This is a genomic window from Streptomyces olivoverticillatus (assembly GCF_014203555.1).
Taxonomy (GTDB): Bacteria; Actinomycetota; Actinomycetes; order Streptomycetales; family Streptomycetaceae; genus Streptomyces; species Streptomyces olivoverticillatus.
Genome location: NZ_JACHJH010000008.1, coordinates 57672 through 115342, shown reverse-complemented (window position 1 = coordinate 115342; position 57671 = coordinate 57672). Strand labels below are relative to the sequence as shown.

Here is a 57671-nt window from a genome sequence, read left to right as displayed (position 1 = left end):
TGCGGCCGGTCGACGGTGACGGGCCTGCCCTCCCACTCGATGACGCCGTCGTCGGCGGGGCCGACTCCGGCGATCGTCTTGACGAGGGTGGACTTGCCGGCGCCGTTGTCGCCGACCAGGGCGACCACCTCGCCGGGGTGGATCTCCAGTTCCACGTCGGTGAGCGCCTGAACGGCACCGAACCGCTTGGAGACCCCGCGCAACGCCAGCACGGGCGTAGCGGACACGTGAATCATCTCCTTCGCCGCCTGACCGGCGGGGGGTGCCCCGTCCGGCGCCGGGGGGGGAGGGCGCCGGACGGGGGTGTTCGAGAGGGGAGCGAGGGTTACTTCAGCCCGGCCTTGTCGCACTGCGCCTTGTACTTGTCGGTGCAGATCTCGTTCAGGGTGAAGAAGCCCTCCTTGCCGACGTACTGGCCGATGTCGGCCTTGGTCAGCGCGAAGGGGGTGACGATGATCGAGGGGATCTTCTTCTGGGAGCCGCTGTCGACCGTGGTCTTGGCGACGGTGTCGACGCCCCTGCCCTTGGCGAGCGCGACGGCCAGCTCGGCGGCGGCGTCGGCCTCGGGCTTGTACGGCTTGTAGACGCTCATGAACTGCTCGTCCGAGAGGATCCGCTGGACGGCCGAGAGCTCGGCGTCCTGGCCGGTGACCGGGGGAAGCTTGTCGAATCCGGCGCTCTTGAGGGCGGTGATGATGCCGCCCGCCATGCCGTCGTTGGCGGAGTAGACGCCGACGATGTTGTCCTTGCCGAGCGAGGAGATGGCGCCCTTCATGTTCTCGTTGGCGTTCTCCGGCTTCCACTCCTTGGTGTCGTACTCCTTGCCGACCTTGACCTTGCCGTCGAGTACGGAGTGGGCGCCGTCCTTGTACATCTTGGCGTTGGGGTCGGTGATCGCGCCGTTCATCATCACGATCTGGCCCTTGGAGGCGTTGTCGCCGAGCTCCTTCAGGAGCGACTCGCCCTGGATCTTGCCGACGCGCTCGTTGTCCACGGAGGTGTAGGCCTTGACCGGGCCCTCGGCCAGCCGGTCGTAGGCGACGACGGGGATGCCCTTGTCGTTGGCCTTCTTCACCGAGCTCGCTATCGACTTGGCGTCCACCGCGTCGACGATCAGCGCGTCGACCTTCTTGGTGATCATCGTGTCGACCTGCTGCTGCTGGACCGAGGCGTCCTGCTTGGCGTTCTCGTAGAGGACGGTGACGTCCGTGCCCGCCAATTCCTTGATCTTCTTTTCGATCAGCGGCTTGTCGAAGCGCTCGTAACGCGCGGTCTGGTTCTCGGGCAGCAGCAGCCCGATGGTCAGCGAGCTCTTGTCCTTCTTCTTGTCCCCGCTGCCGCCCGCCTCCTTGGCGCTGCCACAGGCTGCGAGCCCGGCGGCCATGGACACGGCGATGGCGGCGACCGCGGCACGACGCAGATGCGAATTCACTTGCAGATACCTCCCTGACGAGGCCGCGTCGTTGCGGCCGAGGTGGCTGGAAGTCAACTCGGCCGCCAAGGAAGCGTCAAGAAGTAAATTCTTAACGAGATGGCAACGATGCCATTCGTTATCTCCGTGAACTCAAGACCGAAAGGCGACGAGCCTTAAACGATCAAGGCCGTCCGAGCCGGGGGCGCCTCGTCCAGCAGGGTGGAATCGCCCATCTCGCTGAGCACGAGCGCGAGCGCGCCGAGCACCTCCGCGCGGCTGCCGAGGGCGCCCGGGACGACCTCCAACTGCCGTGCGGCGCTGGGGATCGCGTACCGCGAGACGGATTCGCGGATCGGCGCGAGCACCAGCTCGCCGGAGTCCGCGAGGTCGCCGCCGAGCACGACACGGCTCGGATTGAGCAGGTTGCACAGGTTCGCCACGCCGCTGCCGATATGCCGGCCGACGTCCACGATGACGCGCCGGCAGCCCGGATCGCCGTCCTTCGCCAATTGCACCATCCGGGCCACGGTCAGGTCGGTGCCGTGGGCCGAATGGAGCAGCGGCAGGACATAACGGGCGGCGGTGAAGGTTTCCAGACAGCCGCGGTTGCCGCACCGGCAGACCGGGCCCGACTCGTCCAGCGTGATGTGCCCGATCTCGCCCGCGGTGCCGCCGGGCCCCCGGTAGATCTGGCCCTTGATCACCAGCCCGGCGCCGACACCGCTGGCGACCTTGATGTAGGCGAGGTCCGTCGCCCCCCGGCCCGCGCCCCAGACCAGCTCGCCGAGGGCGCCGAGGTTGGCATCGTTGTCGACGTAGACCGGGACGCCGAGGCGGGCCGAGAGGTCGTCGCGCGGGTTGGTGCCGGCCCAGCCCGGCAGGATGGCGGTCGAGCCGAGCACCCCCGACTCCACGTCGATCGGGCCGGGCACGCCCAGCCCCACCCCGACGATCTTGTCCCGGCTGATCCCGGCCTTTGCGATCAAGGTGTTGACCAGGTGCTCCGCCCGGTCCAGGCCCTGCGCCGCCGAGGCGTCCACATCCAGCGGCTCGGCCTCTTCGGCCAGCACCCGGTGCGCGAGATTCCCGATGGCGACCCGCAGGTGCGTATGCCCGAAATCCACCCCGACGACGATCCCGGCGTCCCCCGAGAGCGAGACACTGCGGGCCCGCCGGCCTCCGGAGGAGGTGGGCGTGACGTCGACCGTGCCGCCGTCCTTGAGCTCCCGGACGATGTTGGAGACCGTGGCGGCCGACAACCCCGTGGACCGGGCGATCTCCGCCTGGGTGAGCGATCCCGCCATCCGCACCGCGCGCACGACGCGCTCCAGGTTGGCCCGGTGCAGCGACGACTGCGACCCCGGAGTCTCCACGCCCATCCACTCCCACCTCACCGGGGCGGCACGACCACCGTCCCGTGGGCCGGACCACAGCACTGGGGCCCGGGCCATCCGTACAACATGTGAACTCTAAGCTGAGCCGCCAGGGTTGCGTTCCGTCAAGGCCTTGACGGCGAAGCCCGGCCTCCCGAGCGGTCGGCGGGGCGGGCCCGAGCCGACCTCACATCGTACGGAGCGGCCCGCGGCGCGAGATACCCAGGGTGAGCTACCTCTCACCGTGCGGGGCAGCCGAGCCGCATCCCCCGAACGGGCGAATCCGCCTCGCCCGCGCTCCCCGCCCGGCCGGTCCCGGCTCCGGTGCGCTCCCGCGCCCGGCGCCGAGTGAGCCCAGCCGCGGCCGCCGGACGACGGCCGGTGCGCAGCTCCGCACACCGGGGCCGGTATCGGATAGTTGGGGGCTTCCCGGAGGACCGACGCCCGCCGATGTGACGCGGTCGCAGTCAAGGAACGGAGCCCAGCACATGTGCGAGGACCCTCACATGGACACCGCCGACTGGTGGTACACCCTCCGGATCCCGGCACAGCCCTGGATGATCAGCCTGGTCCGGAGCTCGCTCCGCTTAGTGCTCACACAGCACGGCCGCCTCGACCTCGCGGACACCGCGTGCCTGCTGGCGACCGAGCTGGTCACCAATGGCGTCGTGCACGCCAAGTCGCCGGTGACCGTCTACCTCAGCTGCCGCTCCAGAACGCTGCGTGTCGACGTGCACGACACCAGCCCCGAGGGGCCCGCCCGGCGCTCCGCGGGCTGCGAGGACGAGTCCGGCCGGGGGCTCACCCTGATCGACAGCTGCGCCACGGCCTGGGGGGTGACCCGGGTGGGGCGGGGGCGGGGGAAAGCGGTGTGGTTCACCCTCACCTGATGAACGCCGTTCACTTGAGCGCGCCTGCGGTGAGCCCGGCCTGGACCTGGCGCTGGAAGACGACGTACGCGGCGAGCACCGGCAGCATCGCCATGACCAGCCCGGCGAAGAGCCCGGACCAGTCGCCCTTGTAGCCCTGGCTGACCGCGAGGGCCACCAGGCCCTGCGGCAGCAGTTTCTTGTCCTCGTCGCCGACGTTGAGCACGGTGGGCAGCAGGTACTGGTTCCACTGGCCCAGGAAGTTGAAGATGCCGACGCTGATCAGGCCGGGCTTGGCCATCGGCAGCATCACCTGGAAGAACGTACGGGTGTGCGACGCACCGTCGATCAGGGCGGCTTCCGCGACGGAGGTGGGCAGCGTCCGGAAGAAACCGCTGAGGAAGAAGATGGTGAACGGCAGCGAATAGGCGATGTAGACCAGGATCAGCCCGGGATAGGTGTCGAGCAGCTGCATGTTCTTCATCACGAAGAACAGCGGGACGAGCGCGAGGATGACGGGGAAGCTCATCCCGCCCACGAAGAGGAAGTAGATGAAGCGGTTGCCGGGAAAGGTGAAGCGGGCGAGCACATAGGCGGCCATCGCGCCCAGCAGCATGGTGCCGGTGAGCGAACCGGCCACCACCACCACGGAGTTCAGGAAATAGCGGCTCATGTGCGCCTGCGACCAGGCGCGCCCCCAGGCGTCGAAATGCAGGGCGGAGGGCAGCGCCCAGGGCGAGGTGAAGATTTCCCTGTCGCTCTTGAAGGCGCTCAGCACCGCCCACAGCAGCGGCAGGGTGACCATCAGGCCCCACAGCGCGAGCACGCCGTGCGAGAAGACGTTGAGGACCCTTCCCTCGCTGCCGATGCGCCCCTGCGGCGAATCGACGACGGGTGCGGCGGCTTCCGGGCGCGGTGAGCCTTCCGTGCGTTCCGTGCGCAGTGCCATCAGAACTCCAGACGTTCGCGCCGGCCGAGCTTCATCACGATGCCCGCGAAGACGAGGGTGACGATGAGGAGCGCGACGCCGAGGGCGGTGGCGTATCCGGCCTGACCGTCGCGGAACGCCTTGGTGTAGAGGTAGTAGGAGAGCACTTCGGTGGAGTAGTCCGGGCCGCCCGGGCCGACGGTCATGATCTGGACGACGGCGAATCCGTCGAGCGCCATGATGCCCATGTAGACCCAGCCGGTCTGGACGGTGTCCCACAGCAGCGGCAGCGTGATCCGGAAGAAGGTCTGGAAGCGGTTCGCGCCGTCCAGCAGCGCGGCCTCGTAGAAGTCCCGGGGAATGGAGCTCATTCCCGCGGAGAACAGCACGACGTAGAAGCCGACATTGCTCCAGACCATCACCGCCATCACACACCACAGGGCGAGCCCGGGGTCGCCCAGCCAGTCCGGTCGCACCGAGTCCAGGCCGATGCCGCTGAGGAAGGAGTTGATGGCGCCGCTGTTGGGGTTGTAGGCGAACTGGAAGAGGAGGGCGACGATGGCGATGGAGAGGACCTGCGGGAAGAAGTAGACGATTTTGTAGGCGCCCGAGCCCCGGACCCCGGCCACCGCCGCGTTCTTCCTGCGGCGGCCGCCGACGTTGAGCATGAAGGCGAAGAAGAGCCCGAGCCCGAGTGTGATCAGCGGCAGCACCAGCAACAGCAGGACGTTGTGCCCCACCGCCTTCCAGAACACGTCGTCGTTCCAGAGGCGTTGGTAGTTCTTGAAGCCGACCATCGAGAAGTCGGGGCTCAGCCCGGTCCAGTCCGTGAAGGAGTAGTAGATGGCCTGGACGAACGGCGAGACGAGGAAGACCCCGTAGATCGTCAGGGGCAGGACCAGGAATCCCGCGATGAAACGGTACTTGCCGTGTTGCATGTGACTACCGACCCCGATCTTCTTCACGGGTGCCGCCGCCGGTGGCGCGGGCGGGCTCAGTACGACGCGGACTCAGGTACCACGCAGGTCACTTGTGCTTGTACTTCTTGACGGAGTCGTCCTTGGCGGTGTCGTCGGCATACTTCTGGATCTTGCTGATCGCCTCGTCGGGGGTGAGCCGTCCGGCCATCATCTCGCCGAGCGCCCCCACACCGATCTTCTCCTTCTGCAGTGCGACGTACCAGTCCTGGATCCGCGGATTCACCACGTTCTTCCCCGCTTTGGCGAGTGCCTCCTGGGAGGAGGCCAGACCGGAGGGAAGGACGAGGCCCTCGGTGCCGCCGTTGAGGGAAGTGAGCGAGGAGACCGACTTGATGAAGTTCTGCGAGGATTTCTTGCCGAGCATGGTGCGCAGCAGTTCCATGCCGCCTTGCGGGTTCTTGGCGTTCTTCGGCACGATGAACGGCTCACCGCCGGAGGCCCAGAGGGTGCCGAAGGGCATCTTGTCGCTCTTGTCGAGGCCGGACGGTGCGCCGACGGCCATCCGGAAGTCCTTCGGCGTGGTCTGCTTCGACTCATTCTCCACCCAGGAGCCGTTGGGGATGAAGAGCGCCTTCCCCTCGTTCCAGGCGGTCTGCGATTCGATGTGGGTCAGGCCCGGGGTGCCCTGGAGGATGTAGCCCTTCTTGTAGAGCTCGTAATAGGCCTCGAAGGCGGCCTTGACGGCCGGGTCCTTCCAGGCGTTGGGCTCCAGGTTGTCGATCTTCTTCAGCACCTCGACGCCGCCGATCTTGGCGATGAAGGGGTAGAGGCTGAACGGCAGGTAGTACGGGTACTTCCCAGCGTACGTCCAGCCCGCGATGCCCTTCTTCTTCGCCGCCTCGCAGACCTTGAGCATGTCGTCCCAGGTCTCGGGGTACTGCGCGCCGAGCTTCTCGAGATTGGTCCGGGAGTACCAGACGCCGTAGACGGTGTAGGCGTAATAGAGGATCCACGTCTCCTCGCCGTCGAACTGGCCCATCTCCACGACGCCGGGGCGCAGGGTGTCGCGCACCTTCTTGCCCGGGTCGTCGAAGGAGGGGGCGTCGAGCAGGGCATTGAGGTCGGTCAGCTGCTTCTTGCCGACGAGGGTGCCCATGTCCATCTGCTCGGCACCGGAGTTGTCGATGAGGTCGGGTGGGGTGCCGCCGTTGAAACGGGGCTGGAGCGTCGACTGGATCTTCTGGGTGGCCGAGTGCTTCACCGTGGCCTTGGGAAACGCCTTGGTGAATTCCGCCTCGGCGTCCTTGGCGTACTGCTGGCCGAATCCGCCGTCGAAGATGACGACGTCCAGCGGCGCGCTCTCATTGACGGCCAGCGGGTTCTTGGCGCTCTTCTGCCCCTTGTCGACCTGCTTTCCGTCACCGCTGTCGCCACTGGCGCAGGCGCTCAGCACGCTCATCGCCGGCACCGCGACCAGGCCGGCTGCCACCGCGCGCTTGATCAGATCGCGACGGCTGAATTCCGAGGTGGATCCCATGCGCAAGTCCTCGCCTTCTCCAGGACTCAGGCGGTGTGGCGGTCTCCCCTGTTGAGCCGGAGCGACGACGAAGGGCCCGACACCGCGGGTCGGTTGAAGCTTGGTGTGCTGGGCGTGCTGGGTGAGCGCCGGGTTGACGTCCCTTGCGGCGCTGCCGCCCGCCGCTCTCCCCCGGGTCCGGACAGCAGGCCAAAGCCGCCCCGGACGCCGACAGGTATAGTCCACTTCGCATCAACTGGGCAAGATCGGAAGCAGCTTTGGCCCTCAGTCTTTCCCGAGTTGAGACCTCTCGGGACGGCGGCGACACCAACCTCGGGACCCTTGACACCACTGACCTCTCACGCCCTACTTGTCACTGCGCAACCCCGAGTGACAACGTTGTCCGTTTGAGGAGAGGCAAGGGATGCGACCAAGACTCGGAGACCGCCGCTCGCGCAGACCCCGACGGCGGTGCGCCCGCCCCGCCGCCCTCCTCCTGTCCGCCGTCCTGGTGACGACCACTCAGCTCTCCTCGGGCGGTGCGCAGGCGGCCCCTGCCGCCCGGCCGGAGGCGGCCGGGGACCGCTTCGCCTCCTCCTTCGAGCCGGGCGAGCCGCAGCCCGATTGGAGCAACGAGGTCGAGACCGGGCCCGACGGACGGCGGCGGGCCTTTGGGGTGAACGGCGCGGACACCAGCGGCATCCCCGGCAATGTCACCGACAAGGTCACGGCCGTCCGCGCCAGCGGTGAGAACACCGAGGCCGGCGAGGTCAAGGAGAACCTGGTCGACGGCGAGAGTGCGACCAAATGGCTCGACTTCGAGCCGACCGCATGGCTGGAGTTCGGGCTCTCCCAATCGGTCACGATCGTCCGCTACGCGCTGACCTCGGCCAATGACGCCCCCGGCCGGGACCCCAGGGACTGGACCCTCAAGGGCTCCGACGACGGCCACGCCTGGACCGTCCTCGACACCCGCCGCGGCGAGTCCTTCGAAAGGCGCCTGCAGACCCGCGAGTTCTCCTTCGACGGCACGACCCCCTACCGGCAGTACCGCCTGGAGATAACCCGCAACGGCGGCGAGCCCATCACCCAGCTCGCCGAGGTGCAGCTCGCGACCGCGGACACCGGTGCCCCGCCCCCGGCCGACATGCGCAGCCGAGTCGACCGCGGCCCCACCGGCTCCCCCACCGCCAAGGCCCGCGCCGGCTTCACCGGCACGCACGCGCTGCGCTACGGCGGCACCCACCTGGCCACCGGTCACGGCTACTCGTACAACAAGGTCTTCGCCGTGCACACCAGGGTCACGCCCCGGACCCGGCTCGCGTACAAGGTCTTCCCCTCCATGCCGGAGCAGGACGACCGCTACCCCGCCACGCACGTCGCCCTCGACCTCGCCTTCACCGACGGCACCTACCTCAGCGAGCTCGGCGCGGTCGACCAGCACGGCGCCCGGCTGACCCCGCAGGGGCAGGCGGCCTCCAAGACGCTCTATGTCAACCAGTGGAACAACAAGGAGTCGGACATCGGCACGCTCGCCGCGGGCAAGACCGTCGAGCGGGTGCTGATCGCCTACGACTCGCCCCTGGGCCCGGCGAAGTTCCGCGGCTGGGTGGACGACGTCTCCATCGCGCCCGCCGAGCCCGAGCAGGTGCCCGCGCACCCCGCGGACCGGGCCGTGACCACCCGCGGCACCAACTCCAGCTCCAACTTCTCCCGCGGCAACACCTTCCCCGCCACCGCCGTGCCGCACGGCTTCAACTTCTGGACCCCGGTCACCAACGCGGGCTCCACCGACTGGCTCTACCAGTACGCCGCCGCGAACAACGCCGACAACCTCCCCACCGTCCAGGCCTTCTCCGCCAGCCACGAGCCCAGCCCCTGGATGGGCGACCGGCAGACGTTCCAGGTGATGCCCTCGGTGGCCGCGGGCACCCCCGACGCCTCGCGCGGGGCCCGCGCCCTGCCCTTCCACCACGCGCGCGAGAGCGCGAAGCCGCACTACTACGGCGTCACCTTCGACAACGGCCTCAAGGCGGAGATCGCGCCGAGCGACCACGCCGCGATGATGCGCTTCACCTTCCCCGGCGAGAACGCCAGCGTCGTCCTCGACAACGTCCGCAACCAGGGCGGGCTCACCCTCGACCCCGAGCACTCGGCCTTCACCGGCTACTCGGACGTGAGGAGCGGGCTGTCCACCGGCGCCGGCCGGCTGTTCGTCTACGGCGTCTTCGACTCCCCCGTCACTTCGAGCGGCAGGCTCAAGGGCGACGGCGGGGACGACAGCCCCACCGGCTATCTGCGCTTCCGGCCGGGCGCGGGCCACGCCGTGACCCTGCGCATCGCGACCTCCCTGATCGGCACGGACCAGGCCAAGGCCAGCCTCGGCCAGGAGATCCCGGCGGGCACCTCCTTCGAGCAGGTGCGGGACCGGGCCCGGTCCGCATGGGACGCCGTCCTCGGCCGGATCTCGGTCGAGGGCGCGAGCCGGGACCAGATCACCACCCTCTACTCCAGCCTCTACCGCCTGTACCTGTATCCGAACTCCGGCTTCGAGAACACCGGCACCACGGCCCGCCCGCGCCCCCGCTACGCCAGCCCCTTCTCGCCGCCCGCCGGGGAGAACACCCCGAGCCGCACCGGCGCGAAGATCGCCGACGGCGAGGTGTACGTCAACAACGGCTTCTGGGACACCTACCGCACCGCCTGGCCCGCCTACTCCCTGCTGACCCCCCGGCAGGCGGGCCGGCTCGCCGACGGTTTCGTCCAGCAGTACAAGGACGGCGGCTGGATCTCCCGCTGGTCCTCGCCCGGCTACGCCGACCTGATGACCGGCACCAGCTCGGACGTCGCCTTCGCCGACGCCTACGTCAAGGGCGTCCCCTTCGATGCCGAGGCGGCCTACGAGGCCGCGCTGAAGAACGCGACCGTCGCCCCGGTCGAGCCGGGCACCGGCCGCAAGGGCATGGACACCTCGGTCTTCCTCGGCTACACGAGCACCAAGACCCGCGAAGGCGTCTCCTGGGCGCTGGAGGGCTGCCTCAACGACTTCGGCCTCGCGAAGATGGGCCAGGCCCTCTACGCCAGGACGCACAAGGCGCGCTACCGCGACGAGGCCCGCTACTTCCTGGGCCGGGCGCAGAACTACGTCCGGCTCTTCGACGACCGGACCGGCTTCTTCCAGGGCCGCGACGAGCGCGGCCGCTGGCGCCTGACGCCAGACGACTACGACCCGCGGGTGTGGGGCTACGACTACACCGAGACCAACGGCTGGAACTTCGCCTTCACCGCCCCGCAGGACACCCGCGGCCTGGCCGCCCTGTACGGCGGCCGCGAGGGCCTGGCCAAGAAGCTGGACCGGTTCTTCGCCACCCCCGAGACGGGCACGGCCGAGTTCTCCGGTTCGTACGGCGGCATCATCCACGAGATGACCGAGGCCCGGGACGTGCGCATGGGCATGTACGGCCACAGCAACCAGCCCTCGCACCACATCGCCTACGTGTACGACGCGGCCGGGCAGCCCTGGAAGACGCAGGAGAAGGTCCGCGAGGTCATGTCGCGGCTCTACCTGGGCAGCGAGCTCGGCCAGGGCTATCCGGGCGACGAGGACAACGGCGAGATGTCCGCCTGGTACGTCTTCGGCGCGCTGGGCTTCTACCCGCTGGTGATGGGCCAGGGCGAGTACGCCGTGGGCTCGCCGCTGTTCACCAGGGCGACGGTCCGCATGGACAACGGCCACACCCTGGAGATCAGGGCGCCGCGCAACAGCGCCCGCAACGTCTACGTGCAGTCGGTGCGGTTCAACGGCCGCCCCTGGAACTCCACCGCGCTCCCGCACGCGCTGCTGGCCAAGGGCGGGACGCTGGAGTTCACCATGGGCCCGCGGCCGTCCGCCTGGGGCTCGGGCGAGGACGCCGGGCCCACCTCCATCAGCAAGGACGACGAGGTGCCCTCGCCCGAGAGCGACATGACCGTGCCCGACGGCTCGGCCCTCACCGACAACACCTCCCGTACGGACGAGGTCTTCACCTCCGCGGAGCTGGAGGTGGCACCCGGTTCGAGGATCACCTCCTACACCCTCACCTCCGCGGACCGCGCCCGGGCCCCGGCCGGCTGGGTCCTGGAGGGCTCGGCGGACGGCGACGGCTGGCACGAGGTCGACCGCCGCACCGGCGAGAAGTTCGCCTGGGACCGTCAGACCCGTGTCTTCACTCTCCACGACCCCACGGCATACGAGCGCTACCGGCTGCGTCCCCTGGGCGGTGAGGCGTCCCTGGCGGAGGTGGAGCTGCTGGGCCACGGCGGGCGTTCGGCCTGACCGAGCCGAATCCCGGCCGCCCGGGTCCGCCTCCGGACAGCAGGAAGGGCCGCACCCCGCGCGGGGTGCGGCCCTTTTGCCTGTCTGCCGCTTACTTGCGGATCAGGCTGCGCAGCACGTACTGCATGATGCCGCCGTTGCGGTAGTAGTCCGCCTCACCGGGGGTGTCGATGCGGACGACCGCGTCGAACTCGACACCGGTGTCGGTGGTGACCTTGACCGTGCGGGGCGTGCGGCCCTCGTTGAGCTCGGTCACACCGGTGAAGGTGAAGGTCTCCTCGCCGGTCAGGCCGAGTGCCTCGGCCGAGGCGCCCTCGGGGAACTGCAGCGGGAGGACGCCCATGCCGATGAGGTTGGAGCGGTGGATGCGCTCGTAGGACTCGGCGATGACGGCCTTGACGCCGAGCAGCGCGGTGCCCTTGGCGGCCCAGTCGCGGGACGAGCCGGAGCCGTACTCCTTGCCGGCCAGGACGACCAGCGGGATGCCCTGCTCGATGTAGTTGCGCGAGGCGTCGTAGATGAACGACACCGGCGCGTCGGCCTGGGTGAAGTCGCGGGTGAAGCCGCCCTCCGTGCCCGGCGCGATCTGGTTGCGCAGGCGGATGTTGGCGAACGTACCGCGGATCATGACCTCGTGGTTGCCGCGGCGGGAGCCGTAGCTGTTGAAGTCGCGGCGCTCGACGCCGTGCTCCGTGAGGTACTTGCCGGCCGGGGTGTCGGCCTTGATGGCACCGGCCGGGGAGATGTGGTCGGTGGTGACCGAGTCGCCCAGCTTGGCCAGGACGCGGGCGCCCTCGATGTCCGTGACCGGGGTGGTCTCCATCGTCATGCCCTCGAAGTACGGGGGCTTACGGACGTAGGTGGACTCGGCGTCCCACTCGAAGGTGTTGCCGGTCGGGATCGGCAGGGCCTGCCACTGGGCGTCGCCCGCGAAGACGTCGCTGTAGGACTTGTTGAACATGTCCTCGCCGATGGCGTTGGCCACGACGTCGTTGACCTCGGCCTCGGACGGCCAGATGTCCTTGAGGTAGACCGGGTTGCCGTCGGTGTCGATGCCGAGGGCGTCCTTGGTGATGTCCACCTTCATGGAACCCGCGAGGGCGTACGCGACGACCAGCGGCGGGGACGCCAGGTAGTTCATCTTGACGTCGGGGTTGATCCGGCCCTCGAAGTTGCGGTTGCCGGAGAGCACCGAGGTGACGGCCAGGTCGTGGTCGTTGACAGCCTTGGAGACCTCCTCCGGCAGCGGGCCGGAGTTGCCGATGCAGGTGGTGCAGCCGTAGCCGACGAGGTTGAAGCCGACCTTGTCGAGGTAGGGGGTCAGGCCCGCCTTGTCGAAGTAGTCGGTGACGACCTTGGAGCCCGGGGCGAGGGTGGTCTTGACCCACGGCTTGCGGGTCAGGCCCTTCTCGACCGCCTTCTTGGCCACGAGCGCGGCGGCGACCATGACGTAGGGGTTCGAGGTGTTGGTGCAGGAGGTGATCGCGGCGACGGTGACGGCGCCGTGGTCGATCTCGTACGTCGTGCCGTCGGGGGCGGTGACGGTGACCGGGTTGGTCGGCACACCGTCGGCGGCAGCCGGGGAGTCGGAGGCCGGGAAGGACTCCTCGCCCGCCTCGTCGGCGGTGGAGACGTAGTTGAGGACGTCCCGCTCGAACTGCGCGGCGGCCTCGGCGAGGACGATGCGGTCCTGCGGACGCTTCGGGCCGGCGATGGAGGGGACGACCGTGGAGAGGTCGAGCTCGAGCTTCTCGGAGAAGTCGGGCTCGGCGGCCGGGTCGAGCCAGAGGCCCTGCTCCTTGGCGTACGCCTCGACCAGCGCGACCTGCTGCTCGGAGCGGCCGGTGAGCTTGAGGTACTTCAGGGTCTCGCCGTCGATCGGGAAGATCGCGGCGGTGGAGCCGAACTCCGGCGACATGTTGCCGATGGTGGCGCGGTTGGCGAGGCTCGTCGCGGCCACGCCCTCGCCGTAGAACTCGACGAACTTGCCGACGACGCCGTGCTTGCGCAGCATCTCGGTGATCGTGAGGACGAGGTCGGTGGCGGTGGTGCCGGCCGGCAGCTCGCCGGTCAGCTTGAAGCCGACGACGCGCGGGATGAGCATGGAGACCGGCTGGCCGAGCATCGCGGCCTCGGCCTCGATGCCGCCGACGCCCCAGCCGAGCACGCCGAGGCCGTTGACCATGGTGGTGTGCGAGTCGGTGCCGACGAGGGTGTCGGGGTAGGCCTGGCCGCCCCGGACCATGACGGTGCGGGCCAGGTGCTCGATGTTCACCTGGTGGACGATGCCGGTGCCCGGGGGGACGACCTTGAACTCGTCGAAGGCGGTCTGGCCCCAGCGCAGGAACTGGTAGCGCTCCTTGTTGCGGCCGTACTCCAGCTCGACGTTCTGGCCGAAGGCTTCCTTGGTGCCGAACTTGTCGGCGATGACGGAGTGGTCGATGACCAGCTCGGCCGGGGCCAGCGGGTTGATCTTCGCCGGGTCGCCGCCGAGCTCCTTGACGGCCTCGCGCATGGTGGCGAGGTCGACGACGCAGGGCACACCGGTGAAGTCCTGCATGATCACGCGGGCCGGCGTGAACTGGATCTCCTGGCTGGGCTGGGCCTGGGAGTCCCAGCTGCCCAGCGCGCGGATGTGGTCGGCGGTGATGTTCGCGCCGTCCTCCGTGCGGAGCAGGTTCTCCAGCAGCACCTTCAGGCTGTAGGGAAGGCGTGCGGAGCCCTCGACCTTGTCCAGCCGGAAGATCTCGTACGACTCGTCGCCCACCTGCAGCGTGCTGCGGGCGTCGAAGCTGTTCGCCGACACGACAGTCTCCTTCATGCATGAATTCGCGTACTGCGGCCATCCTGCCGCCCCAACGCCACGCCCATCCGCTAAGGTACGCCTAAGTTAGGTTCACCTTAGCGATGCGATGGCGGTACGCCTCTCGGCAGATATCTCGATGTCGAGATAACTCTAATACATCACTGCCGATCGGTCATGCCCGGATAGGCCGAGCGGGCCTGTCCCCTTGTCGCCCGCGCACCGTCCGACCCACGTATACCCACGGTTCCCCCGCGCGGCGGAGGCGGCGCCCCCACGATCTCGCCCCGGGGAGCGACGGCAGGGAACACCCCTGTCAGCCAAGATCGAGAACGTCCCCGATCCGCCTCCAGAACCGGAGCATCACGTGTCCATACGGGTCCCGCGCACGCTCACCTTCCTGGCGCTAGCCGCCGCCCTGACCGCCACGGCCGCCGTGACCGCCGTCCCGGCAACGGCGGCGAGCCCCGCCGGAGGCGAGCCGCCGATCACGAGCACGTCGAGCCTCACGGGATGGGGCCGCATGGATTACCCCATGCCGGGCAACGACATCCGCATCACCGTCGACGCCCGTTCCTTCTACGGCGCGGGCCACCTCCCCGTCCGGTCCGAGGGCACCTTCCGCATCTCGCACCGCACGGACGCCATGAACGGGCAGCCGGCGTCCGAGAACTGGGGCGAGTTCACCGTCGACTGCCTGACCACCGGCGGCCCGGTCGCGACCGTGACCGGCACACTCGTCCGCACCACCCCCGGCGGCCCGTGGGAGAAGGCGGGCTATCTGAAGCGGCACATCCGCATGGGCGTGAGCGTCTACGTCGCCGGCAAGAACGCCGGGCCGAGCCGGATCGGGCTGTCCGGGGGCGCGGAGAAGGGCGAACTCCCACTGAAGAAGTGCATGGCCCCGGCGCCCGGCGCAACGGTCGTGGCGGGCGGCTACAGCCTTACGGACAGGGGACCGCTGAAGTAACTGGGCCCGACTCTTCGCGGGCGCGGGAGGGTTGAGCAGGCGGGCATTGGTTCATCAGTGCGAGTGACTGTTGGGCCGAATGGGCGGGGCAGTGGAGCTGATGGCCGTAGACCTAGGACAGTCGTCATGCTGCAGTCACGATGTCCGCGGGAGGACCGAATGAGCTCACAACCGATTGGCTCACGACCGCACACGTACTCGGCCGACGACCCCGAAACCGCACTCAAGTATGCGATCCAGCGCGTCCGGGGAGACCGGGCGGAGATCGTAGAGGGGGTCATTACCTTGAAGTCGCCGAGCTGGGGCCCTGAATCCGCGGCACACTCGATCCGTCGGCAGATCGATTCCACGGTGGAGAAGTTGGGCTGCATGTCGGGCTCCGGCGACTTGGACCTCCCCGGCTCCCCCAACTGGTATATCCCAGACATTGCTGTCGTGCCCGAGGACTTGGCCGAAGACGCAGGAGCGTTGACCCCTGATCAGACCCTGCTGATCGTCGAAGTCACCTCGGACTCCAACGGCGACACCGACCGGATCGTGAAGCGCCGCCGCTACGCAGAGTTCGGTGCCCCGCTCTACCTGCTCGTGGACCGGCAGGAGCGTTCATGCACCCTGTTCAGCGAGCCGGGAGAACTCGGGTACGCGCGGTCGGACGGCCCCCGCCCCTTCGGCACCCCCATCCACCTCCCCGCCCCCTTCGACCTCGATCTCGACACCTCGGAGTTCTGACCCGTCCTCACACCCCCGACAGCCCCGTTCGTACGAGGTCCAGGACCTCTTCGTCCGAGAGCCCCAGGCCCCGCGCCTCCGTCACCAGGCCGCGGATGCCCTCCATCAGCCGGGCGCGGCCCGGTGGTGCGCCGTCGGTGCTCACTACCGCTCCGCGGCCGCGGCGCAGTTCGATCAGGCCTTCCTCGCGCAGGCGTTGGTACCCCCGCAGCACGGTGTGGACGTTGACGCCCAGCGAGTTCGCCAGCGTGCGGGCCGCGGGGAGGCGTTCGCCGGGCTGGACGGAGTGGTCGGCGATGGCGCCGCGGACGGCCGCGGCGATCTGGTCGCCCAGAGGGAGCGGGGAGGCGGGGTCGAGGCGGATCAGCACGTCAGGCCCCGGTTTCGGCGTGGTCGCGGTCCGCGAGGGCGTTCAGGAGGGCGGCGGCCGTGGCGGCGTCGTCGACGGTGATGACGAACTCGCTGCCGGTGGTCAGGCGGGCCACCAGCGCCTCGCCGGAGCGGAAGGCGAGACCGCTGCGGCCGGGCACCGCGCGGTAGCCCCAGCCGCCGAGGTCGCGCAGCGGGTCGACATGACGGCTCGTCGCCGTCTCGATCCGGGCGAGGGGGATGCGCAGCCGGGGGCGGGGCAGGCCCGGTACGTTCGCGGTCAGGCCGTGCCGGTCGACGGTGACGCGCGCGCCGGACAGCAGGAGCACCAGCGGCCCCCCGGCGAACAGGGAGACACCCGCACCCCAGCCCACGAGCGGAACAAGCGCCCCTCCGGCGGCCAGGAGCGCCAGACCGGCGATGCGCAGCGGGCGCGAGGCGACGGAGCGGGTCCATGCGGCGCTCTCCCCCTTGCCGAGCGTCAGGCTCGGCGCCGCCGGGCCGGGCGGCACGGGAGCCTCGTCCCGCGGCGGCAGGCCCCGGCCCGCGAGGAGCCATCCCACCGCGCCCGCCGCAGCCCCCACCGCGAGGGCCGCGGCCGGTTCCCAGAGTGCGAGGTGGGCCCGTTCGGCGGAGCCCGCATGCGCGTTGCCCAGGACGACCGAGGTCAGCATGGAGCCGAGGAACCCGGCGACCCCGTACCCCACGGCCGTGGCCGCCCTGCCGGGTCTGGCGTCGAGCGCGTAGGCGAGCGCCGCGAGCAGCACTCCGGGTACGGCCATCAGGGCGAGCCCCTGATACAGGAAGGCGCCCGCAGTGGTGAAGCCGTCGGCGTGTCCGGCACCGGCGAAGTGCGTGGCCAAGGGGTCGGGCAGCTGATCACGGCGGGCCATGAAGACCGCCAGGAAGACGGCGCAGGCCAGCGCGTGGGGCGCCAAGGCGATGAGCAGACGGCGCACGGCGTGCGCGCGAGCTCCGGTTCGAGTCATCACACCTCCAAGTTATTCGCATAGTAGTAGAACAAGTGGAGAGGCTATGCACGAAGAGAAGAAATCTCATATCTGAGATACCGTCTGCCTCATGACAGACGCCTACCTCGGCCGTATCGGCAAGCTCATCCGTGACGCGCGCCAGCACCGCGGCTGGACCCAGAGTCAGCTCGCGGACGCACTCGGAACCAGCCAGAGCGCCGTCAACCGCATCGAGCGCGGAAATCAGAACATCAGCCTTGATATGATCGCCCGTATCGGCGAGGCGCTCGACAGCGAAATCGTCTCCCTGGGATACGCCGGCCCCATGCATCTGCGGGTCGTCGGCGGGCGCCGTCTCTCCGGCTCCATCGACGTCAAGACCAGCAAGAACGCCTGCGTGGCCCTGCTGTGCGCCACGCTGCTCAACGCCGGCCGCACCACCTTGCGGCGCGTGGCACGGATCGAGGAGGTCTACCGGATCCTGGAGGTGCTCGCCAGCATCGGCGTCCGGCACCGCTGGATCAACGACGGCAACGACCTGGAGATCGTGCCGCCCGCCGAGCTCGACCTGGCCGCCATGGACACCGAGGCGGCCCGCCGCACCCGCAGCGTCATCATGTTCCTCGGCCCGCTGCTGCACCGGATGGACCACTTCAAGATCCCGTACGCGGGCGGCTGCGACCTCGGCACCCGCACCGTCCAGCCGCACATGACGGCGCTGCGCCACTTCGGCCTGGAGATCACCGCCACCGACGGCACCTACCACGCCCAGGTCGACCGTTCGGTCGCACCCACCCGGGCGATCGTGCTGACAGAGCGCGGCGACACCGTGACCGAGAACGCCCTGCTGGCCGCCGCCCGGCACGACGGCGTGACCGTCATCCGCAACGCCAGCTCCAACTACATGGTCCAGGACCTGTGCTTCTTCCTGGAGGAGCTGGGCGTACGGGTCGAGGGCGTCGGCACCACCACGCTCACCGTGCACGGCGTGGCCACCATCGACCGCGACGTGGACTACGCGCCCTCCGAGGACCCGGTCGAGGCGATGAGCCTGCTGGCCGCCGCCGTGGTGACGGAGTCGGAGCTGACGATCCGCCGGGTGCCGGTCGAGTTCATGGAGATCGAGCTGGCCGTCCTGGAGGAGATGGGCCTCGACCACGAGCGCAGCGCGGAGTACCGGGCGGACAACGGCCGGACGCGGCTGGTGGACCTGACCGTGCGCCCCTCCAAACTGCGGGCGCCCATCGACAAGATCCACCCGATGCCGTTCCCCGGCCTCAACATCGACAACGTGCCCTTCTTCGCGGCCATCGCCGCCGCCGCCCAGGGCCAGACCCTCATCCACGACTGGGTCTACGACAACCGCGCCATCTACCTCACCGACCTCAACCGGCTCGGTGCGGACGTCAAGCTGCTCGACCCGCACCGGGTGCTGGTCGAGGGGCCGACGCGCTGGCGGTCGGCGGAGATGATGTGCCCGCCCGCGCTGCGGCCCGCGGTCGTCGTGCTGCTGGCGATGATGGCGGCGGAGGGCACGTCGGTGCTGCGCAACGTGTACGTCATCAACCGGGGTTACGAGGACCTGGCCGAGCGGCTCAACTCGATCGGCGCGCAGATCGAGACGTTCCGCGACATCTGACGACACACCGCGCCTCAACCCGGCGGCAGTTCGGACGACATCGGGCCGCCACAGGTCGCATCCTCCGCCGCAATATAGAGGAAACATGTCCGGGGTCAGGACGCTGGCTCACATGATGAAGAGCACTCGCGTTCTGCCCAAGGTTCTCGCCGTCGCGGCCGCCGGGGCGGCCCTGATGACCGCCGCCGCACCGGTGATGGCCTCCACCCCCGCTGCTGCGGCGTCGTCCCAGCCGTGCGGCTGGTCTCGCACCGACAACATCAACTACTGGAACAACTGCACCGACACCCCCGTCACCGTCCACTACCAGTACATGGAGGGCATCAGCGGCCAGCAGTGCGTGGAGCCCAGAACCGTCTGGGCGGCGCCCTCGGACGTGAGCATCGTCTGGAACGCCACGGCCGGCTGCTGACCCTCGCGCGCACAGACACCCTCGGCCCCGGGCAGCACGGCCCGGGGCCGAGGGCTATCCGGTACCCGGCGCACCGTCCTCGGGCAGCACGGCCACCCCGTCCAGTTCGATCAGGGCCTCCTCGTCCCAGAGCCGGACCACACCGACGGCGGCCATGGCCGGGTAGTCGCGGCACGCAAGGGCCCGCCAGATCCGGCCGAGTTCGGGAGCGTGCGCGCGGTAGGCGCCCAAGTCCGTGGCGTAGACGGTCATCCGTGCCAGGTGCTCCGGCCCGCCCCCGGCGGCGCGCAGGGCGGCCAGGAGGTTGGCCAGGGCCCGCTCGAACTGCTCGGGGAGGCCACCGCCGACGAGCGTGCCGTGCGCGTCGAGCGCGGTCTGGCCGGCGAGGAAGACCAGGCGGCCGCCGGTGGCCGTGACGGCGTGGGTGAAGCCCGTGGGCGGACAGAGCCCGGCGGGGTTGATCCGTTCCAGGCCCGCCGGCGTGGCCGGCTCCTCGTTCACCGGCACGGCTCCTCCTTCACGCGCTTCCCGGCTCCGTCATGCCGCCGGTACAACTCCCTTGCGATGATCGTGCGCTGTACCTCGCTCGCCCCCTCGTATATCCGGGGCGCACGCACCTCCCGGTAGAGGTGTTCCAGGAGGTGACCGCGCTCCAGCGCGCGGGCGCCGTGGATCTGGACGGCGGCGTCCACGACCTCCTGCGCGGTCTCGGTGGCGAAGAGTTTGGCCATGGCCGAGCGTCCCGCCACGCCGGGCTCGCCCGCGTCGTAGGCCGCGGCGGCCGCATGGACGAGCAGGGCGGCGGCCTCGATGCGGGTGGCCATGTCGGCCAGCCGGTGCGAGACGGCCTGCAAGTCCTTCAACGGCCCGCCGAACGCCTGTCGCCGGCCCGCGTGCGCCACGGCCGCGCCGAGAGCCGCCCGCGCCATGCCCACGGCGAAGGCACCCACGCTCGGCCGGAACAGGTCCAGCGTGCCCATCGCCACCCGGAAGCCCTCGCCGACCTCGCCGAGGACGTCGTCGGGGCCGACCGGCACCGCGTCGAAGGCGAGCGCGCCGACCGGGTGCGGGGCGAGCATCTCCAGCGGCCGGCCCGTGAGGCCTGGACGGTCCGCGGGCACGAGGAAGGCGGTGATGCCGCGGGCGCCGGGCGCCGGGCCGGTACGGGCGAAGACGGTGTAGAGGTCGGCCTCCGGGGCGTTGGAGATCCAGCACTTGTCGCCGGTGAGCCGCCAGCCCGCCCCGTCCGGTTCGGCCCGCAGGGACAGCGCCGCCGCGTCGGAGCCCGCCCCGGGCTCGCTGAGCGCGAAGGCGGCGACCACGCGGCCCGCGACGACCTCCGGCAGCCATCGCGAACGCTGCGCGTCCGTGCCGTACCGCACCACGGGGTGGCTGCCCAAGGCCTGCAGCGCGAGGGCGGTTTCCGCCTCCGTACACTCCTGGGCCAGCGACTCCCGCAGCAGGCACAGGTCCATGGCGCCGACCGAGCTGTGAAGCGGCAAGACCCTTGCCAGCAGGCCGAGTTCGGCGAGCTCCCTGATCAGCAGCCGGTTGACGCGGCCGGGCGCGCCCCGGTCCGCCAGTGGCCGCAGCCGTCGCGCCGCCAGCTCGCGCAGCTCGGCGCACCAGGCGCGCTGTCCGGCATCCAGTGCGAACGGTGTCGTCACCGGACCGCCCTCCCTCTGAGCACACTTATCGCGCTCGGTTGACTGCCGTCACCAAGTCGCTACGCTGACAGCGGATCCGTATCGCTGGCAAGACCCCCGTTCACCTCCTTCTTCCTCGGCGCGAGGGGGCGCATCCGCGATGGAACTCTCGCCGTCGGCGCATGCCGACACTTTCCCGCGGGACCACCTCCCGCCCACCGAGCAGTGGCCGGACCTCCGCTTCGACCTGCCCGGCGCGCCACCCGGCCTGCGTCCGCCCGACCGGCTCAACTGCGGTGCGGAGCTGCTGGATGCGACGATCGCCCGGCTCGGCCCGCACCGGCCCGCCCTGCGGGACAGGGACGGGACCGTGTGGTCGTACGGCGAACTCGCCCGCCGCGTCGACCGGATCGCGCACACCCTCACCGACGACCTCGGCGTGCGGCCAGGCAACCGGGTGCTGCTGCGCGGTCCGACCACACCCCATCTCGCGGCCTGCTGGCTGGCGGTGATGAAGGCAGGCGGCGTGGCCGTGACCGTCCTGGCCGCCCAGCGGCCGCAGGAACTGGCGGCGATCTGCCGCCTGGCCGACGTCCGGCACGCCCTGTGTGACACCCGATCGGCCGACGACCTGGTGTCCGCTGCGGTGCCACACTTACGGATTACTCGTTTCGGCGGCGACGGTGCGGACGACCTTCTGCGGCTCTCGGCAAACAAACCCGCATCCTATGCGGCCTCGGACACCTCCGCCGACGACGTCGCACTGATCGCGTTCACCTCCGGCACCACCGGAGCACCCAAGGGCTGCACGCACTTCCACCGGGACGTGCTGGCCGTCGCCGACACCTTCTCCGCGCACGTCCTGCGCCCGCGCCCCGACGACGTCTTCGCGGGCAGCCCACCCCTGGGGTTCACCTTCGGCCTCGGCGGTCTGGTCGTCTTCCCGCTCCGCGCCGGCGCCTCGGCGCTGCTCGCCGACTGGCAGGGGCCGCAGCAGCTGCTGGCCGACGTCGAACGCCACCGCGTCACCGTGCTGTTCACCGCCCCCACGGCCTACCGCGCCATGCTCGAACCGCTCGGCTCGTACGACACCTCCTCGCTGCGCAGATGCGTCTCGGCGGGCGAGCACCTGCCCGCCGACCTCTGGCACGACTGGCGGGGCGCGACCGGACTGCGCCTGATCAACGGCATCGGCACCACCGAAATGCTGCACATCTTCGTCTCCGCGGCCGACGACGCCGCCCGCCCCGGTGCCACGGGCCTTCCGGTGCCCGGCTACGAGGCGCGCGTCCTCGGCCCCGACGGCCGCCCCGCACCCGACGGCGAACCCGGCCTGCTGGCCGTGCGCGGCCCCACCGGCTGCCGCTACCTGACCGGCGCGCAGGGAGCACCCGCGCAACAAGCCGCCTACGTCCGCGACGGCTGGAACCTGACGGGCGACACCTACATCCGCGAACCGGACGGCTACTTGCGCTTCGTGGCCCGCGCCGACGACATGATCATTTCCGCCGGTCTCAACATCGCGGGCCCCGAGGTCGAGGAGGCGCTGCTGCGCCACCCGGACGTCCTCGAAGCGGCCGTCGTCGGCCGTCCGGACGCGCACCGCGGCGCGGCGGTCGTCGCCTTCGTCGTCCTGCGGCCCGGCGTCCCGCGCACCGGGGAAACCGCTGCGCATTTGCGGGAGTTCACCAAAAAGGAGATCGTTCCCTACAAGTGCCCTCGCGAGATCGAGTTCCTCGACTCCCTGCCGCGCACGCCCACCGGCAAACTGCAGCGATTCCGGCTGCGCACAGGCGCTTTACAGTTTCCCCGTGACTGACCAGCGCCTGACCGACCAGCAACCGCCGCACACTCCACGGTCCCTCATCGTCACCTTCTACGGCGCCTACGGGCGCGGCAGCGCCGAAGCCCCGGCCGGCCCGGTCCCGATCGCCTCCCTGATCCGGCTGTTGGGCACGGTGGGCGTCGACTCGCCGTCGGTGCGCTCCGCCGTCTCCCGGCTCAAGCGGCGCGGGCTGCTCGTGGCCGGGCGCACGGCGGACGGCGCCGCCGGGTACGGGCTCTCGTCCGCCGCCCGCGAGCTGCTGGCGGACGGCGACCGGCGCATCTACGGGCGCCCCGCCGCCCGTTCCGCCCAAGGCTGGCTGCTGGCCGTCTTCTCGGTGCCCGAACAGGAGCGGCACAAGCGGCACTTGCTGCGCTCCAGACTCTCCCGGCTCGGCTTCGGGACGGCCGCGCCCGGGGTGTGGATCGCCCCCGCGCACGTACACGAGGAGACCCGGCACACGCTGGAACGGCTGGATCTGGACCGTTACGTCGATCTGTTCCGCGGCTGCCACCTGGGGTTCGAGCCCACCGCCGCTTCGGTGGCCCGCTGGTGGGACCTGGAGGCGCTGGCCACGCAGCACCGGGCGTTCCTGGACGCCCACGAGCCCGTACTGCGCCGCTGGGCGCGGCGGCGTCCGGTGCCGCCGGAGGCCGCCTACCGCGACTACCTGCTGGCGCTGGACTCCTGGCGGCGGCTGCCGTACGCGGACCCGGGGCTGCCGGCCTCGCTGCTTCCCGCCGAGTGGCCGGGCGGGCGGGCGGCCCGGGTCTTCGCGGCGCTGCACGGGCGGCTGCGGGACGCGGGGGCACAGTTCGTGGGCGCAGCGCCGGCGTAGGTGCTCCGCTCTCACACCCCCCGGCCCGTGGGCGGTCTGCGGCTGCCCGCGCGGTACTGCACGGGCCACGGGGCACCGGGGCCCGTGTAGCCCTGCTCGGCGGCCGCGTGCAGCGTCCACTGCGGGTCGTACAGGTGCGGGCGTCCGAGCGCGCACAGGTCGGTCCGCCCGGCCAGGATCAGGGAGTTCACGTCGTCCCACGACGATATGGCGCCCACCGCGATGACCGGCACGCCCGCCTCGCGCCGTATCCGCTCGGCGAACGGCACCTGGTACGACCTGCCGTAGGCGGGCCGCTCGTGAAGAACCACCTGCCCGGTGGACACGTCGACGGCATCGGCCCCGTGCTCGGCGAAGGCCCGCGCCATGACGACCGCGTCGTCGGCCGTGGTGCCCCCTTGGGCCCAGTCCGTGGCGGAGATACGCACCGTCATGGGCCGGTCGGCGGGCCAGGCGGCCCGCACGGCGTCGAAGACCTCCAGGGGGTAGGCGAGGCGGCCGGCGAGTGAGCCGCCGTAGGCGTCGGTGCGGTGGTTGGCGAGCGGGGAGAGGAAGCCGGAGAGCAGGTAGCCGTGGGCACAGTGCAGTTCGAGCAGGTCGAAGCCGGCGCGGGCGGCGGCCTCGGCCGAGCGGACGAACTCCGCGCGTATCTCCGCCATTTCGGCGGCGTCGAGGGCGTGCGGGGTCTGGTTGACCCCGGGCCGGTAGGGCAGCGGCGAGGCTGCGGCCAGGGGCCAGTTGCCGTGCGGCAGCGGCTCGTCGATACCCTCCCACATCAGCCGGGTGGAGCCCTTGCGGCCGGAGTGGCCCAGCTGGACGCCGATGGCGGTACCGGGGGCCCGCTCGTGGACGAAGCCGGTGATGCGACGCCAGGCACGCTCGTGCTCGGGCGCGTACAGCCCCGTACAGCCCGGCGTGATCCGGCCCCGGGCGCTGACGCACACCATTTCGGTCATGACGAGGGCCGCGCCGCCCAGAGCCCGCGAGCCGAGGTGGACGAGGTGGAAGTCGCCGGGGGTGCCGTCGACCGCCGTATACATGTCCATCGGGGAGACGACGACGCGGTTGCGCAGGGTCAGGCCGCGCAGCCGGAAGGGCGTGAACATCGGGGGCGTGCCCGGCGGCACGCCCGCCTCGGCCTCGACTGCCGCGACGAAGGCCGGATCGCGCAGGCACAGGTTGGCGTGGGTGACGCGGCGGCTGCGGGTGAGGAGGGAGAAGGCGAACCGGCGCGGCGGCTGGTCCCGGTGCGCCGCGAGCTCCTCGAACCATTCGAGGCTGGCCCTGGCGGCGCGCTGGGTGGACTCGACGGCCGGCCGCCGCTGCGCCTCGTACGCCGCCAGCGCCTCGGGGACCGAGGGCGTGTGCTGGAGCCGGGCGGCGAGCGCGAGGGCGTCCTCGACGGCCAGTTTGGTGCCGGAGCCGATGGAGAAGTGGGCGGTGTGGGCGGCGTCGCCGAGCAGGACGGTGTTGCCGTGGCACCAGCGCTCGTTGACGACCGTGCGGAAGGCGGTCCACGCGGAGCGGTTGGAGCGCAGGCGGCGGCCGCCGAGGAGGCTGTCGAAGACGGTGCCGCACAGGTCGATGGAGGCCTGTTCGCCGCACCGGTCGAGTCCGGCGGCGCGCCACACCTCCTCCCGCATTTCGACGATGACGGTGCTGGCGCCATCGGGAAGGTGCGGCCCGGAGGGCCTCGTTGTGGGGTGGTGGTCGGGTGACGGGCGGGCGTAGGGGTAGGCGTGCAGCTGCATGACGCCGTGGCGGGTCTCGGCGATCTCGAAGCGGAAGGCGTCGAGGGCGAAGTCGGCGGCGAGCCAGATGTAGCGGCAGCGGTGTGTGGTGAGGATAGGGCGGAAGATGTCGGCGTGAGCGTCGCGCGTACGGCTGTGCACGCCGTCGGCGGCGACGACCAGGTCGTGGGTGCGGGCGAGTTCGGCGGCGGGCGGGGCCTCGGTGGTGAACCGCAGGGTGACGCCGAGGCTGCGGCAGCGCTCGTGGAGGATCTCCAAGAGCCGGTGGCGGCCGAGCGCGGCGAAGCCGTGGCCGCCGGAGCGCAGTACGGTGCCCCGGCGGACGATGTCGATGTCGTCCCAGCGCACGAACTCCCGGCACAGGGCGGCGTAGACTTCCGGGTCGGCGCTCTCGATGCCGCCGAGGGTCTCGTCGGAGAGGACGACGCCGAAGCCGAAGGTGTCGTCGGGGGCGTTGCGCTCCCAGAGGGTGATGTGACGGTCGGGATCGAGGCGTTTGAGGAGCAGGGCGGCGTAGAGGCCGCCGGGGCCGCCGCCGATCACGGCGATGCGCATGGTCAGCGCCCCCGCCATGCGGGACGCCGCTTGGCGGTGAAGGCCGCGTGGAATTCGGCGTAGTCGGCGCTGTGCATCAGCAGCGCCTGCGTTGCGGCGTCCAGCTCGATGGCGGCGGAGAGCGGCATGTCCAGCTCGGCGGTGAGCAGGGCCTTGGTCTGGGCGTGGGCGAGGGCGGGGCCGTCGGCGAGGCGGCGGGCGAGGGCCTGTGCGGCGGCGGGCGCCTGTCCTTCCTCGGTGAGGGTGCTGATGAGGCCGATGCGCTCGGCCTCTTCGGCCTTCACGGGCTCGCCGAGCATCAGCAGCCGGGTGGCGTGGCCGAGGCCGACGACGCGGGGCAGCAGGTAGGCGGCGCCCATGTCGCCTCCGGAGAGGCCGACTTGGGTGAAGAGGAAGGCGAAGCGCGCGGTGGGGTCGGCGATGCGGAAGTCGGCGGCGAGGGCGAGCACGGCCCCGGCTCCCGCGGCGACCCCGTGCAGGGCGGCGATCACCGGGAACGGGCATTCGCGCAGCGCCCGTACGACCTGGCCGGTCATGCGGTTGAAGTCGAGCAGGCGGCCGGTGTCCATGGCGAGGGTGGCGCCGATGATGTCGTCGACGTCGCCTCCGGAGCAGAAGCCGCGGCCTGCCCCGCCGAGCACGAGGGCCCGTACGGATCCGTCGCGGGCGAGCTCGGGGAGGAGGTCGCGCAGGTCGGCGTAGGCGCCGAAGGTGAGGGCGTTGAGTTTGGCGGGGCGGGAGAGGGTGATGGTGGCGACACCGTCGTCGAGGGTCAGGCGTAAGTGCCGCCAGGCCTCGGTGCGGGACGCGGAGCCGATGAACGGACTCATGAAGCACGGCCTCCTTCTGCCGGGAGCTGGTCCGGGCTGGTGCCTGCCCCGCGAAGCTATCACCGCTCTGTGACTGTCGTCACGAGTGCGCGATAAGGAAGAGCCGGAGAAAGGACGCACCGGCACGGCGAAGGGGCGGCCGGGCCGGAGCCCCGCCGCCCCCTCGGTCCGGGCGCGTACCTCGGCTTCCTCAGTCGGCCAGCGTCGCCACCATCACGGCCTTGATGGTGTGCATCCGGTTCTCGGCCTCGTCGAAGACGACGGAGTGCAGGGACTCGAAGACCTCGTTGGTCACCTCCAGCGAGGTCAGCCCGTGGCGCTCGTAGATCTCGCGGCCGACCGAGGTACCCAGGTCGTGGAAGGCGGGCAGGCAGTGCAGGAACTTCACCGCGGGGTTGTCGGTCGCGCGCAGCACGTCCATGGTGACCGCGTACGGGGCGAGCAGGGCGATCCGCGCGTCCCATGCCTCCTTGGGCTCGCCCATGGACACCCAGACGTCGGTGGCGATGAAGTCCGCGCCCTGCACGCCTTCGGCGACGTCCTCGGTGAGCGTGATGCGGGCGCCGCTGTGCTCGGCGAGCTGCCGGGCGCGCGCGATGACGTCCGGGGACGGCCAGAGCGCCTCGGGGGCCACGATGCGCACGTCCATGCCCAGCAGGGCGCCGGTGATCAGGTAGGAGTTGCCCATGTTGTAGCGGGCGTCGCCGAGGTAGGCGAAGACGACGTGCTCCAGCGGCTTGGCCGTGTGCTCGGTCATGGTGAGCACGTCGGCGAGCATCTGGGTGGGGTGCCATTCGTCGGTCAGGCCGTTGTAGACGGGCACGCCCGCGTAGGCGGCGAGCTCCTCGACGACGTGCTGGCCGTGCCCCCGGTACTGGATCGCGTCGAACATCCGGCCGAGCACCCGCGCGGTGTCCTTGACCGACTCCTTGTGGCCGATCTGCGAACCGGCGGGGTCGAGGTAGGTGGTGCGGGCCCCCTGGTCCGCGGCGGCGACCTCGAAGGCGCAGCGGGTGCGGGTGGAGGTCTTCTCGAAGACGAGCGCGACGTTGCGGCCCGTCAGCCGGTGCTCCTCGGTGCCCGCGGCCTTGGCGGCCTTCAGCTCGGCGGCGAGTTCGACGAGGCTGTGGAACTCCTCGGCGGTGAGGTCCGTCTCCTTGAGAAAGTGGCGGCCCTTGAGGTCTGTCGCCATGGGTGGGCTCCTAGGTCGGCGTTCGGCGCTGCACGGAAAATCGGAACTATATACGACGTACCGCATCAGTATGCAGTAGGGTCGGGGTCGGTCACCGCACGGCCTCCCGCTCCACCGGGCAGCTCATACAGCGCGGGCCGCCCCGGCCCCGGCCCAGTTCGCTGCCCGGGATGGTGATGACCTCGATGCCGTGCTTGCGCAGGAACGTGTTGGTCGTGGCGTTGCGCTCGTAGGCGACGACCACGCCCGGTTCTATCGCCAGGACGTTGCAGCCGTCGTCCCACTGCTCGCGCTCGGCCGCGTGCACGTCCTGGCGTGCGGTGAGCACCCGCAGGGAGTCGAGGCCCAGCGCGGCGGCGATGGCGCGGTGCATGTGCTCCGGCGGATGGTCGGTGACCTTGAGCTCCCGCTCCCCGACCCCCGGCTCGATCGTGTACGAGCGCAGCATGCCCAGCCCCGCGTACTGAGTGAACGTATCTCCGTCCACCATGGTCATCACGGTGTCCAGGTGCATGAACGCCCGCCGCTTGGGCATGTCGAGCGCCACGATCGTACGGGCCGAACCGGCGGCGAAGAGCCCTCGGGCCAGCATCTCCACCGCCTGCGGGGTCGTCCGCTCGCTCATGCCGATCAGCACCGCGCCCTCGCCGATGACCAGGACGTCGCCGCCCTCGATCGTGGACGGGTAGGCCGCCTGCCCCTCGGACCAGACGTGGAAGCCACCCGGCGCGAAGAGCGGGTGGTGGCGGTAGACCGCCTCGTAGTGCACGGTCTCGTGCCAACGGGCGGGCCAGCGCATGGCGTTGATGCACACCCCGTCGTAGATCCAGGCCGAGGTGTCCCGGGTGAAGAGGTGGTTGGGCAGGGGGTTGATCAGGAAGTCGTCCCGCTCCATGACGTGGAAGCGCACGGAGACGGGCTCCGCGTGCCGCGCCAGGAACTCCCGCTTGGTCATGCCGCCGACCAGCCAGGACGTCAGCTCGGCGGCGGGCATGGCATCGAAGGCGGCCCGCAGGTGGTCGGTGGCCAGCGGGCCGTACTCCTTCTCGTCGAAGACCCGGTCCAGCACCAGGGCGCGGGCCTCGGGCACGCTCATGCTCTCCGCCAGCAGGTCCTGGAAGAAGTGCACCTCGACGCCGCGCTCGCGGAGCACATCCGCGAATCCGTCGTGCTCGGCGCGGGCCCGGCGGACCCAGAGCACGTCGTCGAAGAGGAGGGCGTCCTTGTTGGACGGGGTGAGCCGCTTCAGCTCCAGGTCGGGGCGGTGCAGGATGACGCGGCGCAGCCGCCCGGCCTCGGAATCGACATGGAATCCCATCTCTCCATCCTGACCTGATCGCGCCGTGATCACGCGGCACGCGGGGCACGGAGTGCCGCCGCGTGCCGCGCGCCGCCGGGCCGGCGCCTAGAGGCGGGGGTCGACGGGCTCGGACTCCAGGGCGAGGACCCCGAAGACCGCCTCGTGGACCCGCCACAGCGGCTCGCCCGCCGCCAGCCGGTCCAGCGCCTCCAGGCCGAGCGCGTACTCGCGCAGGGCGAGGGAGCGCTTGTGCCCGAGGTGGCGTATCCGGAGCTTGGCCAGGTTCTCCGGGCGGGTGTACTCCGGGCCGTAGATGATCCGCAGGTACTCCCGGCCCCGGCACTTCACGCCGGGCTGGACGAGCTTGCCGCCCTCCCCGCGCACATGGGCCCCGAGCGGCTTGACGACCATGCCCTCGCCGCCGGCGGCGGTCAGCTCCAGCCACCACCGGATGCCCTCGGCAACGGACGCCTCGTCCCCGGTGTCGACCACCAGTCGGCGGGTGGGGGCCAGCAGTCGGCCGCCCTCCTCCCCGACCATGCGGTCGACCATCGCCAGCTGCTCGTCGTGCGGGAGCAGGGCGAGGTTGCGGCCCTCGGCGGCCAGCAGCTGGAAGGGGGCCAGCCGGATGCCGTCCAGCCCGTCCTCGCCCCGGTCACCGGCCGGCCAGCAGTAGCGCCCGTACGCCTCGGTGAAGGCCGCGGCGTCGGTGGCGCGCTCGCGCTGGCGGTCGAGCAGGGCGGAGACCTCCACGCCGCGCGCGGCCGCCGACTCCAGCGCCGCGAGCGCGCCGGGGAAGACGGTGCGGGCGGCGGCGCCCACCGATGCGTACTGGTGGCGCAGCAAGCCCGCGGCCTTGAGCGACCAGGGCATCAGCTCGGCGTCGAGCAGCAGCCAGTCGGTGTCCAGCTGCTCCCACAGACCCGTGCCCTCAATGCCGAGGCCCAGCCGGTGCAGCACGCCGCGGGTCAGGCCGGCGTCGTCGAAGAACGGGCGCCCGGTACGGGTGTAGAGCGCACCCGGCACGCCGTCCGGCACCCCGAAGCGCTCGCGCGCCACCTCCCCGTCGCGGCAGACCAGGGCCACGACGCGGGAGCCCATGTGCTTCTCCTCGCAGATCACCCGGGCCACGCCCTCGGCGCGGTAGGCGGCGAAGGCCTCCTTGGGGTGCTCCAGATAGCCGTCCTCCTTGGAGGTGGCACAGGGGGACATGGTCGGCGGCAGGTACACCAGCTGCCGGGGGTCGCTCGCGAACCGGCTCATGACCTCCAGGGCCGCCGCGGCGTTCTCCTCCTTCACCGCCACATTGCCCAGGTGCCGGGTCTCCACGACGCGGCGGCCGGTGACGTCGGAGAGGTCGAGGGGACGGCCCTCGGCGCCGCCCGGGGCCTCGGACACCAGCGGCTTCGCCGGCTCGTACCAGACCTGCTCCGCCGCCACGTCCACCAGCTCCCGCTCGGGCCAGCGCAGCGCGGTCAGCTTGCCGCCGAAGACGGCGCCGGTGTCGAGGCAGATGGTGTTGTTCAGCCAGGTAGCCACCGGGGTGGGGGTGTGGCCGTAGACGACGGCGGCCCGGCCGCGGTAGTCCTCCGCCCACGGATAGCGCACCGGCAGGCCGAACTCGTCGGTCTCCCCCGTGCTGTCCCCGTACAGCGCGTGCGAGCGGACCCGGCCGGAGGTGCGACCGTGGTATTTCTCGGGCAGCCCCGCATGGCAGACCACCAGTGCGCCGCCGTCGAGGACGTAGTGGCTGACGAGCGAATCGATGAACTCCCGCGTCTTCTCATGGAAGGCCGCGTCCTCGCGCTCCAGCTGCTCGACGGTCTCGGCCAGGCCGTGGGCCACGTTGACCTGGCGGCCCTTGAGGTAGCGGCCGAGCTTGTTCTCGTGGTTGCCGGGGACGCACAGGGCGTGCCCGGCGGCGACCATGCCCATCACCAGGCGCAGCACGCCCGGGCTGTCGGGGCCGCGGTCGACGAGGTCTCCGACGAAGACGGCGGTGCGCCCCTCGGGGTGCGCCGCGTCCACGGGACGGCCCGCCTCGTCGCGCTGGAGGGCGTACCCGAGCCGGGTCAGCAGGCTCTCCAGCTCCGAGCGGCAGCCGTGGATGTCGCCGACGATGTCGAACGGGCCGGTCAGGTGGCGGAGGTCGTTGAAGCGGCGCTCGCGCACGATCTCGGCCGACTCCACCTGGGCCACGCCCCGCAGGTGGTGCACCTTGCGGAAGCCCTCCCGCTCCAGGTGGCGCAGCGAGCGGCGCAGCTCGCGCTGGTGGCGCTGGATGACGCGGCGCGACAGCGCGGCGCGGTCGGGGCGGGAGGCGTTGCGCTCGGCGCAGACGTCCTCGGGAACGTCGAGGACGACGGCGACGGGCAGGACGTCGTGCTCGCGCGCGATGTGCACCAGCTGTTTGCGGGCCTCGGGCTGGACGTTGGTGGCGTCCACGACGGTCAGCCGCCCGGCTTCGAGCCGCTTGCCGACGATGTAGTGCAGGACCTCGAAGGCTTCCTTGCTGGCACTCTGGTCGTTCTCGTCGTCGCTCACCAGGCCCCGGCAGAAGTCGGATGAGATGGTCTCGGTGGGCTTGAAGTGCCGTGCGGCGAAGGTGGACTTGCCGGATCCGGTGGCGCCGACGAGCACCACGAGGCAGAGGTCGGGCACGGCCAGTGTGGTGGCGTTGGTGGTCATGCGGCCTTCACCTCCTTCGGGGTCTCGTGTTTCGGGGGCTCGCTCTTCGGGGGCTCGTTGCGGTCGCGCTTGCAGAAGACAGCCATCTGGGTGGGCGGCCCCACCTCGGGGTCGTCGGGTCCGACGGGCATGAACTCCGTGTCGTATCCGTGCCGTTCGCCGACGGTGCGGGCCCAGGCGCGGAACTCTTCGCGGGTCCACTCGAAGCGGTGGTCGGCATGGCGCACCCGCCCGGCGGGCAGGGTTTCCCAGCGCACGTTGTACTCCACGTTGGGTGTGGTGACGACGACCGTCGCGGGCCGGGCCGCGCCGAACACCGCGTACTCCAGGGCGGGCAGCCGGGGCGGGTCGACGTGCTCGATGACCTCGCTGAGCACGGCCGCCTCATATCCGGTCAGGCGCCGGTCGGTGTAGGCCAGGGAGCCCTGCAGGAGCTGCAGGCGCGCCAGCTGCCGCTCGGTCATCCGGTCCAGGCGCAGCCTGCGCGAGGCTTCCTTGAGCGCGCGCATGGACACGTCGAGGCCGACGATCTCGGTGAAGCGCTGGTCCTTGAGCAGCTCCCCCACCAACTGTCCCTGGCCGCAGCCCAGGTCGAGCACGCGGGCCGCCTTGGCCGCGCGCAGCGCGCCGAGGATGGCTTCGCGCCTCTGGACGGCCAGCGGCACGGGCTTGTCCTCGGTGTCCGCCTGCTCGTCGACCGCGTTGTCGAGCTGCTCCGCCTCGGTGTCGTCCGCCTCGGCGAGGCGGGCGAGGGCCAGGCGCTCGAGGGCGTCGCGGGTGAGCCCCCAGCGGCGGGCGAGGTAGCGGTTGGTGATCAGGCGCTGCTCCGGGTGGCCCTCCAGCCAGCCCTCGCCGAAGCGCAGCAGCTTCTCCACCTCGTCGGGCGCCACCCAGTAGTGCTTGGCGTCGTCGAGGACCGGCAGCAGCACATACAGCTGCCGCAGCGCATCCCTCAGGGTGGACTCGCCCTCCAGTACCAGGGACACGTACCGCGAGTCGCCCCACTCGGGGAACCGCTCGTCCAGGGCCACCGGCTCTGCTGTCACTGCCCAGCCCATCGGGGCGAAGAGCCGCTCCACCAGCTCGGCGCCGCCCCGCGCGGGCAGCGCGGGCACCTCGATGCGCAACGGCCGCCGCTCGCCCGTCAGCTCGGGCCGGGCGGTGCACTGGCCCTTGACGGCGCTGGAGAAGACGCTGCCGATGGCCACGGCCAGCAGCGAAGAGGCGGCGTACGGGCGGTCGTTGACGTACTGGGCGAGGGCCGAGTCGGGGGCGCCGCCGCGGCCCTTGCCCTTGCCGCGCCTGATGAGCGCTACCGGATCGACCTCCAGCAGCAGCGCCGCCGTGCAGCGCTCCTCGCCCGCTTCGGGGTAGAAGACGTGCGCGGTGCCGTGGGAGGTGGAGAACTGCTGTGCCTTGTCGGGATGTTTGTGCAGCAGGAAGCCGAGGTCGGTCGCGGGGCGCCCGGATGTGCCGGTGGTACTGATCGTCAGGAACACACGGCCGATTATCCCCGCCGGGCTGTACCGCTTCCTATCGGTTTTCCAGGTGTGCGGCCAGGGCGGCGATCCGGTCCGGCCCCACGCGGCAGCAGCCGCCGATGAGCCGCGCCCCGGCCGCCTGCCAGCCGGCGACCCGCTCGGGTTCGAAGGTGGAACCGCCCCGCCAGCTTCTTGTCTGCTCATCCCATCCCTCCCCGCTGTTCGGATAGAGCACCACCGGCTTCCCGGTGATACGGGCCGCCTGCGTCACAGCCCGGTCTGCGTCCCCGGGCGCACAACAGTTGACGCCCACCGCGACGACCTGGTCGTCGCCCGCGGCGAGTGCGAACGCCTCCGCCAGCGGCTGCCCCGCCCGGGTGTGCTCCCCCGCGATGCTGTACGTCAGCCACACGGGCACCCCGCACCCCCGCACCGCGCGCAGCAGTGCCCGGGCCTCGTCCATGTCCGGCACGGTTTCCAGCGCGAGCACGTCCGGCCCGGCCTGCGCCAGCGTCTCGATCCGGGGCCGGTGGAAGCGCTCCAGCTCCGCCACGCTCAGCCCGTACCGCCCGCGGTATTCGCTGCCGTCGGCGAGCATCGCCCCGTACGGGCCGACGGACGCCGCGACCCACATCTCCCGCTCGGCCCGCCCGGCCGCCCGGCGGGCCAGCTCCACGCTGCGCCGCAGCAGCGCCGCCGTCTCCTCGCGCCCCAGCCCCCGGCGGGCGAACCCTTCGAAGGTCGCCTGATAGCTGGCGGTGATGAGCACCCGCGCCCCCGCCTCCACATAGGCGGCATGGGCCTGTTCGATCTGCCCCGGGTCGTCGGCCAGCAGCCGGGCCGACCACAGGTCGTCGGACAGGTCGCAGCCCTGTGCCGCCAGCTGATTGGACAGTCCCCCGTCCAGGACCAGCGGCCCTCGGGCGAGCGCGACGGCAAGCGGTGTGGTGGGCGCGGACATCTCGGCTTTCTCCTTCTCGCTTCCCCTTCTCATCCTCCCTCTTGCGGGCCGGTCAGCCCAGCTGTGACTGCACCTGCGAGGAGATCAGCTCCAGGTGGTCGAGGTCGTCCAGGTCCAGGATCTGGAGGTAGATCCTGGACGAGCCGATCGCGGCATACCGGCCGATCTTCTCCACGACCTCGGCGGGCGAGCCCGCCAGGCCGTTCTCCTTGAGCTCGTCCACCTCCCGGCCGATGGCCTGCGCGCGCCGCGCCACTTCGGCGTCGCTCTTGCCGACGCAGACGACGAGGGCGTTGGAATACACCAGGCCGCCCTCCTGGCGCCCGGCCGCCTCGGCCGCGGCCCGCACCCGGCCGAACTGCCGCTCGCTGTCCTCGACGGAAGCGAAGGGGATGTTGAACTCGTCGGCGTACTGGGCGGCCAGCCTCGGTGTGCGGGTGGCACCGTGACCGCCGATCAGCACCGGCACCTTCTTCTGGGCGGGCTTGGGCAGCGCCGGGCAGTCGGCAAGCTGGTAGTGCGTGCCGTCGAAATCGAAGGTCTTGCCGACCTCGGTCGCCCACAGCCCGGTGACGATCGCGAGCTGCTCCTCCAGGCGCCCGAACTTCGCCTTGGGGAACGGGATGCCGTACGCCCGGTGCTCCTCCGCGAACCAGCCCGCGCCCAGCCCCAGCTCGACCCGGCCACCGGACATCTGGTCGACCTGCGCCACCTGGATGGCGAGGACACCGGGCAGCCGGAACGTCGCGGCGGTCATCAGCGTGCCGAGCCGGATGCGCTTGGTCTCCCGGGCCAGCCCGGCCAGAGTGATCCAGGCATCCGTCGGCCCGGGCAGGCCGTCTGCCGACCCCATGGCCAGATAGTGGTCGGAGCGGAAGAAGGCGTCGAAGCCCAGCTCTTCGGTGGCCTTGGCGACCGTCAGCAGAGTGTCATAGCCCGCCCCTTGCTGGGGCTCGGTGAAGATGCGCAGGTCCATACCTCCATCCTGCACTCTCGAACACACGTCAACCGACCACGCCCCGCGCCGCCGCGCTCACCCCGCCCGGGTGAAATTCCCCTGCGGCCTTCGGCGGACGGGCTATCGGCCAGTGTCCGGCGCCTTCGGTGATCGTTGGCTCGGGCGGAGCCGGACCGCCCGGCCCGCGCACCGGTGTCCGCTGCCGGAAGCGACGACCGCAACACCGCCCGCCCGCACCGGACGGGCGAGGGCCTAGGAGGCCACCATGACCCAGGGAGCCGCGCCCGACGAGGCGACGCCCGCCCAGGCCGCTTCCCAGCAAGAGGGCGCCCCCAAGGGCCTGCTGCAGCAGATGGAGGAGCTGATGGCAGCACTCAACGCCGATCTGTCGCAGCTCGACGCCGATCTCCAGGCGGCCGACCGTCCGATGCCCCGGCCGGACGACTCCGACGAGCACTCCGCGCCCCGGCCCGGGGAGAGCACCGACTGATCCGCTTCCCTTCATGCGGCACCTCCCCGCTCCCGCAGGGCCAGCCGTCTCAGCAGCCCGCCGACGCGGTCGCTCGTCTCGTCGGCGGCATCGATCGCCTCGATGCACTGCCAGTAGACGGCGTCCTCCTCGCAGGCGCAGGCCACGCCCACCAGGGCTATCCCCACCTCGCCCAGCAGCTCGCCGAGGGCCGTCAAGGCCGCCCATGGATCGCGGACTTCGGTGAGCTGTACCGCCCGTAACCCTCCGGTGCGCAGCGCGGCCTGCCGCAGCGCGCCGGAGGCCCTGCACCCTGCCTCGCTGAGCCCGCCCGCCGCGGCCCGGGCCTCGAAGGGGCCGTGGAGGGCGAGATGGCCTCCGACGGCTTCCGCCAGCGCCTGTGTCTGCCATGCCTCCACGACGATGTCCGGCACCTCGCCGGCCTGCACCAAGGCGCGTCTCGTGGCCTCGATCAGCCGCAGTGCGTCCATGACCGTCCCCCATGCTTTTCCGTCCGCCCACTCTCACTACCCAGAGTGATGATTAACCGCCGGAAAAGCCAGAGGAATTCAGAAATCTGTGGATACCAAATGCGATGTGGATAACTCAATCACTCCGTAGAGTGATGGTCACCTTGATCCGTACTCTTGTCGCCCGCCTCGCCGGCTACCGGAAACCGTCGTTCGTTCCGGTCGATCTTCGCCGACAGCGCCGCCTGCGGGTCGATCCCGAGCACCTCGCAGAACTGCAGCAGGTAGGCCAGCACGTCCGCGACCTCGTCTTCCACCCGCCCGGCCGTGGCAGGGCTCTCCATCACCCGCGCCGACTCCTCGGGCGTCAGCCACTGGAAGATCTCCACCAGTTCGGACGCCTCGACGCTGAGCGCCGCGGCCAGGTTCTTGGGGGTGTGGAACGGCTGCCAGTCGCGGGCCGCGGCGAAGTCGGCCAGGCGGCGCTGGAGCGCCTTGAGATCTTCAGTCACGTCCCCAGGTCTACCATCGACGCCCCTGCCACCTCCTCCGCCACCTCGCCCGCAGCTTCTCGCACCGTCCCCACCAGCCTGATGTGCCCCCGCTCGCACATCCGCGCCGCCAGCCCCAGCAGCTCCCGCGCCTGCCGCGCGTCCAGACAGCGGTCGAAGCCGTCCGCCAGCACCGTGAGGACCTGGCGTGCGGGCAGGACCTCGGCGGCCGGGTCAACCGCCAGCACCCCGGGCCCCGTCAGCAGCACCAGGCACAGCGCCAGATAGCGCAGCTCCCCGTCGCCCAGCCGCTCCAGCGGGGTCGCCCCGCCCGCGCTCCGCGCCAGCACGGCCCGTACGAAACCGCCGTCCAGCGGCTGGACGGTCAGCCCCTCCACCGACCCCCGGCAGCCGGCTTCCGCCGCCGAGACCAGCGCCGCGTGCCGTGTGGCGCACTCGTTGCGCGTGCGCCCGAGCACCGCGGCAACGTTGTCGCAGGCGCCGCGCAGCAGACCGTCGCGCGCGGCGGCCGGTGCGCGCATCAGCTCCGGGCGCGGATCACAGGGGAACACCGAGCGCAGCGCGACCACGACCTGTTCGGCCGCGTCCAGCACCATGCGCTGTCCCGGCGTCTTGCCCGCCACGCGCAGCGGCAGCAGCGCGGTGCCGAGCCGGTCGTCGGGCAGCGGCGCCCGGGTGACGGGGACGGACCCCGCCGTGTGCCAGGCGGCTTCCACCCGGCGCAGCCCGGGGTCGCGCAGCGCCGTGGAGAGCAGGGTCTGCCCCGAGCCCGTCAGCCGCTCGCCGACGACGCGCAGTTCGGGCTCGGCCTGCACGGCCACGTCCAGCCGAACCGGCCCCGCCGGCCCCTCGACGGTGCAGCCGATCCGGAATCCGCGCCGCCCCTGTGCGTCGGGCCGGGCGTTCTGCGGTACGCAGGCAATGGCGCCGCCTGCCACCGGGGTCAGGGCCTCGTCGAGGCTGTCACCGCCCGCGAGGCGGGCGAGGGTCTGGTAGGCCTCGAGGGCACTGGACTTGCCGCTCCCGCTCGCGCCCCGGAAGAGCGTGAGCGGCCCCAGCGCATAGCTGGCGTTGCGGTGCGATTTGAAGGAGGAAAGCCGCAGTTCGGTGACGGTGGGGCGCTGGAGGGTGACACCGGCGGCGGGCGGTCGGGCACTGCTTGCGTCCATACCCGGACCGTATGGGGCAACCGCTCAGCCAAACCGTTTCATCTGATCACTCTTCCTACGATCGGGGTACCCAGAGGCCACCTCCGTCCCTTCCGGGGCAAGCAGGAACACATTGGTGTCGACTCGGTGCATTCCACTGCTCAGCCCGAAGACGACACCGCTGGAGAAGTCCAGGATGCGCTTGGCGACGTCGGTGTCGGCGCTGGTGAGATCCAGCAGTACCGGGGTCCCCGCCATCAGGTGCTCGGCGACCTCGCGGGCATCCGCGAAGATCTGCACGCGCAGGACGACGAGCTGCCGTCGGCTCTCCTCCGGCTCCTCTTCGGGCAGGGCCCGGTGATCGGGCCATGACGGCCATGCGTGGTGGCCACGCAGCGGGACGACCTCGGCCAGTCCCTCCCACTGCGTATCGGTGGCCTCGGACCTGTTCACCGGATCACCCCTCCGGGGAACGTGCTGGCTATGAACATTCCGCAATTCTAGGGACAACCGGACCCGTTAGGCCGAATGACACGCGCCGGGTCCGTCCCGGGCGGCACGAGGGGGTTTCAGGACGGCGTGTCCGCCGCCGTGTGCTCCCGGGCGCCGTCGGCGAAGGCCCGTACCGGACGCGACCGCAAGGCCCTGTGCAGGCACAGCAGATGACGGATCTCGCGGTGCACGGTGGACGCGCTGGCGTGCACGTCCGGCAGCAGGTCCTTGTCGAGCTCGCAGTGGAGCTTGGGCGCGCCCGCCAGCGCGTCGCGCCGCGCGGCCTCGATCCAGCACGCCACGGCGAGGAGGCGCTCCCGGTCCTGACCACTGCGATCGTCGTGACCACTGCGGTCGCCGCCGGCATCTTCCCCGACGCACCCGGCCGCGTACTGCGAGGCCTGCTCCAGCAGCGCAGGCGAGGCCCATCCGTTGTGCAGGAAGGTGATGCTGTCGCGGATGTCGACGACCCGTTGATGGAGCCGCTCCCAGGTGTTGTCGAACGCCAGCAGGTCCAGGCCGCGCGACCCCGGGGGCGCCAGTACGAGCTCGGGCGTCGCCTGCCGGAGCAGCAGCCACAGGCCGCGGAGGCGCTGCCTGCGGTACCAGTAGGCGAACGCCCTCCTCAGCGGTTCGAGCGCGGCCAGCGAGCATCCGAGGGCGACGAGGACGAAGCGGGCGAAGGAGCACCAGAAGCCGACCAGCGCGAGCATCGACGGCGCGTGGGGGGTGAACCACCGGATGGCGCGGATCACCAGGTAGGGCAGTTCCGCGCTGGTGCCGACGGCGAGCGCCAGGACGCTCGTCCGCAGGGCCGGGCTGCGCATGGTGATGCCGTGCCGCCAGAAGACCGCGGCCGCCCCCGTTGCCGTGACCGCGCCATAGGCGATCCACGCCACCGCGTAACCGATCCACCAGCCGTGGGCCTGGGCCCCGAAGCGGTCGGGGGCAGGCGTGACGGCGAAGAAGGCGACGGCGAGTACGGCCATGGCGGCCGCGCTCACCACCGGGGCGCGGCGCAGCCGGGCGGGGGCGGCGTGGCCCGCGGAGTGCAGGGCCACCGCGAGCCACCAGACGGCCGCGAAGTCGGTGAGTGCCACCATGGTGACGGTGAGCTCGCCCGCCTTGGCGATGCCGGTCGCGCCGTCGATCCAGGGTCCCACCTGGGGCTGGATCGCCAACGACCCGGTCGCCAGGGCCAGCAGTACGTACCACAGGGGGCGTTGGCGCGGACGTCGCAGGGACGGTATGCGCAGGGCCAGGACGGCCAGGACGATGGAGAGAATGACCCCGCGCAGAGTCTCGACCCAGCCGGGGACGTCATGCACCGGCGGCTCCGAGCAGTTCCTCTGCCCGGCGCTCGACGGCACTGACCTTCCTCGGCCGCCGCTGGCCGGCGATCTTCAGGACCACGGACGCGAAGGTCTCGGCGAGTTCTTCTTCGGCGGCGTTGCACGCCTGGCCGTCCGAGCGCGGACCGGCTGCGGAATCGGCGGATCGCGCCCTGCCCGCCAGTTCCTCGGGCGGCACGCCGTGACCGGCGAGCATGTGGCAGATCTCGTGCAGGATGATGTGGTCCCGGTAATAACCGGCCGCCGACGAGCGGTAGAGGATGAAGTCGCATGCGCCGTCGTCGTACCAGACGCCCGAAGGCAGGGCGGGAAGGTCGACCGGGTGGAGCCGCAAGGGGCGTCCGCGCGTCTGCTCCAGCGCCTCACAGAGTTTTTCGATGTCCCACGGCTGCGGAAGTTCGGGGAGATGCGCGGCGAGCTCTTCGGCGATGGCCCATACCTGCTTGTTGGCCATGAGCGTAACCCTCTCCTGCGTCCGCGGGCACCGCCGGCTCATTGATCCCCGATGGGGTGCCAGGACGCATCTCGGCTGTCCGTGTGGTGGGCCGTGCCGCAGGCCGCATCTTCGGCCGCGCCATCGCCCAACGCTGCCGCGTCCACGCGATGACCTCCCCTCGGGCCTTTGCCTGCCGCAAGCAACTGTACATGCATGCGAAGGCCCCACAACCGGGTTGCCGACCACGTCACTTGGCTGCACGGGACCGGTACCGGGCGGTGGTGGAGGAGAACGTAAACTCCTGATCACAGGCTCATGCGGGCAGCGGACCATCCGCCATCACCGTGGAGAGAAACAGTGGGCGAAACAGTCGTGGGCGATTCCCGTTTGGCCATACGCGCGGCGCGCTTGTTCGACGGCGCTGCGATGCATCGCGGTCCGGTCATGGTGCTGGCCGAGCACGGACGGATCACGGACGTCGATCTCACCGGCGCGAACCCGCCGGAGGGCGTGGCGGTGACGGACCTGGGGGACGCCACTCTCCTGCCGGGCCTGGTGGACGCGCATTCCCATCTCGTCTTCGACCCGAACGGCAACGCCGAGCGGCAGATGGTCGACGATGACGACGCCACCGTTCTGGCCCGTATGCGCGAGCACGCCGCCCGCGCTCTGCATGCCGGAATCACCACGGTTCGCGACCTCGGTGACCGCGGATACCTCGCCCTGCGGCTGCGTGAGGAATATGAGGAACATGCCGCCGCCGAAGCCGATGCCGCCGTCGATGCCGGACCCGACGGCCTTTTGGGGCCGCAGATCGTGGCGGCCGGTCCTCCGCTCACCGGCAGCGGGGGGCACTGCTGGTATCTGGGCGGGGTGGCGGACGGGACCGAGGCCGCCGTGGCCGCCGTGCGGGAGCGGGCTCGCCATGGGGTGGACCTGGTGAAGATCATGGCGACGGGGGGCATGTCCACCACCGGTTCGAATCCCGGAGGGTCGCAGTACAGCCCGGCGGAACTGCGGGCCGTCACGGACGCGGCCCACCGGCTGGGCCTTCCCGTCACCGCGCACGCGCACGGTGCGGCCGGCATTGCGGATGCCGTCGCGGCCGGTGCCGACGGCATCGAGCACTGCACGTTCATGACGCCGTCGGGCGTGAAAGCCGACCTCGCGACCATCGACGCCATGGCCGCCGCCGGGACGTACGTCGGCGCCACAGTCGTCAAGCCGCGGGAAGGGATGCCCGCGGAGGTGCTGCAGACCATCGAGCCCTACTGGGAGAACCAGGCGCTGATGTGGCGGCGGGGCGTGCGGGTGGTGTGCTGTACGGATGCCGGGATCAACGCGTACAAGCCGCATGACGTGCTGCCTCTCGACGTGGCGTACTTCGCCGGGCAGGTCGGTACGAACAGCTCGGCGCTGGCGTCGGTGACGTCGCTGGCCGCCGAGTCGTGCGGGCTCGGGGCCAGCAAGGGGCGGGTGGCCCGCGGCCATGACGCCGATCTGCTCGCCGTGCGGGGCGATCCGGTGCACGACCTCGGCGCCTTGCGGCAGGTGTGTGCGGTGTACCGGGCGGGGCGGGTCGTACGGACGGCCTTCCGCTGACCCGACCCCCGCTCGTCTCCCCCGGTCAGGGCCGGAAGGCGCGGCGCGCGGCCCGGCGCCAGCGGTTCGCCGGGAGGGCGGGGTGCAGGGCCGCGAGCGCTCCGCAGTATTTGGTGAACACGGCGGGGCGCAGCCCGGCGTCGTGCAATATCCGGTCGGCGTCGGTGAGATGGCCGGCCGACTTCGTCTCGACCAGGACTAGACCGGTGTCGCACCGCACGGTCCGCACCGCCCGAAGGTCGTCGCAGACCAGCCCCACGTCGCAGGTGATGCGTTCGCCGTCGGCCACCAGGGTCGTCCGCAGGTAGTCCGTGCTGAGCGAGGGGCGCAGCTCGGCGGGCGCGTCGATGCCGTAGGACCGGTGCAGGGTCTCGGCGAGGAAGGCCCGGTGCGGGGCGTCGAGCGGGGTGTCCTTGCCGGTCAGGGGGCGGCGGTGCTTGACGGTGTCGCCGCGCCGCCCCTTGAGCTTGATCTCGAACTGCCGCTCCCCCGAGTCCTGGTACACCCGCTCGCGGATCTTGAAGCGGAGCCGGCGGCCCTGCCGGTGGTCGTGGAAGGAGCGGAGGCCGGGGGTGTCGTAGTAGACGGAGTGGTATCGGAAGGCGCGGCGGCCGTCGATGGTCAGCACCCGGAACGGGCCGTCGGGGCGCCCGGGTGCGGTCAGTCTCGCGGCCATGTCGAGGAACACGGGGACGGGCACGAGGTAGCTGCGGTCGAAGCGGGCGAGCAGCTCGGCCCGTTCGTTGACCTCCGCGAGGGAGATGGCACCGGCGGCGTGCACGGCCTGTCCGACGGCCCGGGCGGCGGGCGAGGCAAGGGGCGCCTGCGCGGTCGTCACGCCGACTCCCAGGCGGGCGCGGTCCGGCGCACGGCTGCGTCGTCGGGGACGCGGCGCACGGTGACGCCCGGTTCGGGCTCGCGGTAGCGCACGTCGACGACCGAGAGATCGCGGACGTAGTCGACTTCCATGACGGTCCAGTGCAGCGGCTCGCCCAGCCGCCGGGCCAGGTCGGCGCGGAGTGCGGCGGGGTCGCCGTGCACGGTGTCGAGGGTGACGATCGTCCGGCGCGAACGGGCCAGGAGCCGGGGGCTGTCGGCGGCCCAGACCACGAGGAGCAGGGCGGCGCTCAGCCCGGCCTTGAGCGAGAACGCCAGGTGCGGCAGACCGCAGACGAGGCCGAGCACCAGCGTGGTGAAGTAGTACGCGACTTCTTCGTGCTGGACGGCGTCGGACCGCAGCCGGACGATCGACAGCACTCCGAAGAGCCCGAACCCGAGCGCCGCACCGCCGCTGCCGCCCACCTGGGCGAGGGCGGCGACAACGGTGAACAGCCCGGCGTTCAGCGCGAGATAGGCCGGTACGAGGTCGCGGCGGCGGTGCCGCGGATAGTAGATGGCGAAGGTCAGCAGGCAGACGGCGGTGAGGTCGAGCGCCAAGTGGGCTGCGATGTGCCGTAATGCGTCCATGATTTCGCTCTCTGTGAGTAGCGGAGGGATCACAGACGATAGGTAAACAGCAGGCGAACATGCATCCGCTTGTGGAGAAACGATGCGCCTCCTTGACGCGCCCTCTTGACAATCCTCGCTAGGCGCGTCCCGCGGCCATGTCCATCAGCCGGGCCAGCACCCGTCCGCCCGAGGCGCCGATGCCGTCGTGCTCCCACTCGTTGGTGACCCATGTCCGCACCGCGCCGACCTCCCGTGCGGTGCGCAGGGAGAGCCCGGCGTCGACGTACATGTCGTCGTGGTAGACGACCGCCGCGACCGGCACCCGGTTGGCGGCGAGGCGGCGCGGGTCGTACAGCGGCTGCCAGGCGTCCGAGTGCGCGAGCAGCTCGGCGGCCTCGGCGAAGGGGCGCAGGCCCGCGATGTCCCGGAACATCCAGGGGTAGATCATCTCGCCGGTGAGCATCAGCGGGTCCGCGTCGTCGGCGAACTCCGGGAGGTCCGCCATCGCCCGGGACGCCGCCCATGCCGTGGGCGCCCCGCCCTGCCCGTAGATCGTCTCCTGGAGCACGGCGTACAGCGGGTTCTCCCGGAAGCCGGTCAGGTTCGCCGTCTGGTGGAGGAAGACGTCGGACGGCTCACCGTCGGCGTCGAGGGCCTCGTCGAGGAGCCAGTGCAGGCGCTCGAAGCCGTCGCCCATGCCGAGGGCCAGGCCGAGGGCGCGCAGCCGGCGGACGGTGAGCCGGTCGCCGTCCGGAAGGCGGACGTCACCGGCGCCGAGCAGGTCGGCGATGCGGCGCAGCCGGGGCGCGTCGTCCGGGTACCGGTCGTAGAACTCCAGGACCCGGTCCCGGACGCGGGGGTAGGTGCGGGCGTAGACCTCGTCGGCGGTCGCGCTCAGTCCGGGCAGGCCGCCCGCCACATAGCAGGACCGCAGCCCCTCCGGCGCCCGGGAGAGGTAGGTGAGGGTGAGGAAGCCGCCGTAGCTCTGGCCGAGCGTCTCCCAGGGCTCGTCGCCGCACAGGGCGCGGCGTATCAGCTCGGCGTCCTCGACTATCGAGTCCGCCCGGAAGTGGGCCAGGTACGCGGCGAGCCGGCCGGGGTCGGCGCAGCGGGCGGCGGTGCGGGCGGTGACGGGGGTGGAGCGCCCGGTGCCGCGCTGGTCGAGCAGCAGCACGCGGTGGGTCTTGAGGGCGTGGTCCAGCCAGCCGGGGGAACCGGCGGACGGCCGGGGCGACTTGCCGCCCGGACCGCCCTGCAAGTAGAGCAGCCAGGGCAGCGGCTCGCCCGCCCGGGCCGGGTCGGCGACCTCGCGGGCGAAGACCTCGATGCGGGGTCCGCCGGGCGAGGAGTGGTCCAGGGGTACGTCGAAGACGTGGTCGACGGTCGCGTAGGCCGGGTTCATGGGTTCAGGACTCTCTTTCGCTGCCCTTGGCCCACAGGGAGCGCACGTGGCCGAGGTGCCGTGCCATGCACTTCTCGGCGCCTTCGGCGTCGCCCGCGAGCATCAGGTCGAGGAGCTCGAGGTGCTCCTCGGCGGAGGGGATGAGTTCGCCGCGCCGGTCGAGGGCGGTCAGCCCGTACAGGCGCGAGCGCTTGCGCAGGTCACCGACGGTCTCGACGAGGCGTTCGTTGCCGGAGAAGGCCAGCAGGGTGAGGTGGAACTGCCGGTCGGCCTCCAGGTAGCCGATGAGGTCGTGCTCGCGCGCGGCGCGCACGATCTCCTCGGCGACCGGGCGGAGCGCTTCGAGGTCCTCGCGGGCCGCGGTGCGCGTGACGTGTCCGGTCGTGGGCACCTCGATCAGCGTGCGGATCTCGGTGTACTGGTCCAGGTCGCGCTCGTTGACCTCGGTCACCCGGAAGCCCTTGTTGCGGACCGGCTCGACCAGGCCCTCGCGGGCGAGGTCGAGCATGGCCTCGCGGACCGGGGTCGCGGAGATGCCGAAGTCCTCCGCGAGCACCGGCGCGGAGTAGACCTGGCCGGGGCGGAGTTCACCGGAGATGAGCGCGGCTCTCAGGGCATGGGCGACCTGGTCGCGCAGCCGCTCCGTGGCGGTGATGAGATTGCGCTGCTGGAGGTGGCCCATGGTGTCCCCTGTGTCCCTTTCGTCGCCGTGCGGCAGCCGGGTGCGGCAGCCGCGTCGGCAGCGGCGTTCACACCGTGCACCACGGCTGGTCCGTACTTGGCTGGATCAACGAGCGTACGTGGTCACGGAGCGCTCATGGGGCCAGGGTGTAGGTGCGGCTGGAGGTGTAGAAGTCCAGCGCCGCCCGGCCCTGTTCGCGGGGCCCGTGTCCGGACGCCTTGGTGCCGCCGAAGGGCAGGTGGAAGTCGACGCCGGTGGACGGGGCGTTGATGCGGATCATGCCGGTGTCGAGCCGGTCGAGACCGTGCAGCGCCGCTTCGAGTCCGGCCGTGTGCACCGAGGTGACCAGGCCGTACGGGACCGCGTTGCTGATCCGTACGGCGTGCGGCAGATCGTCGGCGTGCAGCAGGGCGGCGACCGGAGCGAACACCTCCTCGGTGAGCAGCCGGTGCCCGGCCGGCAGCTTTTCGACGATCGTGGGGGCCGCGTACCAGCCGGGGCCGTCCGCGGCGGTGCCCGCGGCGAGCACGCAGGCCCCGTCCAGGGCTTCGGCGGCCCGGTCGCGGGCCGGGCCGGAGATGAGGGGGCCGCACACGGTGGCCGGGTCGGCGGGGTTGCCCACGGGCAGGGCGCGCAGCGCCTCCGCGAGGGCTTCGCGCAGGGGCTCATGGGCGGCGCCTACGGCGATCACGCGGCTGGTGGCCGTGCACTTCTGCCCGGCGTACCCGGCGACGGCTGCGGCGATGTGCGCGGCTGCCCGCTCCATGTCGGCATCGGGCAGGACGATCGCCGCGTTGAGCCCGCCCGTCTCGGCCTGGACCGGGATGCCCCGGGCGGTGGCGGCGCGGGCGACCGCGTCACCGACGGCGGTGGAGCCGGTGAAGGAGACGACGTCGGCGGCCGAGACCAGGGCGCCGCCCTCGGTGGCGCCGCCGGGCACGAGGGCGAACACCCCGTCCGGCACCGCCTGCCGGACGAGCTCGGCGAGGCGCACGGCACAGGCGGTGGCCTCGGGCGCGGGCTTGAGGACGACCGTGTTGCCGGCCGCGAGGGCCGGTGCGGCCTTCCAGCTGGGGATGGCGAAGGGGAAGTTCCAGGGCGTGATCAGGCCCGCGACGCCGTGCGGGCGGCGGCGGGTCAGCAGCAGCCCGGGGCCGGCGGCCGTCTCGTGGACGGCGCCGGTGGGTTCGTAGGGGGCCTGGGCGTAGTAGCGCCAGATGGCGACGGTGCGGGCCACTTCGGCGCGGGCCTCGGAGGCCGGCTTGCCCACCTCGCGCACGGCGAGCGCGGCCAGTTCGTCGGCGGCGGCCTCGATCGCCCCGGCGATCGCCGAGAGCGCCGAGGAGCGGGCGGCCGCGCCCTGGTCCAGCCAGCCGGGCTGGGCGGCGCGGGCCCGCCCGACGGCGCCGGCGACGGCCGTGGGACCGGGCGCCGCGAACTCGGCGAGGACGTCGGAGGGGGCGGCCGGGTTGCGGGAGACGAAGGAGGTCTGGTCGGCGGTCACAGGAGGAAGCCTCCGGGGAAGGGGTCGTCCGGGTCGAGGAAGTACTGGGCTGTGCCCGTGATCCAGGCGCGGCCGGTGATGGTCGGCACCACGGCCGGCACCCCGCCGACCTCCGTCTCGCCGACCAGACGGCCGGTGAACCGGGTGCCGATGAAGGACTCGTTGACGAAGTCGCGGTCGAGCGGGAGCGCGCCGCGGGCGTGCAGCTGGGCCATGCGGGCGGAGGTTCCGGTGCCGCAGGGGGAACGGTCGAACCAGCCGGGGTGGATGGCCATGGCGTGCCGCGAGTGGTGCGCGTCCGAGCCGGGTGCGGCGAGGTAGACGTGCTTGACGCCGCTGATCTCGGGCTGCTCGGGGTGCACGGGCCGGTCGGGCGAGGCGTTGACAGCGTCCATGATCGCCAGGCCTGCGGCGAGGAGGTCGTCCTTGCGGGCACGGTCGAAGGGCAGGCCCAGGGCGTCGAGTTCGACGAAGGCGTAGAAGTTGCCGCCGAAGGCGAGGTCGTACGTCACCGTCCCCAGGCCCGGTACCTCCGCCTTGCGGTCGAGGCCGACGCAGAAGGAGGGCACGTTGGTGAGCGTGACGGCCTTGGCCGCGCCGTCCTCGACCTGTACGTCGACGGTGACCAGGCCGGCCGGGGTGTCGAGGCGCACGGTGGTGACCGGCTCGCTGACGGGCACCATGCCGGTCTCCACCAGGACGGTCGCGACGCCGATGGTGCCGTGCCCGCACATGGGAAGCAGCCCGGAGACCTCGATGTACAGGACCCCGTAGTCGGCGTCGGGCCTGGTGGGGGGCTGGAGGATCGCGCCGCTCATGGAGGCGTGGCCGCGCGGCTCGTACATCAGGAGCGTGCGCAGGTGGTCCAGATGCTCCATGAAGTGGAGCCGGCGCTCGGCCATGGTGGCGCCGGGTATGACGCCGACGCCACCGGTGATGACGCGCGTGGGCATGCCCTCGGTGTGCGAATCGACGGCATGGAAGACATGACGAGTGCGCACTGACGTCCTTTCGAAAGGGGGGCGGGCCGGAGGGTCAGTGGTGCCCGTCGGCGACGGCCTTCTCGGTGGCGGCGCGCACCGCGGCGGCCGTCTCGCCCGTGAGCGGGAAGCGCGGTGGGCGGGTGGGGCCGCCGGGGCGGCCGGCGATGTCCATGGAGAGCTTGATGGACTGCACGAACTCGGTCTTGGAGTCCCAGCGCAGCAGGGGGTGCAGCGACCGGTAGAGCGGCAGCGCCGTCGCCAGGTCGCCGGCGACCGCGGCGCGGTAGAGCTCGGCGCAGCTGGCCGGGAAGGCGTTGGGGTAGCCCGCGATCCAGCCGACGGCGCCGGCGGTGGCGAGCTCCAGCAGGACGTCGTCCGCGCCGATCAGCAGGTCGAGTTCGGGGGCGAGTTCGGCGATCTCGTAGGCGCGCCGGACGTCGCCGCTGAACTCCTTGACGGCCACGATGCTGCCCTCGGCGTGCAGCCGGGCCAGCAGGCCGGGGGAAAGGTCGACCCTGGTGTCGAAGGGGTTGTTGTAGGCGACGACGGGCAGCCCGGCCTCGGCGACCTCGGTGTAGTGGGCGCGTACGGCCTGCTCGTCGGCGCGGTAGGCGTTGGGCGGCAGCAGCAGGACGGAGCCGCAGCCGGCCTCGGCGGCCTGCTCGGCCCAGCGGCGGGCCTCGGCGCTGCCGTAGGCGGCGACGCCGGGCATCACCCGCGCCCCGTCGCCCGCCGCTTCGACGGCGGTGTGCACCACCCGGGCGCGCTCCTCCGCGGTGAGGGTCTGGTACTCGCCGAGGGAGCCGTTGGGCACGACTCCGTCGCAGCCGTTGTCGATCAGCCAGCGGACGTGGTCGGCGTAGGCGTCGTAGTCCACGGAGAGGTCGTCGCGCAGCGGCAGCGCGGTGGCGACCATGATGCCGCGCCAGGGTCGGTCGGTGGTCCAGGTGTTGGCGGTCATGCCGGTGGCCCTTCTTTGATGGGGTGGGTCAGGACGGGTCGGTTTCGGCGGGCAGTTCGGCGAGGACGCCGAGCGGTACGGGCACGGCGAGCGGCCGGCGCTCGGGGGACGGCGGTACGGTCCCCTCCGCCGTGCCGGAGGCGGCGAGGCAGGCCACGGCGGCTGTGCACATCCGGCCCTGGCACCAGCCCATGCCGGCCCGGGTGAGGAGCTTGACGGTCCGGGCGTCCCGGGCGCCGAAGTCGGTGACGGCCTCGCGGATCCGGCCCGCGGTCACCTCCTCGCAGCGGCAGACGTCGGTGTCGTCGTCGAGCCAGGCCGTCCAGCCGGGGCCGGGCGCGTGGGCGGCGGCCATGGCGTCGGCGAAGGCGCGCATCCGGTCGCGGCGCCGGGCCAGGTCCCGTACGCGGCGGCTCGTGGTGAGGGCGGGGAGGGCGCGCAGCCGGGCGGCCACCGCGATGCCCGCCAGCTCGCCCTCGACGCGGGCGAGCTTCCAGCCGCCGGTCCCGCCGGTCTCGCCCGCGGCCCACAGGCCGGGCACCGAGGTCTCCTGGAGGTCGTCGAGGACGAGGGCGTGCGTCCCGTCCAGAGTGCGGCGGGTGGTGCAGCCCAGTCCCGTGGCGAGCTCGATCTGCGGTGTCAGCCCGTGTCCCACGGCCAGCGCGTCGCAGGCGATGCGGCGGCCGGTGCCCGGCACGGGCCGCCAGCTCCGGTCGAGCCGGGAGACCGTGACGGCCTCCACCCGGTCGGTGCCGTGCACCTGGGTGACCGCGCTGCCGGTGCGCAGCGGGACGCGGTGGCGCAGCAACGCCGCGCCGTGGACCGCGGCTTCGACCGCCTTGTGCGGGTTGACGGCGAGGGCGCGCGGGTGGCGGGCGTAGCCGAGGTAGCCGGACGCCTCGACCACCGCGGGGACCTGAGCGCCCGCGGTGACGAGCGAGGAGGCGGCGGCGAGCAGGAGCGGGCCGCTGCCCGCGACGACGACCCGCTGCCCGGGCAGCACGAGCCCGGACTTGAGCATGGCCTGGGCGCCGCCGGCCCCGATGACACCGGGCAGGGTCCAGCCGGGGAAGGGCAGTTGGCGCTCGCAGGCCCCGGTGGCGAGCAGGACCGTGCGGGCCCGCAGGCGTACGGGGTGCTTGCCGTCGCCGTCGGCTCCGGTCAGGGCGTGTACGTCCCACAGTCCGTCGCCTTGGCGGGTGACGGTCCACACGTGGTGGTGGGCGAGGTGAGCGACCCCGCTGGCCTCCAGGCGCCGGCGCAGCTCCGCGAAAGCGGACCAGTCGTGGTGCAGGGCCTGCGGCCGTGCGGCGCGCAGGGCCGGGTCGGGGTGGCGGAAGTACTGGCCGCCGGTCTGCCCGGCGGAATCCAGGAGGGCGACGGACAGGCCGAGTTCGCGGGCGGTGACGGCTCCGGCGAGGCCGGCCGGGCCCGCGCCGATCACCGCGAGGTCGTACGGCTCAGACGGCGAGCTCGGCATGGCCGTGTCCCTCCTGGGTGGTGATCACGTCTCCGGGCCGGGCGGGCACCAGGCAGGCCCGGCGGTTGCGCTCCCCGTTGACGGTGGCGAGGCAGTCGAAGCACTGCCCGATGCCGCAGAAGGCGCCGCGCGGGCGGCCGCCGTGCCGGGTGGTGCGCCAGGCGAGGATGCCCGCGCCCCACAGAGCGGCGGCGACGGACTGGCCGGGCAGGGCGGTGACCGTACGACCGTCGAAGGTGATCTCGAAGGGCGGGCCGGGCTCCGCCCTGACCAGGCCGGCGGGGGTACGGGCCACTGCGGGCCTCCTCTCGTGGGGGTTCGGGCGTCTTTGGGGTTCAGGCGTCTTTGGGTTCAGGCGTCTTTGGGTTCAGGCGGCCGGCGTGAAGCGGCCGGGGCAGAACGGGCTGATGTCGAGCGGTGGTTCGCCGCCCGTCAGCAGCCGGGCGACGGCGAGGCCGGTGGCCGGGGCGAGGCCGATCCCCGCGCCCTCGTGGCCGCAGGCGTGCAGCAGTCCGGGCACGCGGGGGTCGGAGCCGATGGCGGGCAGGTGGTCGGGCAGGTACGGGCGGAAGCCGGCGTACGTACGCATGGCCCGGACTCCGGCCAGCACCGGGAAGAGCGCGGTGGCCTGGGCGGCGAGGTGGCGGAGCACCTCCGTCGACAGCGTGCGGTCGAAGCCGACCCGTTCGCGGCTGGCGCCGATCAGCACCGGGCCCGCCGGGGTGCCCTCGACCACCGCGGAGGTCTGCAGCGCCGCCGAACCGCTGGCCACATCGGCGACGTAGTCCGCCGCGTAGACCTTGCGCCGCACCACGCGCGGCAGCGGTTCGGTGACGAGGACGAAGCCGCGGCGGGGCAGTACGGGCAGGTGCGCCCCTGCGAGGCGGGCCACCTCGCCGCTCCAGGTGCCGGCCGCGTTGACCACGTACGGGGCGTGCAGCTCCCCGGCCGGGGTGCGCACGCCCCGCACCTCGCCGCTCGCGCCGGTGAGGACGGCGGTGACCTCCTCACCGGTGCGCACCCGGGCTCCCGAGGCGTGCAGCAGGTGGGCCGTGGCGAGGGCGGGCTGGACCTGGGCGTCCTGCGGGTAGTGGAAGCCGCCCCCGAGCCCGGGGGCCAGGTGCGGCTCCAGGTCGGACAGCCGGTCGGCGGATATCTCCTCCGCCGTGACGCCGGCCTCGGCCTGGTGGGCCGCGAATTCCCGCAGTGCGGCCATGGCCGTGGCGTCGGAGGCGACGACCAGGCCGCCCTTGGCCTCGTACTCGATGTGCGCCGGGAGTTCTTGGGCCAGCTCCTGCCACAGCCGGGTGGAGTGCAGGGCCAGTTCGAGCTCGGGGCCGGGTTCCTTGTCGGAGACCAGGAGGTTGCCCTCGCCGGCACCCGTGGTCCCGCCGGCGACGGGACCACGGTCGATCACGGTGACGGAGAGGCCGGAGCGGGCGGCATAGTAGGCGCACGCGGCGCCGACCACACCCGCTCCGACGACGATGACGTCCGAGGAGTTGCTCTTGGGCACGTCAGTAATATTTCACATTGCACTGCATGCTGCCAAGAGGCTGGTCCAGACCTGATCGCCCCGAACTTGGCTCAGCTTTCGCGGAGTTCACCCATCCACGCCTCGATCGCGTCGGGCGTGCGCGGCAGCGCCCCCGACATCAGGCGTGCCCCGTCGGCGGTGACGACCAGGTCGTCCTCGATCCGCACGCCGATGCCGCGGAGTTCGGCCGGCAGCGTCTCGTCGTCGGGCTGGAGGTAGAGCCCGGGCTCCACGGTGAGCACCTGCCCATCCTCCAGGACGCCGTCGAGGTAGGCCTCCGCCCGCGCCCGGGCGCAGTCGTGGACGTCCAGGCCGAGCATGTGGCCACTGCTGCACAGGGTGTACCGGCGGTGGAAGTCCCCCTCGGCGCTGCCGAGCACCCCCCACTCGGCGAGCCCCTCGGCGATGACCTGCATGCAGGCCCGGTGGAAGTCGCGGAAGCTCGCCCCCGGTTTGACGGCGGCCATGCCCGCCTCCTGGGCGGCGAGGACGAGTTCGTAGACCTGCCGCTGGACGGGCGAGAAGCGCCCGGACAGCGGCAGGGTCCGGGTGACGTCGGCGGTGTAGAGGGTGTCCGTCTCCACGCCGGCGTCAAGCAGGAGGAGTTCGCCGGGGTTCAAGCGGCCGTCGTTGCGTATCCAGTGCAGGACGCACGCGTGCGCGCCGGAGGCGGCGATGGTCTCGTAGCCGGTGCCGTTGCCCTCCGCCCGGGCGCGCAGGCCGAAGACGCCCTCGATCCACCGCTCGCCGCGCGGGTGGGCGAGGGCGCGGGGCAGCGCCCGTACGACGTCCTCGAACCCCGCGACGGTGTGATCCACGGCCAGCTGCAGCTGCCCGACCTCCCAGGCGTCCTTGACCAGCCGCAGCTCGCTGAGGGCGGCGGCGAGCTCGGCGTCCTGGGCGGCGTCGCGGCCGGGGGGCAGCTCAGCGCGGGCGTCGAGGTGTGCGCAGCGGATGCCGGTCATACGCTCGGCCTCGGCGAGGTCCGGGCGTCGGCCGACCCAGAACTCGCCGTAGCGGCGGTCCCGGTAGAACTCCTCGCCGACGCGCGGAGAGCGCGGCCGCACGTACAGGACCGCCTCGTGCCGGTGCAGTCCGTCCGGCTCCAGGACCAGCACGTGACCGGCCTGCTCCTCGCCGGTCAGCCCGGTCAGCCAGGCGTAGGCGCTGTGCGGGCGGAAGCGGTGGTCGCAGTCGTTGGAGCGGACCTTGAGCTCCCCCGCCGGGACGATCAGCCGCTCGCCCGGGAAGAGCGCGGACAGCTTCGCGCGGCGCCCGGCGGCGAGGTCCGCCACCGGCAGCCGGAGGTCGCCGGGGAGCGGGCTCGCCGCCCAGCCGCCCGCCATGAACGCCTCGAACTCCGGCGATACCGGCAGGTCGTGACTTACCGTCCGAATTGCGGCGGCTGCGGGTTCCTTCACGGGGCTCCTCCTCGGACACAGGTGGATAACGGAGCTGCTGACATCTTGTCAGTGCAATTTCACATTACTATGTTACGGGTCACATTTCAGCCACGCTCGGCTGTTCGACTGTTCACGGAGTGACCACTGATGAACAAGCGCACCTGTACTGCCATTGCCGCCGTTCTGACGGCCACCTTCGCCTTGGGAGCGGCAGGTTGCTCCGGCGGGAAGCCAGCGGCCGGCGGGAAGAACGGCGGCAAGAACCCAGCCGCCGCCAACGTGGGTGCGTCGATCGGCGGCACTCCGGTCAAGGGCGGCACCCTGACGGTCCTGTCCAACCAGGACTTCACCCACCTCGATCCTGCCCGCAACTGGGTCATGAGCGACATGGACTTCGGGACCAGGCTGCTCTACCGCACCTTGGTGACGTACAAGGCCGCACCCGGAACGCAGGGCGGCCAGCTGGTGCCCGACCTCGCCACCGACCTCGGCACCCCCTCGAACGGCGCGAAGACGTGGACGTTCCACCTCAAACAGGGCGTGAAGTACGAGGACGGCTCACCCGTGACCGCGCAGGACGTCAAGTACAACGTGGAGCGGTCCTTCTCCCCCGACCTGCCCGGCGGCTCCGACTACGCGGCCCGCTACCTCGCCGGCGCCGATGGCTACCAGGGCCCCGCCCAGGGCAAGCACCTGGACTCGGTCCAGACGCCGGACGACCACACCATCGTCTTCGAACTGCGCAAGCCCTTCGCCGAGTTTCCCAACGCCACGGTGATGCCCACCTTCGCTCCCGTGCCGCAGTCCCAGGACAAGGGCCCGCAGTTCGACAACCGGCCGTTCTCCTCCGGCCCGTACAAGGTCGACTCGTACGACCGGGGCAAGAAGCTGGTGCTGGTCCGCAACGACAAGTGGGACCCGAAGACGGACGAGGTCCGCAAGGCCTACCCGGACAAGCTGGTCGTCGTCATGGGGCTCAAGGCGAACCAGATCGACGACCGCATGATCGCCAGCCAGGGCGCCGACGCCTCCGCCGTCCCCTGGTTCGCCCTGCGGCCGGAGAGCGCGGCCAAGGTGCTGCCCAGCGCCGAGGTGCGCTCGCGGCTCCTCGCCGAGTCCCAGAACTGCACGGACATGGTCCAGATGCACACCGGCCGGGCCCCCTTCGACGACGTCAAGGTGCGCCAGGCCGTGCAGTACGCCCTCGACAAGGACGCCGTCCTGACCGCCTCCGGCGGCCCCGCCTTCAACGACCTGTCGACCTCCTACATGCCGGCCTCGCTCTTTGGCGGCAAGCAGCCCGACACCCTGAAGATCTCCGCCTCCGGTGACGTCGAGAAGGCCAAGCAGCTCTTGAAGGAGGCCGGGAAGCCGGACGGCTTCTCCACCAGGATCACGGTCTCCGCCGGCGACAAGGGCCGGGCCGAGGCGATCCAGCAGTCGCTCGGCAAGGCCGGCATCAAGGTCACCATCGAGACCGTGGACCCGTCGGCGTTCTACGCCACCATCGGCGACACCAAGAACCGCACCGACATGGTGTACACGGGCTGGTGCCCCGACTACCCCTCCGGCTCCACCTTCCTGCCCTTCGTCTTCGACGGCCGCTACATCAAGGAGAAGGGCAACTCCGGCAACCACTCGCTCTTCCGCGACGAGGCGACCATGAAGCGGATGGACGAGATCGCCGCCATGACCGACACCAAGCAGGCCGCCCAGGCGTGGCAGCAGCTGGACGGCGACATCCTCGCCAAGGCCCCGACCGTCCCCGTGCTGACCCGGCGGTGGCCGCTGGTCCTCGGCACCAACATCGCCGGCGCCTACGGGCACAACTCCTTCGGCGGCCAGCTCGACTACGCGACGGTGGGTCTCAAGGACCCCGCGAAGAGCCAGGGCTGAGGGCCGGACCGCCATGACCGCCCTCTCCCCCTCCGCGCCGGCCGTCCCCGCGGGCAGCGGCCCCTGGCAGCTCGCCCGCGCGGAACTGCGCCGCCGCGCCTCCGTGAAGATCTCCCTCGCCGTCGTCGCCCTCTTCCTGCTCATGGCGGCCGGGGCCCCGCTGCTGAGCTCGCTCGGCGGCTGGTCGCCCGAGGAGTTCGACAAGTCCGCCGTAGACCCCTACCTCGGCGGCCAGCCCATCGGCCCGCTCGGCGGCATCTCCGCCGACCACTGGCTCGGCGTGGAACCCGTCACCGGCCGCGACCTGTTCGCCCGCGTCGTGCACGGCGCCCAGGTCTCGCTGCTGATCGCCCTGACCGCCACCGCCATCGTCGTCCTCGCGGGAACGGCGGCCGGCATCGCCGCGGGCTACTTCGGCGGCCGCACCGACGCCGCGCTCTCCCGGCTGATGGACGTCACGATGTCCTTCCCCTCCCTCATCTTCATGATCGCGATGATGTCGGTGGCGAAGGACGTCAACCGGGTCCTGCTGATGACCGCCGTCATCGGGCTGTTCGGCTGGCCCGGCGTCGCCCGGGTCGTCCGCGGCCAGACCCTCTCGCTCAAGCACCGCGAGTACGTCGACGCCGCCCGCGTCGGCGGCTCCGGGCCCTGGCGCATCCTCACCCGCGACATCCTCCCCGGCGTCTCCGGCCCCGTCATCGCCTACACCACCCTGATCATCCCCGGCATGATCGCCACCGAGGCGGCCCTGAGCTACCTGGGTGTCGGCGTCCGCCCGCCCACGCCCTCCTGGGGGCAGATGATCGCCGAGAGCGTCGCCTTCTACGACACGGACCCCATGTACTTCGTCATCCCGAGCACCTGCCTGTTCCTGACCGTCCTCGCCTTCACCCTGCTCGGCGACGCGCTGCGCGACGTGCTCGACCCGAGGAGCGGCCGCGCATGATCCTCTACATCGGCCGCCGGCTCCTCGGCGTCATCGGGGTGCTCATCGCCATCGCCGCCGTCACCTTCACCATCTTCTACGTCCTGCCCTCCGACCCCGCGGCCGCCGCCTGCGGCAAGTCGTGCAGCGTGGAGCGGCTGGCCGCGATCCGCACCCACATGGGCCTCGACCAGCCGCTGTGGCGGCAGTTCGCCGACTTCGTCACCGGCATCTTCACCGGCCGGACCATGGGCAGCGGCCAGTACACCCTGCACTGCGCCTTTCCCTGCTTCGGCTACTCGTACGAGAACTCCCAGCCCGTCTGGGACCTGCTGATGGACCGGCTGCCCGTCTCCGCCTCGCTCGCCGTGGGCGCGGCCGTGCTCTGGCTGCTGCTCGGCCTGAGCGCCGGGGTCACCGCGGCCCTGCGCAAGGACACCGTCACCGACCGCGTCCTGATGGTCGGCGCCGTCGCCGCCGCGTCGCTGCCGGTCTACTTCACCTCGATGATGCTCATCTACGGGCTCATACGGACGGCCGGCCTGCTGCCCTACCCGCAGTACGTCCCCTTCGGCCACGACCCCCTCCACTGGGCGTCGAACCTGCTGCTGCCGTGGCTGGCGCTGGCCGTGCTGTACGCCGCCATGTACGCGCGGCAGAGCCGCAGTTCGATGATCGAGACGATGGCGGAGCCGTACATCCGCACCGCCCGTGCCAAGGGGCTGCCGCGCCGCACCGTCGTCGTCAAGCACGGGCTGCGCGCCGGCATGACCCCCATCCTCACCATCTTCGGCATGGACCTGGGCGGACTGCTGGCGGGCGCGGTCATCACCGAGTCCATCTTCGGACTCCCGGGCATCGGACGGCTCTTCTACGGCGCGCTGTCCACCGGCGACCAGCCGGTCGTCCTCGGCGTCACGCTGCTGGCCGCCACCTTCATCGTCGTCGCCAACCTGGCGGTCGACCTGCTCTACGCCGTCGTCGACCCGCGAGTGAGGTACTGATGACAGCCGACCGGGAACAACCCCTGCTGTCCGTCGAGGACCTCACGGTCACCTTCCCCACCAAGCGCGGCCCCGTACGGGCCGTGGACTCCCTCTCCTTCACGGTGCACCGCGGGCAGACCCTCGGCATCGTCGGCGAGTCCGGCTCCGGCAAGTCCGTGACCTCCCTCGCGGTGATGGGCCTGCACACCGGCGCGGAGGTCACCGGCTCCATCGCCCTCGACGGCCGCGAGCTGACCGGCCTGCCCGAGCGCGAGCTGGGCCGGCTGCGCGGCCGCCGCATGGCGATGATCTTCCAGGACCCGCTCTCCAGCCTGCACCCCTACTACACGGTCGGCGAACAGATCGCCGAGCACCACCGCGTCCACTTCGGCTCCCGCCGCGCGGCGGCCCGCAAGCGAGCGGTCGAGATGCTCGGCGAGGTGGGCATCCCCGAGCCCGCGCGGCGCGTGGGCGAGTATCCGCACCAGTTCTCCGGCGGCATGCGCCAGCGCGTGATGATCGCCATGGCGCTCGCCTGCGAACCCGAACTGCTCATCGCCGACGAGCCCACCACCGCCCTCGACGTCACCGTCCAGGCCCAGATCCTGGAGCTGATCGCCCGGCTCCAGGAGGAGCGCGGACTCGCCGTCGTGATGATCACGCACGATCTCGGCGTCGTGGCCCGCGTCGCCAGGGACGTGCTGGTGATGTACGGCGGCCGGGCAG

Annotated in this window: 50 protein-coding genes (2 of these 50 cut by a window edge); 14 read left to right on the top strand and 36 right to left on the bottom strand. The window is 71.5% G+C overall.

Going from position 1 to position 57671, the window contains the following annotated elements:
- From FHS39_RS23235 to FHS39_RS23225, 3 genes are all read right to left on the bottom strand, one after another.
- On the bottom strand, positions 1-236 hold the 5' portion of the coding sequence (locus tag FHS39_RS23235; RefSeq protein ID WP_045932369.1) for an ATP-binding cassette domain-containing protein. Its footprint begins 553 nt before the window's first position; 236 of the gene's 789 nt are visible here — the first part of the coding sequence; it begins with the start codon at positions 234-236; its stop codon lies beyond the left edge, outside the window.
- Between the two features lie 89 nt (positions 237-325).
- A complete protein-coding gene (locus FHS39_RS23230) occupies positions 326-1432 on the bottom strand; it encodes a substrate-binding domain-containing protein (protein ID WP_045932370.1) in 1107 nt (368 codons plus the stop codon).
- Between the two features lie 155 nt (positions 1433-1587).
- Entirely contained in the window at positions 1588-2787 is a 1200-nt protein-coding gene (locus tag FHS39_RS23225) for an ROK family transcriptional regulator (protein WP_343069713.1), read from the bottom strand.
- Positions 2788-3275: 488 nt separating this feature from the next.
- Between FHS39_RS23225 and FHS39_RS23220 the strand changes: the two genes are divergently transcribed.
- The gene (locus tag FHS39_RS23220) at positions 3276-3677 is read left to right on the top strand and encodes an ATP-binding protein (RefSeq protein WP_246470427.1); all 402 of its coding nucleotides are present in this window, start codon (positions 3276-3278) and stop codon (positions 3675-3677) included.
- 10 nt (positions 3678-3687) lie between these two features.
- On the opposite strand, the gene FHS39_RS23215 is transcribed toward FHS39_RS23220, so the two are convergent.
- The 3 genes from FHS39_RS23215 to ngcE all read right to left on the bottom strand — a co-directional run bounded on the left by FHS39_RS23215 (position 3688) and on the right by ngcE (position 7041).
- Entirely contained in the window at positions 3688-4605 is a 918-nt protein-coding gene (locus FHS39_RS23215) for a carbohydrate ABC transporter permease (RefSeq protein WP_045932373.1), read from the bottom strand.
- Positions 4605-5522 carry a carbohydrate ABC transporter permease gene (locus FHS39_RS23210; protein WP_184351381.1) on the bottom strand — a complete coding sequence of 306 codons (918 nt, stop codon included), beginning with the start codon at positions 5520-5522 and terminating at the stop codon, positions 4605-4607. Before FHS39_RS23210 ends, FHS39_RS23215 begins: the two co-directional genes overlap by 1 nt.
- Positions 5523-5610: 88 nt before the next feature.
- Positions 5611-7041, bottom strand: coding sequence for an N-acetylglucosamine/diacetylchitobiose ABC transporter substrate-binding protein (gene ngcE, locus FHS39_RS23205; protein WP_184351380.1), 1431 nt, complete (start codon positions 7039-7041; stop codon positions 5611-5613).
- 403 nt (positions 7042-7444) lie between these two features.
- Between ngcE and FHS39_RS23200 the strand changes: the two genes are divergently transcribed.
- Positions 7445-11335, top strand: a complete 3891-nt coding sequence (locus FHS39_RS23200) for a GH92 family glycosyl hydrolase (RefSeq protein ID WP_184351379.1) — start codon at positions 7445-7447, stop codon at positions 11333-11335.
- Positions 11336-11426: 91 nt separating this feature from the next.
- On the opposite strand, the gene acnA is transcribed toward FHS39_RS23200, so the two are convergent.
- Positions 11427-14141: an aconitate hydratase AcnA gene (gene acnA / locus FHS39_RS23195; RefSeq protein ID WP_184351378.1), complete on the bottom strand. Its 2715-nt coding sequence runs from the start codon at positions 14139-14141 to the stop codon at positions 11427-11429.
- A 364-nt stretch (positions 14142-14505) separates the two neighbouring features.
- Here acnA and FHS39_RS23190 point away from each other — a divergent pair, with 364 nt between their 5' ends.
- Both FHS39_RS23190 and FHS39_RS23185 read left to right on the top strand, forming a co-directional pair.
- Positions 14506-15108 (top strand): hypothetical protein, encoded by a 603-nt coding sequence (locus FHS39_RS23190; protein ID WP_184351377.1) that lies wholly within the window; start codon positions 14506-14508, stop codon positions 15106-15108.
- 159 nt (positions 15109-15267) lie between these two features.
- Positions 15268-15837 carry a Uma2 family endonuclease gene (locus FHS39_RS23185; RefSeq protein ID WP_184351376.1) on the top strand — a complete coding sequence of 190 codons (570 nt, stop codon included), beginning with the start codon at positions 15268-15270 and terminating at the stop codon, positions 15835-15837.
- Between the two features lie 7 nt (positions 15838-15844).
- Here the strand turns inward: FHS39_RS23185 and FHS39_RS23180 are convergent, their stop codons facing one another.
- Together FHS39_RS23180 and FHS39_RS23175 are read right to left on the bottom strand one after the other, a co-directional pair.
- Complete coding sequence (locus tag FHS39_RS23180; protein ID WP_184351375.1) at positions 15845-16207, bottom strand: GntR family transcriptional regulator; 363 nt, start codon at positions 16205-16207, stop codon at positions 15845-15847.
- A gap of 1 nt (position 16208) precedes the next feature.
- Positions 16209-17195 (bottom strand): hypothetical protein, encoded by a 987-nt coding sequence (locus FHS39_RS23175; RefSeq protein ID WP_184351374.1) that lies wholly within the window; start codon positions 17193-17195, stop codon positions 16209-16211.
- A 91-nt stretch (positions 17196-17286) separates the two neighbouring features.
- Here FHS39_RS23175 and FHS39_RS23170 point away from each other — a divergent pair, with 91 nt between their 5' ends.
- Both FHS39_RS23170 and FHS39_RS23165 read left to right on the top strand, forming a co-directional pair.
- The gene (locus FHS39_RS23170) at positions 17287-18816 is read left to right on the top strand and encodes a helix-turn-helix domain-containing protein (RefSeq protein ID WP_045932382.1); all 1530 of its coding nucleotides are present in this window, start codon (positions 17287-17289) and stop codon (positions 18814-18816) included.
- A 112-nt stretch (positions 18817-18928) separates the two neighbouring features.
- Positions 18929-19228, top strand: a complete 300-nt coding sequence (locus FHS39_RS23165; RefSeq protein WP_184351373.1) for a DUF6355 family natural product biosynthesis protein — start codon at positions 18929-18931, stop codon at positions 19226-19228.
- Between the two features lie 54 nt (positions 19229-19282).
- On the opposite strand, the gene FHS39_RS23160 is transcribed toward FHS39_RS23165, so the two are convergent.
- Together FHS39_RS23160 and FHS39_RS23155 are read right to left on the bottom strand one after the other, a co-directional pair.
- A complete protein-coding gene (locus tag FHS39_RS23160; RefSeq protein WP_184351372.1) occupies positions 19283-19729 on the bottom strand; it encodes a Rid family hydrolase in 447 nt (148 codons plus the stop codon).
- Entirely contained in the window at positions 19726-20895 is a 1170-nt protein-coding gene (locus tag FHS39_RS23155; protein ID WP_184351371.1) for an acyl-CoA dehydrogenase family protein, read from the bottom strand. The genes FHS39_RS23160 and FHS39_RS23155 overlap by 4 nt, the downstream gene beginning before the upstream one ends.
- Positions 20896-21034: 139 nt before the next feature.
- On the opposite strand from FHS39_RS23155, the gene FHS39_RS23150 reads away from it, so the two are divergent.
- The gene (locus FHS39_RS23150) at positions 21035-22693 is read left to right on the top strand and encodes an AMP-binding protein (RefSeq protein WP_184351370.1); all 1659 of its coding nucleotides are present in this window, start codon (positions 21035-21037) and stop codon (positions 22691-22693) included.
- A gap of 7 nt (positions 22694-22700) precedes the next feature.
- Positions 22701-23537 carry a PaaX family transcriptional regulator gene (locus tag FHS39_RS23145; protein WP_184351476.1) on the top strand — a complete coding sequence of 279 codons (837 nt, stop codon included), beginning with the start codon at positions 22701-22703 and terminating at the stop codon, positions 23535-23537.
- An 11-nt stretch (positions 23538-23548) separates the two neighbouring features.
- Here the strand turns inward: FHS39_RS23145 and FHS39_RS23140 are convergent, their stop codons facing one another.
- The 8 genes from FHS39_RS23140 to FHS39_RS23105 form a co-directional block, all read right to left on the bottom strand.
- Entirely contained in the window at positions 23549-25843 is a 2295-nt protein-coding gene (locus FHS39_RS23140) for a bifunctional salicylyl-CoA 5-hydroxylase/oxidoreductase (protein ID WP_184351475.1), read from the bottom strand.
- A 2-nt stretch (positions 25844-25845) separates the two neighbouring features.
- A complete protein-coding gene (locus FHS39_RS23135) occupies positions 25846-26673 on the bottom strand; it encodes an enoyl-CoA hydratase family protein (protein WP_184351369.1) in 828 nt (275 codons plus the stop codon).
- A gap of 190 nt (positions 26674-26863) precedes the next feature.
- The gene (gene argF / locus FHS39_RS23130) at positions 26864-27865 is read right to left on the bottom strand and encodes an ornithine carbamoyltransferase (protein ID WP_184351368.1); all 1002 of its coding nucleotides are present in this window, start codon (positions 27863-27865) and stop codon (positions 26864-26866) included.
- Between the two features lie 91 nt (positions 27866-27956).
- On the bottom strand, positions 27957-29183 hold the full coding sequence (locus tag FHS39_RS23125; RefSeq protein WP_184351367.1) for an arginine deiminase: 1227 nt from the start codon (positions 29181-29183) through the stop codon (positions 27957-27959).
- An 87-nt stretch (positions 29184-29270) separates the two neighbouring features.
- A complete protein-coding gene (locus FHS39_RS23120; protein WP_184351366.1) occupies positions 29271-31853 on the bottom strand; it encodes a polynucleotide kinase-phosphatase in 2583 nt (860 codons plus the stop codon).
- A complete protein-coding gene (locus tag FHS39_RS23115) occupies positions 31850-33352 on the bottom strand; it encodes a 3' terminal RNA ribose 2'-O-methyltransferase Hen1 (RefSeq protein WP_184351365.1) in 1503 nt (500 codons plus the stop codon). Before FHS39_RS23115 ends, FHS39_RS23120 begins: the two co-directional genes overlap by 4 nt.
- Positions 33353-33386: 34 nt before the next feature.
- Positions 33387-34295 (bottom strand): homocysteine S-methyltransferase, encoded by a 909-nt coding sequence (mmuM, locus tag FHS39_RS23110; RefSeq protein ID WP_184351364.1) that lies wholly within the window; start codon positions 34293-34295, stop codon positions 33387-33389.
- Positions 34296-34347: 52 nt separating this feature from the next.
- On the bottom strand, positions 34348-35271 hold the full coding sequence (locus FHS39_RS23105; protein ID WP_184351363.1) for an LLM class F420-dependent oxidoreductase: 924 nt from the start codon (positions 35269-35271) through the stop codon (positions 34348-34350).
- Positions 35272-35518: 247 nt separating this feature from the next.
- Here FHS39_RS23105 and FHS39_RS23100 point away from each other — a divergent pair, with 247 nt between their 5' ends.
- Positions 35519-35743 (top strand): hypothetical protein, encoded by a 225-nt coding sequence (locus FHS39_RS23100; protein ID WP_184351362.1) that lies wholly within the window; start codon positions 35519-35521, stop codon positions 35741-35743.
- Positions 35744-35754: 11 nt separating this feature from the next.
- Here FHS39_RS23100 and FHS39_RS23095 read toward each other — a convergent pair whose 3' ends face one another.
- From FHS39_RS23095 to FHS39_RS23070, 6 genes are all read right to left on the bottom strand, one after another.
- Complete coding sequence (locus FHS39_RS23095) at positions 35755-36213, bottom strand: DUF6099 family protein (RefSeq protein WP_184351361.1); 459 nt, start codon at positions 36211-36213, stop codon at positions 35755-35757.
- A 119-nt stretch (positions 36214-36332) separates the two neighbouring features.
- Positions 36333-36704 carry a MazG-like family protein gene (locus FHS39_RS25570; RefSeq protein ID WP_184351360.1) on the bottom strand — a complete coding sequence of 124 codons (372 nt, stop codon included), beginning with the start codon at positions 36702-36704 and terminating at the stop codon, positions 36333-36335.
- Positions 36701-37873: an AAA family ATPase gene (locus FHS39_RS25565; protein WP_184351359.1), complete on the bottom strand. Its 1173-nt coding sequence runs from the start codon at positions 37871-37873 to the stop codon at positions 36701-36703. Before FHS39_RS25565 ends, FHS39_RS25570 begins: the two co-directional genes overlap by 4 nt.
- Positions 37874-37897: 24 nt before the next feature.
- Positions 37898-38305 (bottom strand): cell division protein SepF, encoded by a 408-nt coding sequence (locus tag FHS39_RS23080; protein WP_184351358.1) that lies wholly within the window; start codon positions 38303-38305, stop codon positions 37898-37900.
- Positions 38306-38421: 116 nt separating this feature from the next.
- A complete protein-coding gene (locus FHS39_RS23075) occupies positions 38422-39672 on the bottom strand; it encodes a DUF6545 domain-containing protein (protein WP_221463132.1) in 1251 nt (416 codons plus the stop codon).
- Positions 39665-40150, bottom strand: a complete 486-nt coding sequence (locus FHS39_RS23070) for a hypothetical protein (protein ID WP_184351357.1) — start codon at positions 40148-40150, stop codon at positions 39665-39667. Before FHS39_RS23070 ends, FHS39_RS23075 begins: the two co-directional genes overlap by 8 nt.
- A 408-nt stretch (positions 40151-40558) precedes the next feature.
- Between FHS39_RS23070 and FHS39_RS23065 the strand changes: the two genes are divergently transcribed.
- A complete protein-coding gene (locus FHS39_RS23065) occupies positions 40559-41734 on the top strand; it encodes an amidohydrolase family protein (protein ID WP_246470426.1) in 1176 nt (391 codons plus the stop codon).
- Between the two features lie 25 nt (positions 41735-41759).
- Here the strand turns inward: FHS39_RS23065 and FHS39_RS23060 are convergent, their stop codons facing one another.
- The 11 genes from FHS39_RS23060 to FHS39_RS23010 form a co-directional block, all read right to left on the bottom strand.
- Positions 41760-42572, bottom strand: coding sequence for a polyphosphate polymerase domain-containing protein (locus FHS39_RS23060; protein WP_343069703.1), 813 nt, complete (start codon positions 42570-42572; stop codon positions 41760-41762).
- Positions 42569-43201, bottom strand: coding sequence for a DUF4956 domain-containing protein (locus FHS39_RS23055; RefSeq protein WP_184351355.1), 633 nt, complete (start codon positions 43199-43201; stop codon positions 42569-42571). The genes FHS39_RS23060 and FHS39_RS23055 overlap by 4 nt, the downstream gene beginning before the upstream one ends.
- Positions 43202-43319: 118 nt before the next feature.
- Positions 43320-44585, bottom strand: a complete 1266-nt coding sequence (locus FHS39_RS23050; RefSeq protein ID WP_184351354.1) for an alpha/beta fold hydrolase — start codon at positions 44583-44585, stop codon at positions 43320-43322.
- A 4-nt stretch (positions 44586-44589) separates the two neighbouring features.
- A complete protein-coding gene (locus FHS39_RS23045) occupies positions 44590-45267 on the bottom strand; it encodes a GntR family transcriptional regulator (RefSeq protein WP_184351353.1) in 678 nt (225 codons plus the stop codon).
- 133 nt (positions 45268-45400) lie between these two features.
- Positions 45401-46771, bottom strand: a complete 1371-nt coding sequence (locus FHS39_RS23040) for an aldehyde dehydrogenase family protein (protein WP_184351352.1) — start codon at positions 46769-46771, stop codon at positions 45401-45403.
- A complete protein-coding gene (locus tag FHS39_RS23035; RefSeq protein ID WP_184351351.1) occupies positions 46768-47772 on the bottom strand; it encodes a proline racemase family protein in 1005 nt (334 codons plus the stop codon). Before FHS39_RS23035 ends, FHS39_RS23040 begins: the two co-directional genes overlap by 4 nt.
- A 34-nt stretch (positions 47773-47806) precedes the next feature.
- Positions 47807-48715, bottom strand: coding sequence for a dihydrodipicolinate synthase family protein (locus tag FHS39_RS23030; protein WP_184351350.1), 909 nt, complete (start codon positions 48713-48715; stop codon positions 47807-47809).
- Between the two features lie 28 nt (positions 48716-48743).
- Positions 48744-50195, bottom strand: a complete 1452-nt coding sequence (locus FHS39_RS23025) for an FAD/NAD(P)-dependent oxidoreductase (protein ID WP_184351349.1) — start codon at positions 50193-50195, stop codon at positions 48744-48746.
- Positions 50176-50490 (bottom strand): 2Fe-2S iron-sulfur cluster-binding protein, encoded by a 315-nt coding sequence (locus FHS39_RS23020; RefSeq protein ID WP_184351348.1) that lies wholly within the window; start codon positions 50488-50490, stop codon positions 50176-50178. Before FHS39_RS23020 ends, FHS39_RS23025 begins: the two co-directional genes overlap by 20 nt.
- Before the next feature lie 72 nt (positions 50491-50562).
- A complete protein-coding gene (locus FHS39_RS23015; RefSeq protein WP_184351347.1) occupies positions 50563-51711 on the bottom strand; it encodes an FAD-dependent oxidoreductase in 1149 nt (382 codons plus the stop codon).
- 71 nt (positions 51712-51782) lie between these two features.
- Positions 51783-53153: an aminopeptidase P family protein gene (locus FHS39_RS23010; RefSeq protein WP_343069701.1), complete on the bottom strand. Its 1371-nt coding sequence runs from the start codon at positions 53151-53153 to the stop codon at positions 51783-51785.
- A gap of 129 nt (positions 53154-53282) precedes the next feature.
- Between FHS39_RS23010 and FHS39_RS23005 the strand changes: the two genes are divergently transcribed.
- The 4 genes in view from FHS39_RS23005 to FHS39_RS22990 are tightly spaced (at most 13 nt apart) and all read left to right on the top strand, a layout consistent with a single transcriptional unit that may run on beyond the window.
- The gene (locus tag FHS39_RS23005; protein WP_184351346.1) at positions 53283-55031 is read left to right on the top strand and encodes an ABC transporter substrate-binding protein; all 1749 of its coding nucleotides are present in this window, start codon (positions 53283-53285) and stop codon (positions 55029-55031) included.
- Between the two features lie 13 nt (positions 55032-55044).
- Entirely contained in the window at positions 55045-55980 is a 936-nt protein-coding gene (locus FHS39_RS23000) for an ABC transporter permease (RefSeq protein WP_184351345.1), read from the top strand.
- Positions 55977-56963: an ABC transporter permease gene (locus FHS39_RS22995; protein WP_184351344.1), complete on the top strand. Its 987-nt coding sequence runs from the start codon at positions 55977-55979 to the stop codon at positions 56961-56963. The genes FHS39_RS23000 and FHS39_RS22995 overlap by 4 nt, the downstream gene beginning before the upstream one ends.
- Positions 56963-57671 carry the 5' portion of an ABC transporter ATP-binding protein gene (locus FHS39_RS22990; protein ID WP_184351343.1) on the top strand. The gene runs 317 nt beyond the window's last position, so 709 of the gene's 1026 nt are visible here — the first part of the coding sequence; its start codon is at positions 56963-56965; its stop codon lies off the right edge, out of view. The genes FHS39_RS22995 and FHS39_RS22990 overlap by 1 nt, the downstream gene beginning before the upstream one ends.

What these genes read in the sequence shown, in the direction of transcription:
- FHS39_RS23005 (WP_184351346.1), top strand. Translation starts at nt 53,283, where the DNA reads ATGAACAAGCGCACCTGTACTGCCATTGCCGCCGTTCTGACGGCCACC.
- FHS39_RS23140 (WP_184351475.1), bottom strand. Translation starts at nt 25,843, where the DNA reads ATGCGCATCGCCGTGATCGGCGGCGGCCCCGGCGGCCTCTACGCCGCC.
- argF (WP_184351368.1), bottom strand. Translation starts at nt 27,865, where the DNA reads ATGGCGACAGACCTCAAGGGCCGCCACTTTCTCAAGGAGACGGACCTC.
- FHS39_RS23150 (WP_184351370.1), top strand. Translation starts at nt 21,035, where the DNA reads ATGGAACTCTCGCCGTCGGCGCATGCCGACACTTTCCCGCGGGACCAC.
- FHS39_RS23065 (WP_246470426.1), top strand. Translation starts at nt 40,559, where the DNA reads ATGCATCGCGGTCCGGTCATGGTGCTGGCCGAGCACGGACGGATCACG.
- ngcE (WP_184351380.1), bottom strand. Translation starts at nt 7,041, where the DNA reads ATGGGATCCACCTCGGAATTCAGCCGTCGCGATCTGATCAAGCGCGCG.
- FHS39_RS23165 (WP_184351373.1), top strand. Translation starts at nt 18,929, where the DNA reads ATGATGAAGAGCACTCGCGTTCTGCCCAAGGTTCTCGCCGTCGCGGCC.
- FHS39_RS23185 (WP_184351376.1), top strand. Translation starts at nt 15,268, where the DNA reads ATGAGCTCACAACCGATTGGCTCACGACCGCACACGTACTCGGCCGAC.
- FHS39_RS23105 (WP_184351363.1), bottom strand. Translation starts at nt 35,271, where the DNA reads ATGGACCTGCGCATCTTCACCGAGCCCCAGCAAGGGGCGGGCTATGAC.
- FHS39_RS23210 (WP_184351381.1), bottom strand. Translation starts at nt 5,522, where the DNA reads ATGCAACACGGCAAGTACCGTTTCATCGCGGGATTCCTGGTCCTGCCC.
- FHS39_RS22995 (WP_184351344.1), top strand. Translation starts at nt 55,977, where the DNA reads ATGATCCTCTACATCGGCCGCCGGCTCCTCGGCGTCATCGGGGTGCTC.
- mmuM (WP_184351364.1), bottom strand. Translation starts at nt 34,295, where the DNA reads ATGTCCGCGCCCACCACACCGCTTGCCGTCGCGCTCGCCCGAGGGCCG.
- FHS39_RS23200 (WP_184351379.1), top strand. Translation starts at nt 7,445, where the DNA reads ATGCGACCAAGACTCGGAGACCGCCGCTCGCGCAGACCCCGACGGCGG.
- FHS39_RS23030 (WP_184351350.1), bottom strand. Translation starts at nt 48,715, where the DNA reads ATGACCGCCAACACCTGGACCACCGACCGACCCTGGCGCGGCATCATG.
- FHS39_RS23100 (WP_184351362.1), top strand. Translation starts at nt 35,519, where the DNA reads ATGACCCAGGGAGCCGCGCCCGACGAGGCGACGCCCGCCCAGGCCGCT.
- FHS39_RS23050 (WP_184351354.1), bottom strand. Translation starts at nt 44,585, where the DNA reads ATGAACCCGGCCTACGCGACCGTCGACCACGTCTTCGACGTACCCCTG.
- FHS39_RS23025 (WP_184351349.1), bottom strand. Translation starts at nt 50,195, where the DNA reads ATGCCGAGCTCGCCGTCTGAGCCGTACGACCTCGCGGTGATCGGCGCG.
- FHS39_RS23135 (WP_184351369.1), bottom strand. Translation starts at nt 26,673, where the DNA reads ATGAGTCCGTTCATCGGCTCCGCGTCCCGCACCGAGGCCTGGCGGCAC.
- FHS39_RS23070 (WP_184351357.1), bottom strand. Translation starts at nt 40,150, where the DNA reads ATGGCCAACAAGCAGGTATGGGCCATCGCCGAAGAGCTCGCCGCGCAT.
- FHS39_RS23120 (WP_184351366.1), bottom strand. Translation starts at nt 31,853, where the DNA reads ATGACCACCAACGCCACCACACTGGCCGTGCCCGACCTCTGCCTCGTG.
- FHS39_RS23220 (WP_246470427.1), top strand. Translation starts at nt 3,276, where the DNA reads ATGTGCGAGGACCCTCACATGGACACCGCCGACTGGTGGTACACCCTC.
- FHS39_RS23055 (WP_184351355.1), bottom strand. Translation starts at nt 43,201, where the DNA reads ATGGACGCATTACGGCACATCGCAGCCCACTTGGCGCTCGACCTCACC.
- FHS39_RS23000 (WP_184351345.1), top strand. Translation starts at nt 55,045, where the DNA reads ATGACCGCCCTCTCCCCCTCCGCGCCGGCCGTCCCCGCGGGCAGCGGC.
- FHS39_RS23095 (WP_184351361.1), bottom strand. Translation starts at nt 36,213, where the DNA reads ATGGACGCACTGCGGCTGATCGAGGCCACGAGACGCGCCTTGGTGCAG.
- FHS39_RS23045 (WP_184351353.1), bottom strand. Translation starts at nt 45,267, where the DNA reads ATGGGCCACCTCCAGCAGCGCAATCTCATCACCGCCACGGAGCGGCTG.
- FHS39_RS23215 (WP_045932373.1), bottom strand. Translation starts at nt 4,605, where the DNA reads ATGGCACTGCGCACGGAACGCACGGAAGGCTCACCGCGCCCGGAAGCC.
- FHS39_RS23170 (WP_045932382.1), top strand. Translation starts at nt 17,287, where the DNA reads ATGACAGACGCCTACCTCGGCCGTATCGGCAAGCTCATCCGTGACGCG.
- FHS39_RS23125 (WP_184351367.1), bottom strand. Translation starts at nt 29,183, where the DNA reads ATGGGATTCCATGTCGATTCCGAGGCCGGGCGGCTGCGCCGCGTCATC.
- FHS39_RS23175 (WP_184351374.1), bottom strand. Translation starts at nt 17,195, where the DNA reads ATGACTCGAACCGGAGCTCGCGCGCACGCCGTGCGCCGTCTGCTCATC.
- FHS39_RS25565 (WP_184351359.1), bottom strand. Translation starts at nt 37,873, where the DNA reads ATGGACGCAAGCAGTGCCCGACCGCCCGCCGCCGGTGTCACCCTCCAG.